The 56329-nt window shown below is 63.8% G+C and carries 53 protein-coding genes, 1 tRNA gene and 1 pseudogene (2 of these 55 running past the window's edge); 24 read left to right on the top strand and 31 right to left on the bottom strand.

The window, feature by feature from the left end:
* Positions 1-676 carry the 5' portion of a M20 aminoacylase family protein gene (locus GM909_RS18395; protein WP_157018533.1) on the bottom strand. Its footprint begins 488 nt before the window's first position, so 676 of the gene's 1164 nt are visible here — the first part of the coding sequence; it begins with the start codon at positions 674-676; its stop codon lies off the left edge, out of view.
* A 210-nt stretch (positions 677-886) separates the two neighbouring features.
* Between GM909_RS18395 and GM909_RS18390 the strand changes: the two genes are divergently transcribed.
* Complete coding sequence (locus tag GM909_RS18390; RefSeq protein WP_235911962.1) at positions 887-1984, top strand: D-alanyl-D-alanine carboxypeptidase family protein; 1098 nt, start codon at positions 887-889, stop codon at positions 1982-1984.
* A 31-nt stretch (positions 1985-2015) separates the two neighbouring features.
* Positions 2016-3146 (top strand): CobW family GTP-binding protein, encoded by a 1131-nt coding sequence (locus GM909_RS18385; protein ID WP_157018531.1) that lies wholly within the window; start codon positions 2016-2018, stop codon positions 3144-3146.
* Between the two features lie 4 nt (positions 3147-3150).
* Here the strand turns inward: GM909_RS18385 and GM909_RS18380 are convergent, their stop codons facing one another.
* From GM909_RS18380 to GM909_RS18360, 5 genes are all read right to left on the bottom strand, one after another.
* Complete coding sequence (locus GM909_RS18380; protein WP_157018529.1) at positions 3151-3399, bottom strand: sulfurtransferase TusA family protein; 249 nt, start codon at positions 3397-3399, stop codon at positions 3151-3153.
* A 17-nt stretch (positions 3400-3416) separates the two neighbouring features.
* Positions 3417-4685 (bottom strand): L,D-transpeptidase family protein, encoded by a 1269-nt coding sequence (locus tag GM909_RS18375; RefSeq protein ID WP_157018527.1) that lies wholly within the window; start codon positions 4683-4685, stop codon positions 3417-3419.
* A 181-nt stretch (positions 4686-4866) separates the two neighbouring features.
* A complete protein-coding gene (locus GM909_RS18370) occupies positions 4867-5817 on the bottom strand; it encodes an acetyl-CoA carboxylase carboxyltransferase subunit alpha (RefSeq protein ID WP_157018525.1) in 951 nt (316 codons plus the stop codon).
* Positions 5818-5912: 95 nt separating this feature from the next.
* On the bottom strand, positions 5913-6839 hold the full coding sequence (locus tag GM909_RS18365; RefSeq protein ID WP_157018523.1) for a site-specific tyrosine recombinase XerD: 927 nt from the start codon (positions 6837-6839) through the stop codon (positions 5913-5915).
* A 16-nt stretch (positions 6840-6855) separates the two neighbouring features.
* Positions 6856-7005 (bottom strand): histidine kinase, encoded by a 150-nt coding sequence (locus GM909_RS18360; protein WP_157018521.1) that lies wholly within the window; start codon positions 7003-7005, stop codon positions 6856-6858.
* 144 nt (positions 7006-7149) lie between these two features.
* Here GM909_RS18360 and GM909_RS18355 point away from each other — a divergent pair, with 144 nt between their 5' ends.
* The 3 genes from GM909_RS18355 to GM909_RS18345 are packed head-to-tail and all read left to right on the top strand — an operon-like array spanning position 7150 to position 10129.
* A complete protein-coding gene (locus tag GM909_RS18355) occupies positions 7150-7740 on the top strand; it encodes a shikimate kinase (protein ID WP_157018518.1) in 591 nt (196 codons plus the stop codon).
* Complete coding sequence (gene aroB / locus GM909_RS18350; RefSeq protein ID WP_157018516.1) at positions 7740-8867, top strand: 3-dehydroquinate synthase; 1128 nt, start codon at positions 7740-7742, stop codon at positions 8865-8867. The genes GM909_RS18355 and aroB overlap by 1 nt, the downstream gene beginning before the upstream one ends.
* Positions 8864-10129 (top strand): HlyC/CorC family transporter, encoded by a 1266-nt coding sequence (locus tag GM909_RS18345; RefSeq protein ID WP_157018514.1) that lies wholly within the window; start codon positions 8864-8866, stop codon positions 10127-10129. The genes aroB and GM909_RS18345 overlap by 4 nt, the downstream gene beginning before the upstream one ends.
* A 153-nt stretch (positions 10130-10282) precedes the next feature.
* Here GM909_RS18345 and GM909_RS18340 read toward each other — a convergent pair whose 3' ends face one another.
* The 5 genes from GM909_RS18340 to GM909_RS25815 all read right to left on the bottom strand — a co-directional run bounded on the left by GM909_RS18340 (position 10283) and on the right by GM909_RS25815 (position 13251).
* Positions 10283-10591 carry a GNAT family N-acetyltransferase gene (locus tag GM909_RS18340; RefSeq protein WP_157018512.1) on the bottom strand — a complete coding sequence of 103 codons (309 nt, stop codon included), beginning with the start codon at positions 10589-10591 and terminating at the stop codon, positions 10283-10285.
* Positions 10588-11235 carry an alpha/beta hydrolase gene (locus GM909_RS18335; protein ID WP_157018510.1) on the bottom strand — a complete coding sequence of 216 codons (648 nt, stop codon included), beginning with the start codon at positions 11233-11235 and terminating at the stop codon, positions 10588-10590. The genes GM909_RS18340 and GM909_RS18335 overlap by 4 nt, the downstream gene beginning before the upstream one ends.
* A 54-nt stretch (positions 11236-11289) precedes the next feature.
* On the bottom strand, positions 11290-12225 hold the full coding sequence (locus tag GM909_RS18330) for a VOC family protein (protein ID WP_157018508.1): 936 nt from the start codon (positions 12223-12225) through the stop codon (positions 11290-11292).
* A gap of 232 nt (positions 12226-12457) precedes the next feature.
* Complete coding sequence (locus GM909_RS18325) at positions 12458-12904, bottom strand: hypothetical protein (RefSeq protein WP_157018506.1); 447 nt, start codon at positions 12902-12904, stop codon at positions 12458-12460.
* An 11-nt stretch (positions 12905-12915) separates the two neighbouring features.
* Entirely contained in the window at positions 12916-13251 is a 336-nt protein-coding gene (locus GM909_RS25815; RefSeq protein ID WP_198174304.1) for a DUF883 family protein, read from the bottom strand.
* Between the two features lie 112 nt (positions 13252-13363).
* On the opposite strand from GM909_RS25815, the gene GM909_RS18315 reads away from it, so the two are divergent.
* Positions 13364-14491, top strand: coding sequence for an AI-2E family transporter (locus GM909_RS18315; protein WP_157018502.1), 1128 nt, complete (start codon positions 13364-13366; stop codon positions 14489-14491).
* Here the strand turns inward: GM909_RS18315 and GM909_RS18310 are convergent.
* Together GM909_RS18310 and GM909_RS18305 are read right to left on the bottom strand one after the other, a co-directional pair.
* Positions 14459-15010, bottom strand: coding sequence for a sigma-70 family RNA polymerase sigma factor (locus GM909_RS18310; protein WP_157018500.1), 552 nt, complete (start codon positions 15008-15010; stop codon positions 14459-14461). The two genes, GM909_RS18315 and GM909_RS18310, sit on opposite strands and share 33 nt — an antisense overlap.
* A 178-nt stretch (positions 15011-15188) precedes the next feature.
* A complete protein-coding gene (locus GM909_RS18305) occupies positions 15189-15407 on the bottom strand; it encodes a NepR family anti-sigma factor (RefSeq protein WP_157018547.1) in 219 nt (72 codons plus the stop codon).
* Between the two features lie 190 nt (positions 15408-15597).
* Here GM909_RS18305 and GM909_RS18300 point away from each other — a divergent pair, with 190 nt between their 5' ends.
* The 4 genes from GM909_RS18300 to GM909_RS18285 all read left to right on the top strand — a co-directional run bounded on the left by GM909_RS18300 (position 15598) and on the right by GM909_RS18285 (position 18606).
* The gene (locus GM909_RS18300; protein ID WP_157018498.1) at positions 15598-16392 is read left to right on the top strand and encodes a response regulator; all 795 of its coding nucleotides are present in this window, start codon (positions 15598-15600) and stop codon (positions 16390-16392) included.
* A gap of 40 nt (positions 16393-16432) precedes the next feature.
* Positions 16433-17434, top strand: coding sequence for a sensor histidine kinase (locus GM909_RS18295; protein ID WP_157018496.1), 1002 nt, complete (start codon positions 16433-16435; stop codon positions 17432-17434).
* 350 nt (positions 17435-17784) lie between these two features.
* On the top strand, positions 17785-18105 hold the full coding sequence (locus tag GM909_RS18290) for a hypothetical protein (RefSeq protein ID WP_157018494.1): 321 nt from the start codon (positions 17785-17787) through the stop codon (positions 18103-18105).
* Between the two features lie 243 nt (positions 18106-18348).
* Positions 18349-18606, top strand: coding sequence for a glycine zipper domain-containing protein (locus GM909_RS18285; RefSeq protein WP_157018492.1), 258 nt, complete (start codon positions 18349-18351; stop codon positions 18604-18606).
* A 134-nt stretch (positions 18607-18740) separates the two neighbouring features.
* Here the strand turns inward: GM909_RS18285 and GM909_RS18280 are convergent, their stop codons facing one another.
* The 3 genes from GM909_RS18280 to xylF all read right to left on the bottom strand — a co-directional run bounded on the left by GM909_RS18280 (position 18741) and on the right by xylF (position 22119).
* The gene (locus tag GM909_RS18280; RefSeq protein WP_157018490.1) at positions 18741-19529 is read right to left on the bottom strand and encodes an ATP-binding cassette domain-containing protein; all 789 of its coding nucleotides are present in this window, start codon (positions 19527-19529) and stop codon (positions 18741-18743) included.
* Positions 19530-19540: 11 nt separating this feature from the next.
* Positions 19541-20854 carry a sugar ABC transporter permease gene (locus GM909_RS18275; RefSeq protein ID WP_157018488.1) on the bottom strand — a complete coding sequence of 438 codons (1314 nt, stop codon included), beginning with the start codon at positions 20852-20854 and terminating at the stop codon, positions 19541-19543.
* A 224-nt stretch (positions 20855-21078) separates the two neighbouring features.
* Complete coding sequence (xylF, locus tag GM909_RS18270; RefSeq protein WP_157018486.1) at positions 21079-22119, bottom strand: D-xylose ABC transporter substrate-binding protein; 1041 nt, start codon at positions 22117-22119, stop codon at positions 21079-21081.
* A gap of 208 nt (positions 22120-22327) precedes the next feature.
* Here xylF and GM909_RS18265 point away from each other — a divergent pair, with 208 nt between their 5' ends.
* Positions 22328-23572 carry an ROK family protein gene (locus GM909_RS18265; RefSeq protein ID WP_157018484.1) on the top strand — a complete coding sequence of 415 codons (1245 nt, stop codon included), beginning with the start codon at positions 22328-22330 and terminating at the stop codon, positions 23570-23572.
* 3 nt (positions 23573-23575) lie between these two features.
* Here GM909_RS18265 and GM909_RS18260 read toward each other — a convergent pair whose 3' ends face one another.
* The 9 genes and pseudogenes from GM909_RS18260 to GM909_RS18220 form a co-directional block, all read right to left on the bottom strand.
* On the bottom strand, positions 23576-25177 hold the full coding sequence (locus GM909_RS18260; RefSeq protein WP_157018482.1) for a CRTAC1 family protein: 1602 nt from the start codon (positions 25175-25177) through the stop codon (positions 23576-23578).
* A gap of 3 nt (positions 25178-25180) precedes the next feature.
* Positions 25181-26503, bottom strand: coding sequence for a vanadium-dependent haloperoxidase (locus GM909_RS18255; RefSeq protein ID WP_235911961.1), 1323 nt, complete (start codon positions 26501-26503; stop codon positions 25181-25183).
* A gap of 118 nt (positions 26504-26621) precedes the next feature.
* A complete protein-coding gene (gene phoB, locus GM909_RS18250; protein ID WP_157018480.1) occupies positions 26622-27311 on the bottom strand; it encodes a phosphate regulon transcriptional regulator PhoB in 690 nt (229 codons plus the stop codon).
* Positions 27312-27322: 11 nt separating this feature from the next.
* Positions 27323-28036 carry a phosphate signaling complex protein PhoU gene (phoU, locus tag GM909_RS18245; protein WP_157018478.1) on the bottom strand — a complete coding sequence of 238 codons (714 nt, stop codon included), beginning with the start codon at positions 28034-28036 and terminating at the stop codon, positions 27323-27325.
* A 31-nt stretch (positions 28037-28067) separates the two neighbouring features.
* Complete coding sequence (gene pstB / locus GM909_RS18240) at positions 28068-28883, bottom strand: phosphate ABC transporter ATP-binding protein PstB (protein WP_157018476.1); 816 nt, start codon at positions 28881-28883, stop codon at positions 28068-28070.
* 14 nt (positions 28884-28897) lie between these two features.
* A complete protein-coding gene (gene pstA / locus GM909_RS18235) occupies positions 28898-30181 on the bottom strand; it encodes a phosphate ABC transporter permease PstA (RefSeq protein WP_157018474.1) in 1284 nt (427 codons plus the stop codon).
* Positions 30181-31551, bottom strand: coding sequence for a phosphate ABC transporter permease subunit PstC (pstC, locus tag GM909_RS18230; RefSeq protein ID WP_157018472.1), 1371 nt, complete (start codon positions 31549-31551; stop codon positions 30181-30183). Before pstC ends, pstA begins: the two co-directional genes overlap by 1 nt.
* A gap of 163 nt (positions 31552-31714) precedes the next feature.
* Positions 31715-32755: a substrate-binding domain-containing protein gene (locus tag GM909_RS18225; protein WP_157018470.1), complete on the bottom strand. Its 1041-nt coding sequence runs from the start codon at positions 32753-32755 to the stop codon at positions 31715-31717.
* Between the two features lie 420 nt (positions 32756-33175).
* Positions 33176-35707 (bottom strand): annotated as a pseudogene (locus tag GM909_RS18220) (response regulator); the annotation flags it as partial.
* A 470-nt stretch (positions 35708-36177) separates the two neighbouring features.
* Here GM909_RS18220 and GM909_RS18215 point away from each other — a divergent pair.
* Positions 36178-36597: an OsmC family protein gene (locus GM909_RS18215; protein WP_157018466.1), complete on the top strand. Its 420-nt coding sequence runs from the start codon at positions 36178-36180 to the stop codon at positions 36595-36597.
* 38 nt (positions 36598-36635) lie between these two features.
* On the opposite strand, the gene GM909_RS18210 is transcribed toward GM909_RS18215, so the two are convergent.
* A complete protein-coding gene (locus tag GM909_RS18210; RefSeq protein WP_157018464.1) occupies positions 36636-37031 on the bottom strand; it encodes a (R)-mandelonitrile lyase in 396 nt (131 codons plus the stop codon).
* A 480-nt stretch (positions 37032-37511) separates the two neighbouring features.
* Between GM909_RS18210 and GM909_RS18205 the strand changes: the two genes are divergently transcribed.
* From GM909_RS18205 to GM909_RS18180, 6 genes are read left to right on the top strand one after another with little or no spacing between them, the layout of a single operon-like run.
* Positions 37512-38789: an MFS transporter gene (locus GM909_RS18205; protein WP_157018462.1), complete on the top strand. Its 1278-nt coding sequence runs from the start codon at positions 37512-37514 to the stop codon at positions 38787-38789.
* On the top strand, positions 38786-42544 hold the full coding sequence (locus GM909_RS18200) for a nitrate reductase subunit alpha (protein WP_157018460.1): 3759 nt from the start codon (positions 38786-38788) through the stop codon (positions 42542-42544). Before GM909_RS18205 ends, GM909_RS18200 begins: the two co-directional genes overlap by 4 nt.
* Positions 42541-44073 carry a nitrate reductase subunit beta gene (narH, locus tag GM909_RS18195; RefSeq protein WP_157018458.1) on the top strand — a complete coding sequence of 511 codons (1533 nt, stop codon included), beginning with the start codon at positions 42541-42543 and terminating at the stop codon, positions 44071-44073. The genes GM909_RS18200 and narH overlap by 4 nt, the downstream gene beginning before the upstream one ends.
* 4 nt (positions 44074-44077) lie before the next feature.
* On the top strand, positions 44078-44701 hold the full coding sequence (gene narJ / locus GM909_RS18190) for a nitrate reductase molybdenum cofactor assembly chaperone (protein WP_157018456.1): 624 nt from the start codon (positions 44078-44080) through the stop codon (positions 44699-44701).
* A gap of 14 nt (positions 44702-44715) precedes the next feature.
* Positions 44716-45432, top strand: coding sequence for a respiratory nitrate reductase subunit gamma (gene narI / locus GM909_RS18185; protein ID WP_157018454.1), 717 nt, complete (start codon positions 44716-44718; stop codon positions 45430-45432).
* Positions 45429-46145 (top strand): peptidylprolyl isomerase, encoded by a 717-nt coding sequence (locus GM909_RS18180; RefSeq protein WP_157018452.1) that lies wholly within the window; start codon positions 45429-45431, stop codon positions 46143-46145. The genes narI and GM909_RS18180 overlap by 4 nt, the downstream gene beginning before the upstream one ends.
* 68 nt (positions 46146-46213) lie before the next feature.
* On the opposite strand, the gene GM909_RS18175 is transcribed toward GM909_RS18180, so the two are convergent.
* Positions 46214-47254, bottom strand: coding sequence for a sulfotransferase (locus GM909_RS18175; RefSeq protein WP_157018451.1), 1041 nt, complete (start codon positions 47252-47254; stop codon positions 46214-46216).
* Between the two features lie 95 nt (positions 47255-47349).
* Positions 47350-47808: a BA14K family protein gene (locus GM909_RS18170; RefSeq protein WP_157018449.1), complete on the bottom strand. Its 459-nt coding sequence runs from the start codon at positions 47806-47808 to the stop codon at positions 47350-47352.
* A gap of 578 nt (positions 47809-48386) precedes the next feature.
* On the opposite strand from GM909_RS18170, the gene GM909_RS26510 reads away from it, so the two are divergent.
* Together GM909_RS26510 and GM909_RS18160 are read left to right on the top strand one after the other, a co-directional pair.
* A complete protein-coding gene (locus tag GM909_RS26510) occupies positions 48387-48968 on the top strand; it encodes a DUF6538 domain-containing protein (RefSeq protein ID WP_407941318.1) in 582 nt (193 codons plus the stop codon).
* Positions 48969-50096: 1128 nt separating this feature from the next.
* Positions 50097-51920: a hypothetical protein gene (locus GM909_RS18160; RefSeq protein WP_157018447.1), complete on the top strand. Its 1824-nt coding sequence runs from the start codon at positions 50097-50099 to the stop codon at positions 51918-51920.
* Between the two features lie 121 nt (positions 51921-52041).
* Here GM909_RS18160 and GM909_RS18155 read toward each other — a convergent pair whose 3' ends face one another.
* Positions 52042-52836, bottom strand: a complete 795-nt coding sequence (locus GM909_RS18155) for a TIGR02391 family protein (RefSeq protein WP_198174303.1) — start codon at positions 52834-52836, stop codon at positions 52042-52044.
* Between the two features lie 226 nt (positions 52837-53062).
* On the opposite strand from GM909_RS18155, the gene GM909_RS18150 reads away from it, so the two are divergent.
* The gene (locus GM909_RS18150; RefSeq protein WP_157018445.1) at positions 53063-53728 is read left to right on the top strand and encodes a recombinase family protein; all 666 of its coding nucleotides are present in this window, start codon (positions 53063-53065) and stop codon (positions 53726-53728) included.
* 21 nt (positions 53729-53749) lie between these two features.
* Here the strand turns inward: GM909_RS18150 and GM909_RS18145 are convergent, their stop codons facing one another.
* Together GM909_RS18145 and GM909_RS18140 are read right to left on the bottom strand one after the other, a co-directional pair.
* The gene (locus GM909_RS18145; RefSeq protein ID WP_157018443.1) at positions 53750-54544 is read right to left on the bottom strand and encodes a hypothetical protein; all 795 of its coding nucleotides are present in this window, start codon (positions 54542-54544) and stop codon (positions 53750-53752) included.
* A gap of 146 nt (positions 54545-54690) precedes the next feature.
* Positions 54691-54780, bottom strand: a tRNA-Ser gene (locus tag GM909_RS18140).
* Positions 54781-55127: 347 nt separating this feature from the next.
* Between GM909_RS18140 and GM909_RS18135 the strand changes: the two genes are divergently transcribed.
* The 3 genes from GM909_RS18135 to GM909_RS18125 form a co-directional block, all read left to right on the top strand.
* Positions 55128-55787 carry a 50S ribosomal protein L21 gene (locus GM909_RS18135; protein WP_157018441.1) on the top strand — a complete coding sequence of 220 codons (660 nt, stop codon included), beginning with the start codon at positions 55128-55130 and terminating at the stop codon, positions 55785-55787.
* A gap of 88 nt (positions 55788-55875) precedes the next feature.
* Positions 55876-56145: a 50S ribosomal protein L27 gene (gene rpmA / locus GM909_RS18130; RefSeq protein ID WP_157018439.1), complete on the top strand. Its 270-nt coding sequence runs from the start codon at positions 55876-55878 to the stop codon at positions 56143-56145.
* A gap of 119 nt (positions 56146-56264) precedes the next feature.
* On the top strand, positions 56265-56329 hold the 5' end (the start) of the coding sequence (locus tag GM909_RS18125) for a GNAT family N-acetyltransferase (RefSeq protein ID WP_157018437.1). It continues 526 nt past the right edge of the window; 65 of the gene's 591 nt are visible here — the first part of the coding sequence; the start codon lies at positions 56265-56267; its stop codon lies beyond the right edge, outside the window.

Raw genomic sequence — 56329 nt, 5'->3', positions numbered from 1 at the left:
TGCGCGAAGCGACCGTCTGCATGGCGCCGACGATCTGGCTGGCAATCACGATCGGGTCGACCGTCTGGTGCGGGAAGGCGGCGTGTCCGCCCTTGCCCTTGATCTTGATGGTGAATTCGGAGGTCGCGGCCATGATCGGCCCGGGGCGCGTGGCGAACTGGCCGACCGGCAGGCCCGGCTCGTTGTGCATGCCGAAGACGCGTTCGATGTCGAAACGCTCCATCATGCCTTCCTTGACCATGACGTTGCCACCACCGCCGCCTTCCTCGGCCGGCTGGAAGATGACGGCCACGCTGCCTTTGAAATTGCGCGTTTCGGCGAGATATTTTGCCGCGCCCAAAAGCATTGCGGTGTGGCCGTCGTGACCGCAGGCATGCATCTTGCCGGCGTTTTGCGAAGCGTGCGGCACACCGCTCGCCTCCATGATGGGCAGCGCATCCATGTCGGCGCGCAGCCCGACCGTCGGCCCGCTGCCCAGGCGCCCGCGGATGACGCCGACGACGCCGGTCTTGGCGATGCCGGTCGCAACCTCGTCGCAGCCGAACTCGGCAAGCTTCTCGGCGACGAAGGCGGAAGTCTCGAAAAGATCGAACAGCAGTTCGGGATTGCTGTGGATCGTGCGCCTCCACCCGGCGACTTCCTCCTGCAATTCGGCTGCCCTGTTGAGGATCGGCATATTCAAGCACTCCCATCGTCACATTCGGTTGCATCCGCACGCACCGCGGAAGGGTGCGCTGGATTGCGCTTTGCCATCTTGGCGTCACATGGGCTAAATATCACCGGTCGGCGACCGGCAAGCTCACCAGCGCCGATGCCGCGCGGCGCCGGCAAACTAGCGCAAAATCTGCAAGAGGCGATAGGGAAATTGGTTCGTTCGAGCGTGAAAATGATGTACCAGTTCTGTCTCGCTGCGTGGCTGGCGACGATTGTCGCGGCGGCTCCAGCGGCGGCGGGACCGTCGATCGTGGTCGACGTCAATTCGGGCCGCGTCCTGGCCGAGGACGACATCTTCCAGCGCTGGTACCCGGCATCGCTGTCGAAACTGATGACGGCCTATGTGGCGTTCCGGGCGATCGAGGCGGGCGAGGTGACCCTCCAGTCTCCGGTGCGCATCTCCAGGAATGCCGCCAAAGAGCCGCCGAGCAAGATGGGATACAAGCCCGGCTCGGTGCTGACCCTCGACAACGCGCTCAAGATCATCATGGTCAAGTCGGCCAATGACGTGGCGACCGCCATCGGCGAGAGCATCGCCGGTTCCGAATTCAGCTTTGCGGCGCGGATGAACGCCGAATCGGCCCGCCTCGGCATGACCGGGTCGCACTGGGTCAATGCCCACGGCCTGCATTCGGAAGGGCAGTACACGACGGCGCACGACATGGCGGTACTGGCGCTGGCGATAAAGCGCGAATATCCGCAATATGCCGGCTATTTCACGATCGAGGGCCTGCAGGCCGGCAAGGCAAAGCTGGAAAACCACAACACGCTCATCGGCCGCTTCGACGGCGCAGACGGCATGAAAACCGGCTATACCTGCCCTGCCGGCTTCAACCTGGCGGCGTCGGCGACGCGCGGCGGGCGCACCATCCTTGCCGTTCTCCTGGGCGAGATGTCCGTCTCCGAGCGCGCCGAAAAAGCCGCCGGGCTTATCGCCAAGGGTTTTCAAACGAACGTCGCTGGCGCACCGCACATCGACATGCTGGCGCCGGCCGGCGATGTCGAGCCCGCCGCCGTCAACCTGCGGCCGGTCGTGTGCAGCCAGGAGGCCCGTCAGGCCCGGCTCGAAAACCGCGACGAGAACGGTGACACGATCTTCGAGTCGCCCTATCTGCACGAATTCACGCACGAGCCGCGCCTCGTCGCAGTCGACCTCGGCGGCGCGACCGGGCCGAAATCGCCCTATTTCCCCGAGGAAGTCGAATATGCCGACGTGCCTATCCCGACCCCTCGCCCCGATTACACGCCGACCTCGGTGGCTGCGCAGTAAAGCGCCGCCAGACCGTCTGGAGCGGACCGCGATGCAGTACGCACCCATACCCGTCACCGTGATTACGGGCTTCCTCGGCTCGGGCAAGACGACGCTGATCAACCGGCTGCTGCGTGATCCCGCGCTCACCGACACGGCGGTGATCGTCAACGAGTTCGGCGAAGTCGCGATCGACCACATGCTCGTCGAAACGTCGAGCGACGGCGTCATCGAGCTTGCCGACGGCTGCCTGTGCTGCTCCGTGCGCGGCGAACTGATCGACACGCTGGCCGATCTGGCCGACCGGCTGCAGACGGGACGCATCGAGCGCCTGTCACGCGTCGTCGTCGAAACGACCGGTCTTGCCGATCCCGTGCCCGTGCTGCAGTCGCTGATGGCGCATCCGGCCATCCTCGCCGCATATCGTCTCGACGGCGTGGTCGCGACGCTCGACGCGGCCAATGGCGCGGCCACGCTCGACCGGCACAGGGAGGCGATGCGGCAAGCGGCCGTCGCCGATCGCATCGTCATCACCAAATCCGACATCGCGACGGCCGAACAGGTGACGCACCTCGCCGATCGCATCGCCCGCATCAATCCGGGTGCGCCGCTGCTCGACGCGCAGAGCGGCGCGGCGAATGCGGCGGGGCTCATGGAGTGCGGCCTCTACGACCCGGCGACGAAGAGCGTCGACGTGCGGCGCTGGCTCAAGGACGCCGCGGCGGACGCCGGCGCGGACGGCCATGACCACGACGCGCACGACCATGATGACGGCCACCATCATGGTCACCGCCACCATCATCACGATGCGCGCATCCGCAGCGTCTCGCTGGCCCATGAAGGGGCCATGCCGCTTGCGGCCGTCGAAGGATTTCTCGACCTGTTGCGCGCTACCCATGGCGAGAAGCTGTTGCGCATGAAGGGCGTCATCGAAACCGTCGAGGACCCGGAGCATCCGCTGGTCGTTCACGGCGTGCAAAAGCTCCTTCATCCGCCGGCGCGGCTGGCCGCCTGGCCGCCGGGACCGCGCGGCGCGCGGCTCGTATTGATCACCGACGACATGCCGGAAGATTATGTCAAGCGGCTGTTCGATGCCTTTGCCGGCAAGCCGGCTGTCGATATGCCGGACCGCAGTGCGCTGGAAGACAACCCATTGGCCATCGCCGGCTTTTCGGCGCGTTGACGCTTCAGATCGCGCCGCGTTCGACCAGGAAGCGATGGCCGCCGTCCGTCGCGGCCGTTTCGATGAGCCGGTGGCCCGCCTCGCTGCAGAAGGCGGGGATGTCGATCACGGCGAGCGGGTCGGTGGTCTCGAGCCACAGCCGCTCACCGGCCCCCATGCCGGCGAGCCGCTTGCGCGCCCGCAAGACCGGCAGCGGGCATTTCAACCCCTTGAGATCGTAGACGTCCTGCGCCTGCGGTGTCGCGCCTTCCAACTTAGCACGCGGCTCGATCAACGGCCGAACAGGCCGGTGAGGCGCGAGGAAACCCGGCCCAGAAGGCCGGTTCCGCCGTTCTCGGCGGAGGCCGGCGGCGCGCCGACAACGGTCTCCGACTGCGTTGCAGCCGCGCTCGCGGCGGCAATGGCCGCAGCCTTCTCCTCGGCCGCTTTTTGAGCAGCAAGCTGCGTTGCCTCATCAATTTTGCGCTTCTTTTCGGCCGCACGGGCGTCGATCGCCGCCTGCTTGCGGCCTGCCGGCGAGTCGATCCGGCCCATGCGCGACGTCGCCACCACGGTGCCGTCGGGCTCAACGGACGGCGGCTCGACGGTCACGCGTTCGCCGCGCGCCCGCTTGCGCGACCACTCGGCGACCAATCGCGCCTCCTCGAGACCGGCGATGGATGGTTTCGGCGCCGGTCCGACGCCATTGCCGGCCGCGGCAGAGAATGCGGCCTGGTATGTCGACTGATGCGCCTGGTACGCGCTGACCAGCGTTTCCGGCTGCGCGGCGGGCGGGCAGGCGCCGGCCGGATTGAAGCCGGTGCTGCCTTGAGCAACGCTGTTGAAGACGTAACGCTTCTCGCAGACGTCGACCTTGGGCGGCATCCTCGTTATCTCGAAATGGTCATAGCCTTCCTTCAGCATGGTCCAGAACTTGTAATTGGGATCGCCGCGATAGCGCGCCATGTTCTGCGCCGTCATGCGGAAGGGGAAGGCCTGGACCTGGAATTCCTTCTGCCCGCCGCGAAAGGCGTCGCGCCCGAAGGCATAGATCTGCTCGATCTGCTCGTCGGTCATCGAATAGCAGCCCGACGAGGAACACGCGCCGTGCACCATGAGATGCGAGCCGGTGCGCCCATGCGCCTGATCGAAGGCGTTGGGGTAGCCGATATTGAAGGCGAGATGGTAGCTCGATTGCGGGTTCATCTGCGTCGGACGCACCGTGTAGAAGCCTTCCGGCGCCTGGCGGTCGCCCTCGACGAATTTCGGCCCGAGCTGGCCAGACCACTTGCAGATGTCATAGGAGGCGATGATGTCGTAGCGTCCGGAGCGCTTCTTTTTCCAGATCTCGAGCTTGCCTTCCTCCTTGAAGATACGCGCCATGATCGGCGCGTTGCGGGCCATGCCCTTGGCCCGCATGCGATCGAGGATTTCGCGCGGCAGCTGCTTTTCGGCCTTCTGCACGCTGCCCAGCGTCGTGTCCGTGCAGCCGCTCAAACCGACCGCAGCAACGCCGACGGCGGCAGCCAGGAATGATGCCTGTACAAGTCTCAAGAACATAACGATCGTGCGTCCCCGAATTGGCGTCCAACCCGCCCGCCCGGCAATCTATGTCGGTTAACCTTGAGAAAGACTTACCAAAAGAAATCCCCTCTATGGGCCATGTCAATGCATAGCGCATAATCCGCGGCGATTTTGTGGCGAATCTGTGTATTTGCCGCCACAATGGCGGCCTGAAGCGCTACAGGTCGCGGCCGATGGCGAGGAATTTTTCGCGCCGGTGTTCGCGGAAATCCATATTGCCCGCTTCCAGTTCCTCGAAGGCCGTGGCGATCTGTTCGCCGGCCGCTGCGACAACCGCGCCCGGATCGCGGTGCCCGCCGCCGAGCGGTTCGGCGACGATGCCGTCGATCACCTTCATGGCAAGCAGATCCTGCGCGGTGATCTTCATGTTCGTCGCCGCATCGCGGGCGCGGGTGGAATCGTGCCACAGGATCGAGGCCGCACCCTCCGGCGAGATCACCGAATAGATCGAATGCTCGAGCATGTAGACCTTGTTGGCCGTGGCAATCGCGATGGCGCCGCCCGATCCGCCCTCGCCGATGATGAGCGAGACCATCGGAACCTTCAGGCCGAGGCAGGCCGATGTGGAGCGGGCGATGGCCTCGGCCTGGCCGCGCTCTTCGGCCCCGATGCCGGGATAGGCGCCGGCCGTGTCGACCAGCGAGACGACCGGCAGGCCGAACCGGTCGGCCAGTTCCATAATCCTGACCGCCTTGCGATAACCCTCGGGCCGCGCCATGCCGAAATTGTGCTTCAGCCGGCTTTTCGTGTCGTTGCCCTTTTCCTGGCCGATCACGGCCATCGGCGTGCCGCGGAACCGCGCAAACCCGCCGACGATCGCATCGTCCTCGCCGAAGCCGCGGTCGCCGGCCAGCGGCGTGAAATCGGTGAACAGCTCGCGCACATAGTCCACGCAGTGCGGACGGTCGGGATGGCGCGCCACCTGCGCCCTCTGCCACGGCGTCAACGCCTTGTAGACGTCGCGCAGGGCCTCGCGCGAGCGCTTCTCGAGCCGCGCGATCTCCTCGCCGACATCGACCGCCTCGCCGTTGTCGGCAAGCTTCTTGAGCTCCAGGATCTTGCCCTCAAGGTCGGCGACGGGTTTTTCGAAATCGAGATAGTTGTACATATTTTTCAGCAAGCCGGAAAGCTGGACAAATGGGAGCGGTACCGGATTTTCGCTGCCGGCCGCCTCAAACAGGCCCTCACATAACGATGGAGCGCCTAGTCGGCAAGCGGATGATGTTCGTTGACGAGGCGGACCATGCGCTCTTCGAGCACATGGGTGTAGATCTGCGTGGTCGAAATGTCGGAATGGCCGAGCAGTTGCTGCACCACCCTGAGATCGGCGCCGTTCTGCAGAAGATGGCTGGCAAAGGCATGGCGCAGCACATGTGGCGACACGCGGGCCGCCGCGATCCCGGCGCGCGCGGCGAGCTGCTTGAGCTCGCGCGCAAAAACCTGGCGCGGCAGGTGACCGCTCTGCGAACCGGCCGGAAAGAGCCATGTGCTTTCGGCCGCTGCCGGATCGCTTTCACGCATGACGAGCCAGGCGCGCATCGCGTCGGCCGCCTTCTGCGACAGAGGCACCACGCGCTCCTTGCCGCCCTTGCCGCGCACCACGAAATAGCGCTCGTCGCGCCGGGCGACCGTCAGGGGCAGCGAGACGAGTTCCGACACGCGCAGACCCGTCGCATAAAGCACCTCGACAAGCGCATGCAGGCGCAGCGCGGCAAAACGTGAAACGCCCTCGGGGCGCTCGCCGCCGGCCTCGCGCGCCGCGCGGTCGAGCAAGGCCGAGGTTTCCGCCTCGCTCAGCGTTTTCGGCAGGGGACGGGCCCGCCTCGGGCTGTCGGCTGTGCCGGTCGGATCGTCGCCCCGACGGCCCTCGACATAGAGAAAGCGGAAGAACTGCTTCAAAGCCGACAGCTTGCGCGCCTGGGTGGAGGCGGCGAAGCCCTGCTGGGCGATGCCATCCAGATGGAAGCGGACATCGTCCGGCGTGGCCCCGGCAAGCCCGCCGCTGCGTCGGCGCAACGCAGTGTGCGCGTCCTCGAGGTCGCGCCTGTAGGCGGCCAGCGTGTTGGCGCTTGCACCACGTTCCGCGCTCATCATCTCCAGAAAGGCGTCGATGGCGGCTTCGGTGTTCATCGGCACACGCTCCGGCTCATTCGGCCGGGTTGAGTTTTTCGGCCGGGATGCGCACGGTCATCTGTCCCTTGTTCGGCTCGACAAGCGTCGCCAGGGCGAACATCGCCGCGTAGACGATGGCGCACAGCACCGCGACCGTCATCAGGAACCGGAAAAGCGTCGGCATGGGTGAATGTGCCCTCGTCGATTGGTCCGCCTGGTCCCTTATGCGTTGCGGGATGCACGATTTCAACTCCGCAGCCCGGCCGCGACTCGCTTGACGCAAGGGCCCTTTTCATGTCGATACGCCGGACGGACACAGGCGGAACCGATGACGGTCTTGGCACATTCGCACGACAAGGGGCTGCACGACAGGCTCGCGGGACGCGCAATCGTCTTTGTCGGGCTGATGGGCGCGGGCAAGACCGCGATCGGCCGCAAGGTCGCCCAGGCGCTCGATCTGCCCTTCATCGACAGCGACCACGAGATCGAGCACGTCTCGCGCATGAGCGTGCCCGACCTGTTCGAACGCTACGGCGAGCCGGAGTTCCGTTCGCTGGAACGGCGCGTGATCGCCAGGGTGGTCAGGGAGGGGGCGCGGGTCGTCTCAACCGGCGGCGGCGCCTTCATGGACGAGAACACGCGCCGGCTGATCGCGCGGCGCGGCCTTTCCGTGTGGCTGAAGGCCGATATCGACACGCTGATGGAGCGCGTGACGAAGAACAAGAACCGGCCGCTGCTCAAGAACCCCGATCCGCGCGCCGTCATGCAGCGCCTGATGGACGAGCGCTATCCGGTCTATGCGCAGGCCGATATTGTCGTACCGACCCGCGACGAAACGCGCGAGACGATCGCCGCCGAGACAGTCGACGCCATCATGCGCTATCTCGACGGCGAACCGCGAAAGGACGTGTCTTCCTGATGCACAAACATCCCACACCTGCCGAGCGCATCGAGGTCGGGCTCGGCACGCGCAGCTACCCCATTCTGATCGGCGACGGATTGCTCGCCCGGGCGGGCGAAGAAATCGCGCGGCTGATGCCCGGCGTCAATGCGGCGGTCGTCACCGACACCAACGTCGCGGCGCAGCATCTGCCGGCATTGGAGGAAGCGCTGGACCAGGCCGAGATCGCGCATACCGCCATCACGCTCCCCCCCGGCGAAGGTACCAAGAGCTTTGCCGCGCTGCAGGACGTCGTCGACCGCCTGCTGGAGGCCCGTCTGGAACGTAGCGACGTCGTCATTGCGCTCGGCGGCGGCGTCATCGGCGATCTCGCCGGCTTCGCCGCCGGCGTCGTGCGCCGCGGCATGAAGTTCGTCCAGATCCCCACCTCCCTGCTTGCCCAGGTCGATTCCTCCGTCGGCGGCAAGACCGGCATAAACACGCGCCAGGGCAAGAACCTCGTCGGCATCTTCCACCAGCCGGGCCTGGTGATCGCCGACACGGGCGTCCTCGACACGCTTTCCGTGCGCGAATTCCGTGCCGGCTATGCCGAGGTGGTCAAGTACGGCCTCATCGACCGACCCGACTTCTTCGCCTGGCTGGAGAGCAACTGGCGCGACGTTTTCGCCGGCGGCACGGCGCGCCGGCACGCAATCGCCGAATCCTGCCGCTCCAAGGCCGAGATCGTGGCCCGCGACGAGCGCGAGACGGACGAGCGCGCGCTGCTCAACCTCGGCCACACCTTCGGCCACGCGCTGGAAGCGGCGACCGGCTACGACAGCACCCGGCTCGTGCATGGCGAGGGCGTGGCCATCGGCATGGCGCTCGCACATCGCTTCTCGGCCCGGCTCAACCGGTGCAGCCCGGACGATGCGGCGCGCGTCGAGCGCCACCTGGAGGCTGTCGGGCTGCCCGTCAGGATGTCGGACATTCCGGGCCAACTGCCTGGCGCCGAAGCGCTGCTGAACTACATTGCCCAGGACAAGAAGGTTTCGCGCGGCGCGCTGACCTTCATTCTCACCCACGGTATCGGCCGATCCTTCATCGCGCGGGACGTGCCGGTCTCGGAGGTGCTTTCGTTCCTGAAGGAGAACCATCCCGAATGACGACGCAATTGTTGCTGACGGGCGGAGCCATCATCGTGCTGATCGTCCTGTCCTTCCTCTTTTCGGGCACCGAAACCAGCATGACCGCCGCCTCGCGGGCCAGGCTGCACACCCTTGCCGCCAATGGCGACGCCAAGGCGACATTCATCGACCGGCTTCTCCAGCGCAAGGACCGTCTGGTCGGCGCGCTTCTGATCGGCAACAACCTGGTCAACATCCTCGCCTCGGCGCTGGCGACGAGCCTGCTGCTGTCGATCTTCGGCGATGCGGGCGTGGTCTACGCCACCATCACCATGACCGTGCTGCTCGTGATCTTCTCGGAGATCCTGCCGAAGTCGCTGGCGCTCTACCGGCCCGAGCAGTTCGCGCTCTACGTCGCGCCCTTTGCCCGCTTTGTGGTGTTGCTGTTCGGCACGCTGTCGTCAGCTGCCAACCTGCTTGTCCGCGGCATCCTGAAATTGTGCGGCCTCAACCTGTCGCGCGACCACTACATGCTGTCGGCGCATGACGAATTGCGCGGCACGGTAGAGGTGCTGCACCGGGAAGGCGCATTCGTGAAGCAGGATCGCGATCGGCTGGGCGGCCTGCTCGACCTGGCCGAACTCGAGGTTTCAGACGTGATGGTGCATCGGACCGCCATGCGCATGGTCAATGCCGACGACCCCGCCGAGACCATCGTGCGCGAGATTTTGCAGAGCCCCTACACACGGATACCGCTCTACCGCAATTCCACCGACAACATCGTCGGCGTCGTTCACGCCAAGGACCTGCTCAGGGCGTTGCACGAGGTCGACAACGATCCCGCCAGGATAGACATCGTCAAGGTGGCGTCGAAACCGTGGTTCGTGCCCGACACCACCACGCTGCATGACCAGCTCAACGCCTTCCTGCGCCGAAAGGCCCATTTCGCCGTCGTCGTCGACGAATATGGCGAGGTGGAGGGCCTCGTGACGCTGGAGGACATCATCGAGGAGATCGTCGGCGAGATCGCCGACGAGCACGACGTCGAAATCCAGGGCGTCAAGCAGGAGGCCGACGGTTCGGTGGTCGTCGACGGCTCAGTGCCGATCCGCGATTTGAACCGGGCGCTCGACTGGGATCTGCCGGACGACGAGGCGACGACGGTCGCCGGCCTCGTCATTCATGAAACGCAGACAATTCCCGAGGAAAAGCAGGCCTTTACCTTCCACGACAAGCGCTTCATCGTGATGAAGCGCGACAAGAACCGCATCACGAGACTGAGGATCAGGCCGGCCGAATAGGCAGGCACCGGCGCGCATTTGCTTCAAACGGAATCGTTTGAGGCAAAGATATGCGCGCCAGATCAATATGTTGGAGCATGGCATTCGAGCCTGTTGATGCTCCTTCGACGGCGATCAATCGCCAAGGCGTCGGTCCGATCCGGCTACAACCTGTCATCCCTTCGGCTTCTTCAGCACGTCCGCCCACTCGGGATGACGGCGAAACTGCGCGGCAGCGAACGGACAGAGCGGGATGATGGTCTTTCCGGCGGCGCGTGCGTCCTCGACGGCGCGCGTCACCAGCCGCAAACCCACGCCCTGTCCGCGGAAGGCGTCCGGCACTTCGGTATGATCAATGATGATCTGGCGCGTGCCGGCCTTCGAGAAGGTCATCTCGGCCTCCGCACCGTCCGGTCCACGCAGCACATAGCGCCCCTTGGTGTCCGATTCCTCGACCTCGATGCCGCCTTGATCGTCCGTCATGTCTGTCCTTCCATCCGTTTCGTCGTCTGAGCCTTTGCCGCCGCTTCGAACAGGGCTCTGGCCGCATCGATCTCGCTCGGCCGGACTTCGTGTCCACCTTCGTGCCACGCCACGGTAACCTCGGCCTCGGCGGCGCGCAAATAGGCTTCCAGACGCAGGGTCAGGTCGGGCGGGCAGATCGGGTCGCGCCGGCCGGCGGTGATCAGGATGCGCTTGTCCTTCAGATCGCCGCGTATCTTCGGCTCGAAGGGGATGAGCGGGTGCATCAGCACCGTCGCATCGAACAGCGCAGGATCGGCGAACTGCACGCTGGCCAGGATGTTGGCACCGTTCGAATAGCCGAGCCCGTAGACCGCCGAAGGCCTGGCGGCCTCGACATGGGCGCGCACGAACTGCGTCATCGTCTCGGTGCGCCGGGCCAGGTCGTCCATGTCGTAGACGCCCTCGCCGGTGCGGCGGAAAAAGCGCGCCGCGCCCATTTCCAGAACATCGCCGCGCGGCGAGACAATGCCTGCACCGGGCACGAGATCGCGGGCAAGCCCGACGAACTGGTTCTCCTCCCCGCCCGTGCCGTGGAAGGTGAAAATCAGCGGAGCGCCCGGCTGGCCGGGCACATGCGCGTGGATATAGCTGTCGGTGGACATGCCGTGTCTCCTCATCGGTGCCGGGGAGCCTGGATCGGCTCCCCGGCCGCAGGATCAGTCCTTGATCGGCTGCAGATGGCTTTCCAGCATCGTGCGCAGATGCTCGTGCTGCCGGGGCAGTTTCAACGCCTCGCCCAGATGCGCCGTGTCCTCGTCGCGGTCGAATCCGGGCTCGTTGGTCGAGACCTCGAACAGGACGCCGCCGGGCGTCCTGAAATAGATCGCCCAGAAATAATCGCGGTCGATCACCGGCGTCACCTGGTAGCCGGTGTCCGTCAGCGCCTTGCGCACCTCGAGCTGCTTGGCGCGGTCTTCGACGGCGAAGGCCACATGATGAACCGAGCCGGCGCCCTGCGCGGCGCGATCGCCGCCGGGGATCGTCTCGATGTCGATCAGGCTGGCGCCGTTGCCGCCACCGGGAACGGCCAGGCGCTTCACGTTGCCGGAGCGGTCAACGTCCTCATAGCCCATGAATTTCAGGAGCTCTTCCGTCGCCCCGCCATCCTTCAGCCTGAGCGATACCGAATGGAAGCCGCGGATCGCCTCGTCGGCGGGAACATCGGCCTTCGACCATGGCGGCCGCGTGTCGTCCTTCGTCTCCACGAGCGCAAATCCGTCGCCATCGGGGCCCTTGAAGGTCAGGCGCTTCTGGCCGAACAGCTCGTCGGCGCCGACATCCGACACGCCTTCCCTGGCGAAACGCTCCTGCCAGTAGCCGAGGGTGCCTTCGGGAACCGAGAACACGGTCGTGCCCACCTCGCCCGTACCGGGATGGCCGCGTGGAATATTGGGGAACGGGAAATAAGTCATGACCGTGCCCGGCAAACCCACCTCGTCGGCATAATAGAGGTGGTAGACGTCGGGGGCGTCGAAATTCACCGTCTTCTTGACCCGCCGCAAGCCGAGCGTCTTGGTGAAGAAGTCGTTGTTTTCCTGCGCATCCCTGGCCATGGAGGTGACGTGATGCAGACCCTGGATCTGTTTGAGCATGGCGGAACTCCTTTGACGGCGCTCTGGCACATCGATTCCGGTTGTCAGGCCGACGCACTGGGGCCGGCCGGTGTTGTCATGCCATATGTCGAGCAGCCGGGCGAAATTGGTAGAGTAGGAACCGTCAATGGTTCGTCTCCGGATGGTGAACAATCGGACGCCCGTTGTTCATCATATTGCCGGCCGATCAAGCCGTCGGCACCTGTCATCTTGCGGATCGCGCTTGCGGCGATCAATCCTCGTCCGGCTTCGTGTCGTCGGAACCCGCATTCTCCTTGTAGATCGCATAGGCCGCCATGGCGGCCAGCGGCCAAACAAGCGAGCGCACTCCGGCTCGCCGTGCCAGCGTCGGCAGCACCGAGACCGCCACGGCGCCGGCGAGCGAGGTCAATTGCTTCGCCCGTTCTTCCTCACGCCGCCGCGACCGTCGCGGCCCCGACAACTGCCACACGACCACGCATATGAGGGCCAGAAGCAGGAAGCCGAGACCGAAGACGAGGCATGCCACCAGCGGGCTCATATGCCGAGCCGTGTAAAGGAAACCAGCGGCAATCAGGAAGCCGGCCCCGCACAGCGCGGCAATCGCCGCGAGCGCGTAGACGATGACGGCGCTCCGCGCCCGCCTTACGGCGCGTTGGGGGTCAATCGATGTCAGAAGGCCGATAAGCGGCGAGACCATTCAGCCGCCGCCTACCGCTTGGCCAGCAGAGCGCACAGAAAGCCGATGCCGGCGGCGATCGCCAGCGACGTTACAGGCTTCTCGCGTATCGTCTGACCGATACGATCCTCGATGTCATGTGCACTGCCCTTGAAATCCTCGAGCGCGGTCTCGCCCTGGTGACGCAACCGATCCATTCCGCCGGCCGCCGCCTTGCGCGCCGCCGCCATCGAACGTCCACCCGAGCGGGCAAGCTGCGACTTCACATTCTCAAGTTCCTCCTTGAGAATGGCGATCTGATGTTCGAAGTCCTCGGCGGTTCCCTCTCCGCCGACGGATTTGGCGGATTTCGATTGTGTGGCAGCCATGATTGCTTTTCCCTCTGTTGTCAGCGGTTTCAATGCATGAACGGGCATAGAGTTCCAAAGGAACCGAAATCGTGCAAGGACGTTGCAACGCCAACGTCGACAGGACAAGCACATGAAGCGGCAGGATGCCGACTGGCCGCCCCTGAAAAGGCCCTCCCAGCAAACGGACCCCGCGAAACTGACGTCGCGGGCGGCGGATCTGGCCATTATCGTCGTCGGTGTCATTGCCACGGTGTTCGCGCTCGACGCCGGCCAGGTCGTCCTTGCTCCGGTGGTCACCGCCGTCATCATCGGCCTCATGGTCGGCCCGATCGCGACCCGCCTGGAAGCAAGGGGGCTGCCGTCTCCCCTTTCCGCCGGGGTCGTCGTCATTCTCTTTCTTGCCCTGTTGTCGGCCTTCGTCCTGGCGCTGGCGGCGCCGCTGTCGACCTGGTCGGGGCGCATACCGCAGATCTGGAACGAGCTGCAGCTTCAACTTGCCCAGTTGCGTGAGCCGATCGCCACGCTGAAGTCGGTCCAGGAGCAGCTTCGCGGCGCGATCGGATCCGGCACGCCGACCATCGCGGTGGAAGATTCGTCTCCGGTGCAGAGCGTCGCCACGCTGGCGCCGACCGTCGTCGCGCAGGTGCTCCTCTTCCTGGCAAGTCTCTACTTCTTCATGCTGACCCGTTTCGACATCCGGGCGATGATCCTGCGGCTCTGCGTCGACGACCATCTGCGCTGGCGCGCTGCCCATGTTTTCCGCGACGTCGAGCGGCTGGTCTCGCGCTATTTGCTGTCGATCACGCTGGTCAATATCGGTCTCGGCGTCTCGGTGACGCTGGCCATGTACCTGATCGGCCTTCCCTCGCCATTCCTCTGGGGCGCGCTCGCCGGGCTTTTGAACTTCGTGACCTATCTCGGTCCGGCCGTCATGGCCATCATTCTGTTCGCGGTTGGATTGCTCGAGTTCGACACGCTGGCCGCCAGCATGCTGCCGCCATTGGCATTCCTGTTCTTGAACATGATCGAGGCGCAGTTCGTCACGCCGTCGGTGCTCGGGCGCACCATGACGCTCAACCCCTTCCTCGTCGTCCTCGCTATCGCCTTCTGGATCTGGATTTGGGGAGCGCTTGGCGGGTTTATCGCTGTACCGGTGCTGCTGATCATCTATGCGATCGTGACGAACATCATGCCGCAGGCAGGCAGATCGACTGCCGGAAACGCGTCAGCCAGAGACGCCCGATCCCAGGACCTGTGACGAGATCGCGTCGGGGCCGTATTCGCCTTCGCCCGATATGGCGAGAAGTTCCTGCAGGCGTGTACGCGCCCGGCTGACCCGGCTCTTGACCGTTCCCACGGCGCAGCCGCAGATCTGCGCTGCTTCCTCATAGGAAAAACCGGAGGCGCCGACGAGGATGACAGCCTCGCGCTGGTCTTCGGGCAGAAGCGCCAGCGCGCGGCGAAAATCCTCCAGGTCCATCCGGCCCTGCTGACCGGGATGGATAGCCAGGCGCGCCGTCATGATCCCCTCCGTATCCTGAACCTCGCGGCCACGCTTGCGCATCTGTGAATAGAATTCGTTGCGCAGAATGGTGAACAGCCAGGCCTTCAGGTTCGTTCCTTGCTCGAAACTGCTCTGCTTGTCCCACGCCTTGACCAGCGTCTCCTGCACGAGGTCGTCGGCCCGGTCGGCATTGTGCGCCAACGACACCGCGAAGGCGCGCAGGCTCGGAATTGCCTGCACGAGACCGGCCTTGAATTCAGGAAGCTCACTCATGCACTCTCACCCGGTCTGCCGTTGTGGACTTGACGGCCGCAAGGCCGGACATGGCCTCATCCTTGCGAAGCCGCGCTCCGGCCGCCACGCAGCAATCTCATATCCGCCAATGTCCTGGCCGAAACTGCAATTCAGGAGATCAACGCCGCTTGCCGCAACGGCTTTCGAATCGAGGACACTATGACGGCTTGGCACCCTTGCCTCCGCTTTCCGGCTTCTCGCTCGTCTCGAGTTCGCGCAGCAATTGCGAAAAACGATCCGGTATCTCCTCGGAGACAAGTTCGTCGTAATACGCACGCAATTTGCGGCCGATTTCCGAATTGGGCCCCAGAATCTCGTCGCTCCCGCCCGCATGGTCTCCTGTCGGCCGCCGCGTTGCTTGGCTTGACTTCTTCATCCCTACCTTCACCCCTACCTGGCTTTGGATCGACGCACGGTTCCCCAAACCGACGCGCTGCATTGCGCTCATCAATGCGTCAGGGCCAAGATCGTTCCCTGATCGGGGAACTTTTCCCCCCGCCAACCGTTTCGACAGCGATTTGCCAGCTTGCATTCATCGGCTGTCGGGGAAAGGGAGATACGCTGTCATGAGCCTGTCTGAAACGATCGCGCCGCACTTGCCATATCTGCGCCGTTTCGCGCGTGCCATCTCGGGCTCCCAGACCAGCGGCGACGCCCTGGTGGCCGCCACGCTGGAGGCGATCATAGCCGACAGCGACGTGTTCCCCGCCGCCAGCAGTCCGCGCGTGGCGCTCTACAAGCTGTTTGCCGGACTTTACGCGTCTTTGAACCCGCCCGAAGCCGAGCCGCAGCCCCGCCCGGAATGGGAAAGCAAGGCCGCGGCAAAGCTCGCCACCCTTGCTCCGCCGGCCCGTCAGGCCTTCGTGCTCGTTGCCGTGGAAGGTTTCAGGGCGGATGAGGCCGCCGAGATCCTCGACACGACCGATGAAAAACTGGAAGCTCTGCTTCGGGACGCCTCCACGGAGATCTCGCGTCAGGTCGCCACGAACGTTCTCGTCATCGAGGACGAGCCGCTGATCGCCATGGACATCGAAGAGATGGTGGAGAGCCTCGGCCACAGTGTCGTCGGCACCGCCCGCACGCGGGCCGAGGCGGTTGCGCTGTTTGCGAAATCGCGGCCCGGCATGGTGCTGGCCGACATCCAGCTGGCCGACGGCAGTTCGGGCATCGACGCCGTCAACGACATCATCGCCCACGCGCCGGTGCCCGTCATCTTCATCACCGCTTTTCCCGAACGGCTCCTGACCGGAACACGCCCCGAGCCTGCGTTCCTGGTCACCAAGCCCTTCAATCCCGATATGGTGAAGGCTCTCATCAGCCAGGCACTCTTCTTCGACCGGCAAGCAAGAGCCGCGGCATGACATGCGGACCCGCCCGCCGCGTGCCGGATGATGCGTGCCGATGAATCCGCGACGGAAGACCGCCAGGAAGGTGCCCGAGATCACCGGCGGACTGGGTCGCGGCCTGATGCGCGCCCTGCGCAATGCCGACATTTCGGTTCTCTATCAGGATGCCGACCTGCATGTCGTCTGGGCCGAAAACTTTCCCGAAAGCTGGTCGGCGCAGTCTCGGGCGGGGTCAGGCGACCATGATTTCCTGCCGCAGCCGGAGGCCGACAGGGTCTGCGAGGCGAAACGCGCCATCCTGGAAGACGGCGTTGCACGACGGCTCGAGATCCGCGTTCCCGACAGCGTCGGCGCACGGTGGTTCGACATCTGGATCGACGCCGACTGCGGCGAGGATGGCCGCATCGAGGGCGTCATCACCACCACCGTCGAGATCACCGAGCAGAAACATCGCGAGCAGACGCTGCGCGCCCTTCTTCGCGAGGTCAGCCATCGGTCGAAGAATCTGCTGGCGATCATTCAGTCGGTTGCCGCGCAGACTGGGCGCGACTCCGAAGACATCGACGATTTTCTGCGCCGCTTTCGCGGACGGCTGCACTCCCTTTCCGCCTCGCAGGATCTGGTCACGCTGTCGAATTGGCGCGGCGCGCGGCTGAAGGAGCTCGTCATGGGCCAGGTGCAACGCTTCTGCGCCGACCCCGAACGCAACATCCGCCTGGACGGCGCCAATCCCTATCTCAACCCCAATGCCGCCCTTCACGTAGGCCTTGCCATGCATGAGCTGGCGGTCAATTCCGTGAGTGCCGGCGCATTGTCGCGCGATGGCGGGACCGTCACCATCGCGGCGACGCCGAGCCGCAAGGCCGGCCTCCAGCTCGTCTGGAACGAGCATATGCGCGACGGCCTCCGGCCATTTCTCGACAACCAGCGCTTCAGCAGCGTGGCCCTGGAAAGGATCGTGCCCACGGCACTCAACGGCAAGGCACGCCTGACTGTCTCGAATGGCGCCATCGAGTACCGTCTCACCATCCCGGACGAAAATTTCGAGGCGGCATAGATCTGCTCATCACCGCCGGCAGGCGCCAAAGAAAGGCCGGCCCAGCAGGCCGGCCAATGATCGCTTCCGAAGATGGGGACGATAGCGTGTATTTGTTCCCGCGGAAGGGATCGCGGTAAGCATCCAATGCCGCGATCAAGACATTCAACGCCCGAAGCCGACGGAAGTTCCCCACCGGCAACGATGGCCGCGCATTCCTCGCGAGCGACCGGTTTCACAGACCTCACCTTGCAGCCGAAGCACAATCCTGTCCGGCGCGACGCCCTCGAGGAACGGTCGCTGTTGGCCGCGTGCCAGCCAGTCGCGGAACCTTGCCGCTCCGCCGGCGTTAACCACGAGAGGAATGAGCCATGGAACACATCGCTGCACTCCTGTTCATCGTGGGATGTTCTGCCGACCTCGAAGATTGTCGCGAACTTCCGGCCCCCGTGCCGCTGTTCGAGACGGCCCAGGCATGCAAGGTAGAACACGCGCGCGCCGAGCGCCGGTTTGACGGGCTCTATCCGCGTGTCTTCATGACCTGCTTCGAGGTCGACCCGGCCCTGGAATATGAAAATGCCGAGCTCGTCTGGGACGTCGAGCCGGACGGACGGCTGGTTGTGGAAATCGTGCCGACGGATATTATGGTTGCCGAGGAAGCGAAAAATGCCGACAGGCCGCCGAAACGCTAGGCCGTGTGAACTCATCCGGTTCAGGTGATCGAGCAGATGACTGGATTCGAAGGATATCCATTGGCAGTTTGATACGCTGGAAGTTTTGAAGCCGGCAATTGCGCCGCGATCATCATCAGGCAAGGACGCAGAACCTGTTTCCACTTATCCTGGAATTGTTCTAGGAATATCGTCACGAGGATGCCGCAAATGGCCTTAAGCCATTGAACCGGAAGGGGCGCGAATCAGAGGAGTGATCGCGAGATGAAGAAGACTACGTTTGCATTGATGGCCATGCTTGCCGTTTCCGTGTCGGCATGCACGACGGCCGAACGCGACGCAACCACCGGCGGCCTGGTTGGCGCGGCAATTGGCGGCCTGGCGACCGATTCGTGGGGTGGAGCAGCCGTCGGCGGCGCCGTCGGCGCGGTCTCCGGCGTGCTGATCGGCAAGGCAACCCGCAACGGCTGGTGCCGCTATCGCGATCGCAACGGCCGCATCTATGAAGCGCGCTGCCGCTGACACCGGCAGACGGACATTCGCGCGGCGGCGTCAGCCGAGAGTATCAACCCAGATGAGAAACCGCCGGCATGCCGGCGGTTTCATCGCTTATTGCCCACCGAAGCCGACTTTTCGGTGGGCCAAGTGCTGGACCATCAGGCGACGGCGGAAAGCGCGCCCGGTCCCGGAACCGCGCCGGGCGGGCATTTGCCCAGGATGATCATGCCCAGGACTTCGTCCTTGGTGACATCGTCCGTCGAGGCCGTGCCCACCACCTGGCCGTTCTTCATCACGCAGACGCGGTCCGACAGATCGAACACGTCGTGAATGTCGTGGCTGATGAGGAAGATGCCGATCCCTTCCGACTTGAGCTGCTTGACCAGTTCGCCGACCTGGGTCGTTTCCTGCGGTCCGAGCGCCGCCGTAGGCTCGTCCATGATCAGGATGCGCGCATTGAACAGGATCGCCCGCGCGATCGCCACCGACTGCCGCTGGCCGCCGGACAATTGCTTCACCGGATCCTTGAAGCGCTGGAAGCGCGGATTGAGCCGCCCCATGACCTTGCGCGCCTCGGCCTCCATGGCCACGTCGTCGAGCGTGCCCCAGCGCGTCAGGCGCTCGCGGCCAAGGAAAAGATTGGCCGCGGCATCGACATTGTCGGCCAGCGCCAGGGTCTGGTAGATCGTCTCGATGCCGTATTTCTTGGCGTCGCGCGGATTGTGGATTTCGGCGGCCTTGCCGTCGACCCGGATCTCGCCCGCATCGCGCTTGTAAGCCCCGGACAGGATCTTGATCAGCGTCGACTTGCCGGCGCCGTTATGGCCGAGCAGCGCCATGACCTCGCCGGGATAGAGATCGACGCTCGCGTCGTCGACCGCCTGGATTCCTCCGAAGGCGATCGAGATGTTGTCCATTTCGACGAGGGGTGTGGGTTTGTCGTTCATGGAACCTGCCCTCACTGAATGCGCCGGCGATACATGGTGTCGAGCCAGACGGCGACGACGAGCACCAGTCCGACGACGATATTCTGCAGCGGCGTGTCGACGCCGAGCAGGATCATGCCGGTCGACAGCGACTGCATGAGAACCGCGCCGATCATCGCCCCGGCCACGGTGCCCGAGCCGCCGGCGAGCGACGTGCCGCCGATGACCGCCGCCGCGATCACCAGCAATTCGTCGAGCGTGCCCATGGCGTTGGTCGCCGCATTGAGCCTGGCCGTCGAGATGGCCCCGCTGATGGCGGCCAGCGCCCCCATCAGCATGAAGATCTTCATCGTCACCCAGCGCGTCGGAATGCCGGCCAGTTCGGCCGCTTCCGGATTTCCGCCGATGGCGAAGACATAGCGGCCGAAACGGGTGCGCGTGGCGATGAAGGTCATGACGATGCCCACGCCGACGGCAATCAGCACCGGAATGGCGATGCCGTGCGAGATGAACAATCCGCCCTCGGGGATTGTGATGTTGTTGGCTTCGGCAAAACGGCGCACGATTCCGATCGGCAAGGGATAGGCGTTTGCCACCCCGACGGCGCCGAGGATCGCCACGCAGCCCACTGCGCCGAGGAAGAATTCTGCCCAGACCGGACGCAACGGGAAGTGAAAGCGCTTGCGCTGCGTGCGTCCGCTCATCAGCATGAACACGACGGCGACGCAGGCCAGCAGGGCGATGATCCAGCTCCAGGTCGCGCCGATCGAGCCGGCCGGTCCGCCGCCCATCAGCCGGAAGGTCGCATCCATCGGCGCCACGGTGCGCCCGCTCGTGACCCACCAGGCAGCACCGCGCCACACCAGCAAACCGCCCAGCGTCACGATGAAGGCCGGAACGCCCAGATAGGCGATCGCATAGCCTTGCACCGCCCCGACGAGGACGCCCAGCGCAATGCCCGCCGCCAGCGCGAGCGCCCAGATCCAGGGATTGCCGAAACCGAGTATGTCAGGCAGCAGCTCGGCCTGCACGACACCCATGACCATGCCGACGAAACCGAGCAGCGAGCCCACCGACAGGTCGATATTGCGGGTCACGATGACCAGCACCATGCCGGTCGCCATCACCGCGACCGAGGAGGACTGCACCGACAGGTTCCACAGATTGCGCGGCGTCAGGAAGAGACCGCCCGACAAGAGATGGAACCCCAGCCAGATGACAAACAAGGCCCCGATCATGCCGAGCATGCGGGTATCGAGCTCGGTGGCTTTCAAGAAGGCCCCGACTGGGCCGAGTTCGCTGCTTCGGGCCCTGTCCGCGGACGCCGTCGAGGTCGCTTCCGACATCGTTTCCTTCCCCACCGGGGGCCGCTGCCGCCGGCCTGGCGGCAACGGTCCTTATGTTAGGCAGACGCCGCGGTTCCGGTCAAACCGCGGCGCCAATTTACTAGCGCGCGTTCGCTTCAAACGGAAACGTTGAAGCAACGATATGCGCGCCAGGTCAATATGTTGGAGCATGTACATTTCGCTCAAACGGTTCCGTTTGAGCGGGACATGCTCTAACGCTCCTGTCAGTCGCAGGCGGCGACGGAACCCGCCTCCACACCCTGGCAGGCGACGTCCTTGGAGACCCACCCGGCATCGATGACCTGGTCCAGATTGTCCTTGGTGATCGGCAGCGGCTTCAGGAACACGGCATCCATCTCCACGCCCTGCGGGCCGTCGGACCATTTCACTGCATCCGGGATGTCCGCCATCGCGGTGCCGTCGGCCAGTGCCGAGGCGATCTCGGCCGCCGCCTTGCCAAGCTCGCGCGCATCCTTCCACACCGAAACGGTCTGTGTTCCCAGCGCGACGCGATTGAGCGCGGCATGGTCGCCGTCCTGACCGGAGACCGGTACGGAGCCGGCAAGGCCCTGCGCCGACAGCGCCGCCACGACACCGCCGGCCGTGCCGTCATTGGAGGCGACCACGGCGTCGACCTCGTTGTTGTTGGCCGTCAGGATCTGCTCCATGTTCTTCTGCGCGTTGGCCGGCAGCCAACCGTCGGTATAAGCCTCGCCGACATTCTTGATCTTGCCGGAATCAATGGCGTCCTTGAGCACTTCCATCTGGCCGGAGAACAGGAAATCGGCGTTCGGGTCGGCCGAGGAGCCCTTGATGAAGGCATAGTTGCCCTCCGGCTGCACCTCGAAGACGGCGCGCGCCTGCATGCGGCCGACTTCCTTGTTATCGAAGGTCAGGTAGAAGGCGTCCGGGTTTTCGATCAGGCGGTCATAGCCGACCACCGAGATGCCCTCGTTGACGGCCTTTTCGACCGCCGGGCCGATGGCCGAGGAATCCTGGGCGAGGATGATGAGGGCGTTGGCGCCCTGGGCGATCAGCGATTCGACATCGGTCAGTTGCTTGGAAGCGGACGACTGGGCGTCGGCCGAGATGTAGCTGTCGCCGGCGGCCTCGATGGCCGCTTTCATCGCCGCCTCGTCGGTCTTCCAGCGCTCTTCCTGGAAGTTCGACCAGGAAACGCCGATGATCTTGTCCTTGGCGAGCGCACCGCCCGCAAATCCCATGCTGAAGACGGCGCAGCTCAGCGCCAGAACGGTCTTTTTCATGCTCTCCTCCCGGTACATAAAAGGCGCGCCGCGATCTGTCTGCGACAGCGCGCGGTCGGTTCAGCCTCTTTAATTCGAGGCTCGAAAAAAATAGTGACTCACCTCAAAAGCTGTGTCAAGGTGATTTTTGGACGGCGCAACATATTGCATTGCAACAACAATTTTCTGCAATACCGATAGGCGCCGCAAACGGGAGGAAGCCGCCGCGATGACGGCGATTGCGCGATCGGACGATGTAAGGCGACAGAATCGCCGGCTTGTGCTCGGCGCGCTGCGCGATCATGAGCAACTGTCGCGAACCGGGCTGCACCGCCGGACCGGGCTGAGCCCGTCGACCGTATCGGCCATCACTTCCGACCTGATCATGGAAGCGATCCTGCGCGAGCAGCGCGACCCCGATATGCCCGCGACGCGCCGCGGCCGTCCCCAGGTGGCGCTGGGCCTCAATCCCGATGCCGCCGCCATCATCGCGGTCGTGCTGTCGCTGAACTCGCTGTCGGCCAGCCTGATCGACTATTCCGGCGGCATCATCGTCGACCGGCAGGCCAGGCTGGAGACGCTCGGCATGACGCGGCGCGAATTGGTCGCCGCCGCGCAGGCCATGATCGGCGAGCTCGTGGACCATTCGGCCAGGACGGGCGCACGGGTGCTGCGCATCGCTTTCGCCGTTCAGGGCATCACCGATTCGGTGGCCCGCACCATGCTGTGGTCGCCGATCTCGCCGCACAGCGACGTCGCCTTCGCCGACGCCATCGAGGATGCCTTCGGCATTCCCGTGACGGTGGAGAACGACTGCAACATGATCGCGGTGGCCCTGCAGGCGCGCGATTCCGAGCGTTATCGCGACAATTTCATTGCCGTGCTGCTGTCTCACGGCATCGGCATGGGTCTCGTGATCAAGGGCGACCTGTTCACCGGCACGCGCTCCTCGGCTGGCGAGTTCGGCCATATGAACCACGTGCCCGACGGCGCGCTGTGCCGCTGCGGACGGCACGGCTGCGTCGAAGCCTATGCGGGCAGCTATGCGATCTGGCGCGCCGCGCTATGCCACGATCCGGACGAGACGCCGGCATCCGACGTCCCCGAGCAGGAAATCGCCTCGCTGGCCCACCGCGCCCGCGAACGCGACGGGCCGGAACGCCGCGCCTTCGACAAGGCCGGCGAAGCGATCGGCTTCGGCCTCGGCAGTCTTTTCGCGCTGATCGATCCCGCGCCCGTCGCCTTCGTCGGCCACGGGGCCCAGGCCATCGACCTTCTGGAAGACCCCATCCGCCGGGCGATCGCCAAGACGGCGGGCGGCCAGCACGACGCCGCCCTCACCTTCCTCGTCGAGCCGAACGAGGCGCCGCTCATTCGCGAAGGCTGCGCGCTGCGCGCACTCACCTATGTCGACCGGGAAATCTTCTCCGGCAGCCCGGCCCAGCCGAGCGACGCACGCCAGGACGTCGCCTGACCTCTATCCGGGCGACCAGCCACGGGCCGGACGGCCGCGCTCGATCACATAGAAACGGTTGCTTTCAAGCCGCTGCCATTCGCCGGCGGTGCCATCGGGCCAGATGACGCGCACATCTGCCTGCCGCGCATCGCCGAGCCCGGCATGCCACCAGCCCGACTGCCCCGAGGCATGGCCGCCGCCAACGGTGATTTCGCGACGCGTCATGCCGGGTTCGCCTTTCACTTCCAGCCAGGCCCCGACCGCCTCCCGGTTCGCCCCGTCCTGACGCAGCTTGACCTGGAGCCAGCGCCCCGCATCAGTGCTGGCATTGCGCCAGATTTGCGCCTTCGACCAGCGATTGGCGACCACCAGATCCAGAAGCCCGTCGAGATTGAGGTCTGCCAGCAAGGCGCCTCTGGCGATGGCGACGCTCGCCACGCCGGCCTTGTCACCGGCTTCCTGAAAGCTCCCGGCAGCCGATTGCAGCAGCAGGTTGTTGGGATCCTTCGCGGCGAAATCGGGCATCTCGGCGACATTGCCCTTGGCGATGAACAGGTCGGCGCGGCCGTCATTGTTGACGTCGTCGAACTGCGCATGCCAGGCGGTCGAAGGCTTGACCTGGTCACCCAGATAGGGCCGATGGGCCGTCACGCCGCTGGCATAGGCGATGTCCTCGTAGGCCGGGCGCGCGGTCCTTGCGCCTTCGGCACCGCTCAGAGCCTGCAGCTTGTTGTCGGCCATGCTGGTGAGGAAATATTCCGGATACCCGTCGCGGTCGAGATCGCTCGAGGCAATGCCCATGCCCCAGATGCGCAGGCGCTTCCAGCCGTCGGCTTCCGTATAGAGCGCCGGCGCCCGGCCCGCCTCGAAGCGCCAGAGCTGCTCCTGCCCGCCCTTGTAGTATTCCCGGTCGTTGGAGATCCTCAGATCCGGCGTGCCCGACCTGTTCCAGTCGGTGAAGAGCATCGACAAGGCGCAATGGCTCGGCTTCAGCGCCAGGGGTGCTGCGAACCGGCGGCGGTCGTTTTCCGGACGGTGCAGCCAGTTGTCGGTGCACGATCCCCAGGGGAAGGCGTCCTCGCGCCGGTCGATATAGTTGCCGACGGCCAGCGTCGGCCACCGGGCGCCATGCTCCCAGGTCGCGGCAAAGGCCGTCGACCAGGCGTCGCCGCCATCGAACCCCCACGCCTCGTTGGCGCGCTCGAAACGGCAGCCGCCCAGGCCGCGCATGACGACGTTCTCGCCGACGCGCAGCAGCATGATGTCGGTTATGCCATCGCCGTCGATGTCGAGCGGGTAGGTGCCCGTCACGCGGTCGAGCTCCAGGCCGCTCTCTTGCGCCTCGAAACGCAGTGCCGAACCGGGAGCGCCGGCATTGCGGTAGAATTTCGCGCGATCTTCGCCGCCCGCAAACAGCAGGTCGGAAAAGCCGTCATCGTTGCAGTCGAACGCGGCGACACCGCCGCCCGCCATATACTCCCAGTCGCCGGCATAGACGTTGTCGATGCCCGAAGTCGCCGTTTCCTCGACAAAGCGTGGAACGGTCAAGGCGGGCTCGCCGGCCGCCGCCCGTAGGGGCGCCACCGCACCCATCACGGCGAGCAGGATCGCGAAGCGAAGCATCGGTCAGTTCCTCGTCCGCAGGGCGTTGACATATCGGCCGACACAGCGCCCCTGGTCCAGCCCGCGCTCGACCGCGGCACGGAAATGAATGCCGCCATAGAGCCGGGATATGCCGGCTTCCTGCGCCGCCTCCCGAAAGCTCGCATAGCTGCGCGGCGCCAGCCCGTCTTCGGCATGGGTCGCATCCTCGAAGGCGACGTCCGCCCCGAACAGATCAGTCAGCACCGAGGCGGCGGCGGCCGACTGGGTGCTGTGGCCGCTCGGATATTCGGGAAAGGGCGGCGTGATGAGAGGCGGCTCGAATTGCGGGTCGATGACCCGGCGGATATAGGTGACGGGCCTCACCAGATCGAACGCGTATTTGGCGTTCCAGCAGGCGATGAAGGAATCCGACAAGGCGACCCCGACGCGCGCGAGGACATCGACATCGCGCTCGAGATCGGCCTCCGACTGTTCGAGAACCTGAAGCGCGATCGACAGCCAATGGCCGGGCGGCGTCGGCGACAGCATCGGATCGTCCGACCAGAAGCGGGCGACGGCGCGCTGCTCGTCGGTGAGGCTGTTGACCGTGTCGTAGACTTCCCGCGCTTCGTCGTAAAACGCCGATCCTGGCTCTTCGCTGTAATCCGGCGGCGCCGGCAACGGACACGCCGCCCCGTCCGGCATGACGAGAGTGCGGTTTTCGCCCCATTGCGGCAGGAGCGGCGTCTGCTGCTGGGCGATGCGGCTTGTCGGCACCCAGTGCGCCGGTCCGGGTGTCAGCTCGTAGGCGGCGGGAAAGCCCATATTTTCCACCACCGCGCCGCCGTCGGCTTCGGACCAGTCCAGGATATGCCGCGCCAGGGCGGCCCCATGCGTCCGGCTGCGCGCAACGACGTCATCCGGCACCCCCGCGGCCGCGCCGGCGCTGAGCCTTTCGCCAAAGGCGGTCATGGCGCGCTGGCCGGTCGGCCCGGTATTGGCGAACAGGTTTTCCATCACCTGCGTGAGCGCGGCGTTGAGGAGAACCGCGTCGTCATGCGCGCCTGCCGGGCGTTGCGGGGCGGGCGCAAGGCCGTTGAGTTGTCCGGCGAGCGATTGAAGCTGCGCCGAACCGCCGGCGACGGCTTCGAACGCCGTCACGCCGACATAGGCGAAGCTGCGGCTTGCCACAGGCGGCGAATAGGTGGGCGTGTGGCGCACGAGCTCGAGCATCAGCCTGTACCAGTTGCGCACCACGTGCTGGGCCCTCGCATCACCCAGATCCCCGGCCATCGCGCTGCCCGCGCCGCACAACGCCGACACGGCAATCAGCAAAGCGGCCACGCCCGCCCGAAAAGCCTTCATTGCGACAACCTCCCGCATTTTTTCGCGCCCCGTGACAATAAGCACGAGCGCTTCCGGGCGCGCAATACTGCGTGGGCGTCGCTATGGTGGGCTGTCAATCTCGCATCGGGAGATCGGCTCAGTCGTCCTTGATGGCGTAGCCGGCGCCACGGATCGTGCGGATGACATCCGGCATACGGCCGGTGTTGACCGCCTTGCGCAAACGGCCGACATGCACGTCGACGGTGCGCTCGTCGATATAGATCGTCTCGCCCCACACATTGTCGAGGAGTTGGCTGCGCGAGAACACACGGCCGGGATGCTGCATGAGGAATTCGAGCAGGCGGAACTCCGTCGGGCCGAGCCTGATCTCGTTCTTGCGCCGGTAGACGCGGTGCGCCTCGCGGTCGAGCACGATATCGCCCACCGTCAGCACACTCGACAGCACTTCCGGCTTGGCCCGGCGCAGGAGCGCCCGCACCCGGGCGATGAATTCTGGCGTCGAGAAGGGCTTGACGAGGTAGTCGTCGGCGCCGGTCGAAAGCCCGCGCACGCGGTCGCTCTCCTCACCCCTGGCCGTCAGCATGATGATCGGCAGGCGCTCGGTCTCGGAGCGGGCGCGCAGTCTGCGGCACAGCTCGATCCCGGAAACAGCCGGGACCATCCAGTCGAGCACCAGAAGATCGGGAACGCTCTCCTGGAGCCTGATCTCCGCCTCGTCACCCCGGTTGATGACCTCGACGTGATAGCCTTCGGCCTCGAGATTGTATTTCAGCAGGACGCATAGCGGTTCTTCGTCCTCGACCACCATGACCTTGGCTGCATTCATCGGCTGGCTCCTCACCCGCTCGTGCCGGTACCGGTAATCGCCGTCTCGTCCATCTTCGGACGCTGCAGCGGAAGCTGATCGCCGGTCATCACGTAATAGGCGTTTTCCGCGATGTTGGTCGCGTGATCGCCGATGCGCTCGAGATTCTTGGCGCAAAACAGGAGATGAGTACAGGCCGTGATGTTGCGCGGGTCCTCCATCATATAGGTCAGAAGCTCGCGGAAGATCGCCGTGTACTGGATGTCGATCTTCTCGTCCGCCGCGCGCAGCGGCGGCAGTGCATCGGCATTGCGCGAGACATAGTTTTCGACCACGGCCGAAACCTGGGCGTTGACGAGGTCGGCCATGGTCTCGATCGAATGCGACAGGCTGCGCGGCGTGACGCGCTGGCCCACCGCACCGACGCGCTTGGCGATGTTCTTGGCAAGATCGCCGACGCGCTCCAGGTCGGCCGCCATGCGGATCGCGCCGACCACCGAGCGCAGGTCCTGCGCCATCGGCTGGCGCCGCGCGATCAGCGTGATCGCCTTTTCGTCGAGATCGCGCTGCTTGGCGTCCATGATCGCGTCGTCGGAAATGACGCGCTGCGCCAGCGCATTGTCGGATTGCAGCAGCGCGCGCGTGGCGTCGCCCAGCATCGAGCCCGAGAGATCGCCCATCTCGCGGATGAGCGTGTCGATGATCTCGAGTTCGTCGTCGAAGGATGTGACGGTGTGCTCGCCCATGATCTGGTCCTCGTGGTGCCCGGTTTCCGGCTCAGCCGAAGCGCCCGGTGATGTAATCCTGGGTGCGCTTGTCATCCGGATTGGTGAACATCTTGTCGGTCGCCCCCTCCTCGACCAGGTAGCCGAGGTGGAACATCGCCGTGCGCTGCGACACGCGCGCCGCCTGCTGCATGGAGTGGGTCACGATGACGATCGTGTAGTTCTCGCGCAGTTCGTCGATCAGTTCCTCGACCTTGGCCGTGGCGATGGGATCGAGCGCCGAACAGGGTTCGTCCATCAGGATGACCTCCGGCGACACCGCGATGGCCCGGGCGATGCACAGGCGCTGCTGCTGACCGCCGGACAAGCCGGTGCCCGGCTCGTTCAAGCGGTCCTTCACCTCCGACCACAGCGCCGCCTTTTCCAGGCTGGATTCGACGATCTGGTCGAGTTCGGACTTGTTGCGGGCAATGCCGTGGATGCGCGGTCCGTAGGCGACATTCTCGTAGATCGACTTGGGAAACGGGTTCGGCTTCTGGAACACCATGCCCACCCGGGCACGCAGTTCGACCACGTCGATACGGGGATCGTAGACATCATCCCCGTCGAGCGTGATCTCGCCGCCGACACGGCAACCCTCGATCGTGTCGTTCATCCGGTTGAGGCTGCGCAGGAAGGTCGACTTGCCGCAGCCCGACGGCCCGATCAGCGCCGTCACCTGCTGTTCGGGCACATCGAGATTGACGCCGAACAGGGCCTGCTTGCCGTTATAGTGAACCGTCACGTCCTTGCCGCGCATCTTGATTGCGGCCTCGTTGGAAGTCGAATGCAGCTTCTGTTCGACGGCAGCATCGGTCAGCATGTTCATGTCCTTTTGCTCCATCACCAGCGGCGCTCGAAGCGCTGCCTGAGGAATATGGCAATTGCGTTCATCACGACCAGGAAGGCCAGCAGCACCAGGATAGCGGCGGATGTCCTGGCGACGAAACCGCGCTCCGGACTGTCGGCCCAGATATAGATCTGCGTCGGCAGGGCCGTCGACGCCTCGAAGATGCCGGCCGGCGGGCTGGTGATGAAGGCGTTCATGCCCACGAGCAGGAGCGGCGCGGTTTCGCCGAGGGCCTGCGCCAGGCCGATGATCGTGCCGGTCATGATCGTCGGCATCGACAAGGGCAGGATGTGGTGGAGGATTGCCTCGTGCTTGGAGGCGCCGATGCCCAGCGCCGCCTCGCGGATCGACGAGGGCACCGATTTGAGCGAGGCGCGCGTGACGATGATCAGCGTCGGCAGGGTCATCAGCGCCAGGCACATTCCGCCCACCAGCGGCGCCGAACGCGGCAATCCGAACCAGCCGAGGAACACGGCCAGGCCGAGCAGGCCGAACACGACGGAGGGCACGGCGGCCAGATTGTTGATGTTGATCTCGATAATGTCGGTCAGGCGGTTCTTCGGCGCGAATTCCTCGAGATAGATCGCCGCCGCGATGCCGACGGGAAAGCTGATCACGAAGCAGACGAGCAGCGCCCAGAACGACCCGGAGATCGCGCCGGCGAGACCGGCCAGTTCCGGAAAGCGGCTGTCGGCGTTGAAGAACAGGCCCCAGTTGAACGGCTGCGCAATCAGCCCCTTCGCCTGCAACTGGTTGAAATATTCGATCTGCCGGTCGTTCACCCGGCGCTGGTTTTCGGGCAAATCTGGGTTGATCTGGCCTTTGGCGAGCTGGTCGAGCGGGTCGGAAAGCGGAATGCTGAACCGCGCCGTGCCGTCGAGCAAGTCCGGGTCGGCGATCACCTTGTCGCGCACGAGGAAGGGCGCGGACGAGGTGAAGATGTTGAAATAGTCGCGCTGATCGGATCGAGGTATGTCGCCGACCTGTTGGCGCAGCGCGTCACGCACGATGTTGCGCCAGTTCGCGCCCATCAGGTCGCCTCGGTCGATGTCGGCCTGCGAAAGGTCGATTTCCACCGTCGCGGTCGTCTGGACGAAGGCCCGGTACCCGGTAAAGCTCAAGGTGCCGACCAGGATCGCCAGAAAGCCGAGGGCGAAGAAGATGGCGACCATGCCGTAGATCTGCAGGCGCCGGTCGGCGGCGTAACGCGCCCTGCGCCGCGCCTGCATGGCGTCCGACTTCCAGTCGACGTGGCCTGTGATTGCCTGGGCGGCCATCAGTATTTCTCCCGGTATTTGCGCACGGTGCGCAGGGCGATCAGGTTCAGGCCCAGCGTGATGAGGAACAGCACCAAGCCGAGCGCGAAGGCGGCCAGCGTCTTCGGATTGTCAAACTCGCTGTCGCCGATCAGAAGCGTCACGATCTGCACGGTCACCGTCGTGACCGCCTCGAACGGATTGACCGTCATCCTGGCGATGAGGCCGGCCGCCATGACCACGATCATCGTCTCGCCGACCGCGCGGCTCAACGCAAGCAGCACGCCGCCGACAATGCCCGGCAAGGCGGCAGGCAGCAGGACCTTGCGAATTGTCTCGCCCTTCGTCGCGCCGAGCGCGTAGGAGCCGTCGCGCATGGCGCGCGGCACAGCGGCAAAGGCGTCGTCGGAAAGCGAGGAAATGAACGGGATAAGCATGACGCCCATCACCCCGCCGGCGGCCAGCGCGCTGTTGGGGGCGGCTTCCAGGCCGAGGCTCAAGCCGAGGCTGCGCACGATCGGGGCGACGGTGAGCACGGCGAAGAAGCCGTAGACGACGGTCGGTATGCCGGCGAGGATTTCCAGCAGCGGCTTGACCACCGCGCGAAAGCGCTCCCCCGCATATTCGGTGAGATAGACCGCCGACAGGATGCCGACAGGCACCGAGACGGCCATCGCCAGCGCCGAGATCGCGAAGGTGCCGAACAGCACCGGCACCATGCCGAAGGCGCCGAGCCCCGCGACCTGGTCGGGCCGCAGCGCGATCTGCGGCTCCCAGCGCAGGCCGAACAGGAACTCCGTCACCGGCACCCGGGCGAAGAACTGCAGCGCTTCATAAAGCAGCGATGCCACGATGCCGCCCGTCGTCAGGATGGCGACCAGCGAGGAAAACATCATGAACCAGGTGACGGAGCGCTCGACGCTGTGGCGGGCGCGGAAACGGCTCTCGATCACCCTGTAGCCGAAAAAGGCGCCGATTGAGGCAGCGGCAGCGACCACGGCGACCATCATCCACACGGCGATCGATTGCAGCGATTTCAGGTGATCGACGGCGGCCAGGATTTCCGGCGTCGGCTCCTTGAAGATGTTGCCGGCGGCGACCTGGCGAATCTCGCTGATAAGCAGTGATTTCTCGGCGCCGGAAAGCGCGTCCGCTCCAGGAAAGCTCGCCAGCACCAGGCTGTTGATGATGCTGTTCTGGCCCATAAGCCAGACAATGAGGAATACGAAGGCGGGAACGCCGGTCCAGATGGCGGCATTGAGCCCATGATAGATCGGACGCGAATGCGCTTTATCGGCCGCCGCGTCACGCGAGCGGCGCGCGCGCTGCATGCTCGTCAGCGCGGCCAGACCGGCCGCCAGCACCAGAAATCCGATCAGATAGCCCGCCATGCCGACCCCTCACCTACAGCGCCGCGCGGCCTTCTGGCCGTGCCTTGGACGCTGCGTGCCATGATCTGCGCATCGTGCTTGCAAGAATCGATTCCGATCTTCGGGCCGATGCGCTGGAAAAGTGGCGGTCGCCCAAAGGGCGGCCGCATTTGTGCCGAACGGATCAAGAGCCGAACTTCTTGCCCTCGAGAACCGCCTTCTGGACTTCTTCGCGCTTCTCGTCGGAAAGCGGCGTCAACCCGCGCTCGGCGAGGTAGCCGTCGGGGCCGAGGGCCTCATCCGACATATATTCGGCGAGAAAATCGCTCATGCCCGGAATGACGTCCCTATGCGCGTTCTTCACGTAGAAGAAGATCGGACGCGATACCGGATAGGAAGCGTCGGCGATGGTGTCGAATGTCGGCGCGACGCCTTCGATCTTCACCGCCTTCAGCTTGTCGCTGTTTTCGTAGAGGAAGGAGTAGCCGAAGATGCCGACGGAGTTCGGGTCGGCTTCCAGGCGCTGCACGATCAGGTTGTCGTTCTCACCAGCCTCGACGAAGGGACCGTCCTGCCGCATGCGCGAGCAGACCTCTTCCCACTTGTCCTCATCGGCCGACTTGAGCTCGGCCATCCCCGGCAGGTCGGCGCAGCCGTCATGCATGACGAGCTCGACAAAGGCGTCGCGCGTACCCGAGGTGGGCGGAGGACCGAATGCGATAATGTCGGTCGCCGGCAGCGATTCATCGACGTCGGACCACTTCTTGTTCGGGTTGGCGACGAAACCGCCATTGCCGTCGGGCAGTTCGGCGGCGAGCGCCTTGAAGATCTGTTCCTCCGACAGGTCGAAGTCGGTCTCGTTGGCCCGCGACACGGCGACGGACAGGCCGTCATAGCCGATCAGGGCTTCGGTGATGTCGGTCACGCCGTTGTCGGCACACAGCTTCACCTCGGATTCCTTGATGGCGCGCGAGGCGCCCGTGATGTCGGCAAAGTCGGGACCGACGCCGCCGCAGAACACCTTGAAGCCGCCGCCCGTGCCGGTCGATTCGACGACGGGCGCGGGATTGCCCGTCTTGTTGGCATATTCTTCCGCCGTCGCCTGGCTGTAGGGGAAAACGGTGGACGAACCGACGATCTTGATCTGATCGCGCGCTGCCGCATAGCCAACGGACGCAGCCAGCGCGACCGCCGCCACCGACCCCGTAAGGAGAATTTTGTTCATCTGGCCTACTCCTGTCAAAAATTCGATGATGCCGCCCCGAGAACCAGCGGCCGGGAGTGCCTTAGAATCCCAATGTTACAGTTGGATGACAGTTATATGTCGGCCGCTTGACGCCGGAACGGGACCGTCACCGGCGGCATCGTCGGCAGGACAATAGCCGGCGGCATTCATCCCGGCGGATCAGCCGCTTGGAGCTTTGGCCAAAAATTTATGCGGCTAATTGCGAGGTTGGCACGAGGCGAAAAAAAACGGGCAGGAGAGCACGGCGCTAAAGATCGCGCACTGGTCGGCAGGCTTTGTTTGGAACAAGATCGGTTGGAGCTCGCGATGCCAATTCCAGCCTGCCGCCGCTCATCCTGCCCGGAGTGGCATTCCAAGCCAACGGTAGGATGGCAGTATGTGGTCAACGACGACCTGGCGCTATTGCGCGATCGCACCATGGCGGCGCGCGGCGGCCTCGGCGTCGGGCGCCCCGGTTCCCGCCATCCATTTCTCCACCTTGCGCAAAAGCGCATCGGGACTGATGGGCTTGGGCAGGTAGTCATCCATTCCGGCCGAGAGACAGCGCTCGCTGTCCCCCTTGAGCGCATGCGCCGTGACCCCGACGATGGGCACGCGACCGCCGCCGTCCGCCTCGGCGGCGCGGATCGCGGCCGTCGCCTCCAGACCGTTCATCTGGGGCATTGAGACGTCCATCAGGATCATCGCCGGCCGCATTTCGGCCTGCGCGTCCACCGCCAGTGCACCATTGCGCACGATCTCGAAGGTGTAAGGCGTCTGCTGCAGGATCTGCGAGAAGACGAGCTGGTTCACCTCATTGTCCTCGGCAACGAGAATGTCGAGCCGGCGCGAGGGATTGCCGGCGGCCTCGTCCGGCGCTGCCGTTTCCGGTTCCGGTGCGCCGTTAGCGGCCTGACCGTCGGACACGTCCTCGGGCCGCTGTCGTTGCGATGCCGGGTCCGCAGGCTCGGCGCCGATGCCGCCGCGGCATTTCTGGATCGCCGTCACCAGAGCTTCCAGAAGGACGGACGACCGCGCCGGCTTGAGCAATTGTGCGGCAAGCCCGAGGTGGCGATGCTGCGCCGTCGGCAAGGACTGGTCGACCGAGGTCAGCATGATGATAGGCGTGCCGGCGAATTGCGGCATGGCACGGATCGCGCCCGCGGTCTCCGCACCCGACATGCCGGGCATTTGATAGTCGAGCACGATGCAGTCGACGCCGACGCCCATATCCGCCGCCGCCTTCAGCACCGCCAGGCCTTCTGCGCCGCTCTCGGCCGCGCAGGCGTCGAAGCTCCAGGAACGCATCTGCTCCATCAGGATGTCGCGGTTCACGGCATTGTCGTCGATGATGAGGATGCGCGCTCCGGTGACGTCGACCGGCGTCGCCTTTGACGCTTCGCCCTGGCCGTGCACGGGCAGGCTGATCTCGAAGCGGAAGGTGGATCCCTCCCCGGGCGTGCTTTCAACGCCCATCGTGCCGTCCATGAGCTCGACCAGCCGCGAGGTAATCGCAAGCCCCAGCCCGGTTCCCTCGTGACGTCGCGTCGAGCTCGAATCCACCTGGCTGAACTTTTCGAAGACTTGCGCCAGCTTGTCCTCGGGGATGCCGATGCCGGTATCGGTGACGGAGACGGAAAGCCGCGCCTCATCGGCCTCGCATGTGCCGGAAACGTCGATCAGCACATGGCCGGTATCGGTGAACTTGACCGCGTTGCCGACGATGTTGGTGATGACCTGCCGGAACCGGCCGGCATCCCCCACCAGCACCTGCGGCAGGCCCGGCTCGACCCGCACGATCAGCTCGAGGTCCTTTTCCTTGGCCCGGGTCGACATCAGCGTCGCGACATCCTCCACCGCCTCGGCCAGGTTGAAGGGCGCGGGATCGAGCACGAGCTGCCCGGCATCGATCTTCGAGAAGTCCAGGATATCGTTGATGATCGTCAGGAGCGCGTTGCCGGATTTCATGATGATGTCGGCAAACGTCTTCTGCTTGGCGTCGAGTTCGGTTTTGGCCAGCAACTCCGCCATGCCCAGGACGCCGTTCATCGGCGTGCGGATCTCGTGGCTCATATTGGCCAGGAATTCCGACTTGGCGCGGTCCGCCAGCACGGCGCGCTGCTCGGCTTCGCGCAATTCCTGCTCGCGCTGCTTGAGCTCCGTGATATCGACCCTGACGCCGACATAGAGCCCCGTTTCGGTGCGCGTGTCATGCACCTGGTGCCAGCGCCCGTCCTGGGTTTCGCGTTCGAACACGGCCTGACGGCGCTGGTAGCGGGCCAGATAGCGCGCGACCCACTCTTCCCGGTCCGTATCATAAAGTGCGTCGAGTTCGGCGTCTCCCGTCACCTTGAAGTAACCGAGATCATGGGCCCGTTCGACGACGTCGCGCAGGGGCCGCCCCGGCGCCATCAGGTCGGCGAACTGGGCCATGATCTCATGCGTCTTGCGGTTCGAAAGCACGAACCGGTCGTCGCTGTCATAGATGACGACGCCGGCGGGAAGCGATTCCAGCACCTCGGCCAATTGCCTCCTTGTGGCCTCGGCCTCTTCCTCGCGCCGCTTCATCTCGCTCATGTCGACCAGGGAGCAGGCGACGAAATGCGTGCCGCCCCCCAGGGTCAGCCGGTGCTTGCGCACGATCCGGTAGCAGCGCTTGCCCTCCTGCTCGAACGCCTCTTCCACCTCATAGGGCTGGCCGGTCTCGAGCACGCTGCGCTCGCTGGCCTCGAACGCCTTGGCGTTCGCCGCGCCGAGAATGTCCGACGCCGTCCCGCCGACGATGGCGTCGGACGTCGTGCCAAACAGATCGGCGAATGCCTGGTTGGCGAAAACGAAGCGCAAATCCGCGTCCTTGACGAAGATCGGCTCCTGGACCGTATTGATGAGCGCATCGGCAACGGCGCGCCGTTCGAGCGCCGCGGCAAGCCGATCCGCGCGCTCCTTCTCCTCCGGACCCGCGCGTCCGGTTCCCATGTCTTGCCCTTGATCCACCCTTCAATGCCCCGCTAACGGTGTCGCGGGTATATTAGGCGCCAACAATTAACGATCGGCTAACCGTATTGGCGCGCCGTGCGGATTTGGGCCAATGTCAAAGATGCTGTTGCCACCACTGTGGGTATTGTAGCAATATCGTGCGCAGCCCTCGAATTTTCGAGGGTCTACGAACTGTTGGAGCTCGTATTTCAGCCGGCGGACACGTAAGGCCCTTCGTGTCTGCCGGCCCCTTTAGAGCTTGTGCCGCTCAAACGTAACCGTTTGAAGCGAACGCGCGCTGGAGCGCCGGCGTCCGGACATCGTCTCCCTTGGTCTGCAGAAATCCCGTCTTCCGTTTTCCGGCATCCCGGCCTACAGGGTGGGACATCGGGCCGGTGGCAGACAACCATCCCTCAAAAACACTGACGGCATGACGGAGTGGATCGATGAAGGCGCGCATCAAATGGGTCGAGGACCGGACATTCGTCGGAGAATCGGGCAGCGGCCACAAGCTTGTGCTGGGAACGGCGCACGGAGCGGAGGGACAGACACCCGGGCCGAGCCCCATGGAACTGGTGCTGATCGGCACCGGCGGCTGCTCGGCCTTCGACGTGGTCCACATCCTCGAAAAGGGCCGCGAGGCGATCGAGGACTGTGTCGTCGAGCTCGATGCGGAGCGGGCGGACACGGAGCCGAAAGTGTTCACCCGCATCCACATGCATTTCGTGGTCAAGGGGCGCAATCTCGCACCCGCCAAGGTCGAACGCGCCATCAACCTGTCGATCGAGAAATATTGCTCGGCCTCGGCCATGCTCGCCAAGACGGCCGCGATCACCCATGATTTCGAAATCGTCGACACGGCCTGAAGTCCAGGCACGCGTTCCTTCGCAATTCCGGTTTGCCGTCAGTCCCGGTATTCCTCGTCCGTGACTTTCTCCATCCACGTCACGGTCGAGCCGTCGACCGCTTCGTGAATGGCGATGTGGGTCATGGCGACGTCGGGTGCGGCACCGTGCCAATGCTTGACCCCGGCGGGAAACCAGACAACGTCGCCGGGGCGAATTTCCTCGATGGCACCGCCAACGCACTGCACCCGTCCCACACCCGCCGTCACGATCAGCGTCTGACCGGCCGGGTGGGTATGCCACGCCGTGCGGGCGCCGGGTTCGAAGGTGACCGCCGCGCCGTTCGCTCGGCCCGGCGCCTCGGCAGCAAACAACGGATCGATGCGAACCGTTCCGGTGAACCAGTCCGCCGGCCCTTTCGCCGATGGTTGCGACCCTGCGCGTGAGATTTTCATGGTCCGGCCTTTCATGGATGGTGATGCGATCATGATTTCGGCAGTCCTTGCCGAGATCCGGGTGCCCTCGCGATGCTCCCACGCGGCAACACCTTCCGATCGTAGCCGGCGAAGGCGCAATTGCAATGACGCGGTCATACGATCATGGCCGCCGCTTCGGGCATGCTCCGGATCGTGATCCGAGAGTGCCGCAATACCGATCCAATAATTATATGAATATCATTCTCAAGTTTATTTGACACAAAATACTATTGGCCGCCATAGCCACGGACGACGACTGGAAAGGCGAACGAAATACTTCATTGCGGACTTTCGTGATGGTTGCCAAACAAGATCATGGGTTGCAATATGCGTGTCGTTGATCTGACGGTTGCCGCGCGTTCGAAATGGGCGGCAGGTGACCGGTCCTGATCTCGTCGTGCAGTCATTCGCAACCCAGAGCTTCACCCTTTCGGGCGGGCATAGGCAAAGGGGATCTGCATGCCAGATAGCGCAAGACGCGGCTATGTCGTCCTGTTCATCACAACCTGGGCTTTCACCGTCTGTTTCGCCGCATGGATGATGTTCGGCGTCATCGGCATTCCGCTGCGCGAAGAGATGCAACTCAGCTCCACCGAATTCGGCCTGCTGACGGCAACGCCGGTGCTGACGGGATCCATCTTCCGCCTGCCGCTCGGCATCTGGACCGATCGTTTCGGTGGCCGCATCATCATGTTTTTGCTGCTGGTCGTCTGCGCGGTGCCGCTCTGGCTCGCCTCCTATGCCACGGCGCTCTGGCAATTCCTGCTCCTGGGGCTGGCACTCGGTCTTGTCGGCGCCTCCTTCTCTGTCGGCACACCCTATGTCGCCCGGTTCTTTCCTGCCGAGCGGCGCGGCTTCGCCATGGGCTTCTTCGGTGCCGGCACGGTCGGCGCGGCGCTCAACATGTTCATCGCGCCGGTGCTGATGAACGGCTTCGGCTGGCAGGCCGTACCGCGCTTCTATGCCGTTGTCCTTCTGATCACGGCCGTGGTTTTCTGGTTCCTCGCCGCGCCTGATCCCGGCGCCGGCAAGAGCACCGCGTCGTTCCGTTCACAACTTGCGGTGATAAGGGACCGGCGGGTGTGGAAATACTGCCAATACTATTCGATCGTCTTCGGCGGCTTCACCGCACTGTCGATCTGGATGCCGCAATATTACGTCCGTGAATACGGCTTTGCCGTCGGCACGGCAGCACTGCTGGCCGCCTGTTTCTCACTGCCGGGCGGCGCCTTGCGTGCCGTGGGCGGCGCCATGGCCGACCGCTTCGGCGCCCACAATGTGACGTGGTGGGTGCTGTGGGCTGCGTGGTTTGCGCTGTTCCTGCTTTCCTATCCGCATACCGATTTCGCCATCCGGACGGTCGACGGATCACGCAATTTCACCATCGCGCTGTCGCCCTGGCTGTTCACTCCGCTATTGTTCGTGGTCGGCGTGGCCTTCGCCTTCGGCATGGCGTCCACCTTCAAATATATCGGCAATGACTTTCCCGAGAACATGGGCGCCGTCAGCGGGCTGGTCGGCATGGTCGGCGGCCTCGGCGGCTTTCTGCTGCCCATCATGTTCGGCGGCCTGCTCGACTGGCTCGGCTTCAATTCGAGCTGCTTCATGCTGCTCTACGGCATCGTCTCGGTATCGCTGATGCTCAACTATCTGACCGAGGTGCGCAGGACGCCGGTCATGGGCCACGACAGCCGCAACCTGGTTATGCCGCCGGCGAAAAGGGAGGCCGCGCAATGAGCCATTTTCTCGATCGAATGACCTATCTTGCCCGCCGCCGCGGCACCTTCGCCGACGGCCTTGGTGAATTGCGCGACGAGGATCGAATCTGGGAGGAAGGCTATCGCGAGCGCTGGCAGCACGACAAGATCGTGCGCTCCACCCACGGCGTGAACTGCACGGGTTCGTGCTCCTGGAAGATCTATGTCAAAAGCGGCCTCGTCACTTGGGAAACGCAGCAGACCGACTATCCGCGCACGCGCCCCGGCATGCCGAACCATGAGCCGCGCGGCTGTTCGCGCGGCGCCTCCTACAGCTGGTATCTCTACAGCGCCAGCCGCATCAAATACCCCATGGTGCGCGGCCGTCTGATCAAGGCGTGGCGCGAGGCGCGCAAGACGCTCGCCCCGGTGGAAGCCTGGGGCTCGATCGTGGAGGATGCCGAGACGGCCAAGACCTATAAGTCGATGCGCGGTCGCGGCGGCTTCGTGCGATCCAACTGGAACGAGGTGAGCGAGATCATCGCCGCCGCCAATGTCTACACGATCAAGACCTTCGGGCCCGACCGCGTCGTCGGTTTCTCGCCCATCCCGGCCATGTCGATGGTCTCCTACGCCTCGGGCTCGCGTTATCTCAGCCTCATCGGCGGCACGCTTCTTTCCTTCTACGACTGGTATTGCGACCTGCCGCCGTCCAGCCCGCAGACCTGGGGCGAGCAGACCGACGTTCCCGAATCGGCGGACTGGTACAATTCCGGCTACATCATCGCCTGGGGCTCCAACGTGCCGCAGACGCGCACGCCCGATGCGCATTTCTTCGTCGAAGCGCGCTATAACGGCACGCGCGTCATCGCGGTCACGCCGGACTATGCTGAGGTCGCCAAGTTCGCCGATCTGTGGCTCCACCCCAAGCAGGGCACGGACGCCGCGCTCGCCATGGCCATGGGCCACGTGATCCTGAAGGAATTCTTCCTCGACCGGCAGGTGCCGTATTTCCAGGACTATTGCCGCCGCTACACCGATCTGCCCATGCTGGTGATGATGCGGCGCGACGGCGAGCGTTGGGTGACCGACCGCTATCTGCGCCGCAGCGACCTGCCGCGCGCGCCGAAAGCCGACAGCGCCGCCTGGAAGACGATGGCCGTCGAGGCCGAAAGCGGCGAACTGGTCGTGCCGCAGGGTTCCATCGGTTACCGATGGCCGAAGGACAAGGAGCCCAGGGGCAAGTGGAACCTTGAGCCGAAGGATGGCGAGACCGGCGAGGACGTCCGCCTGGCCCTTTCCCTGCTCGGCAGCCACGACGAAACGCTCTCCGTGACCTTCCCCTATTTCGGTGGCCGGCCGCATGAATACTTCGCCGCCAACGCCCAGGATGGCGACACGCTGGTTCGCAACGTGCCGGTGCGGCGCATCGAGCTGGCGAAAGGCGAGGCGCATGTCGCCACCGTCTTCGACCTCATGTGCGCCCATTACGGTCTCGACCGCGGCCTCGGCGGCACCGCGGCGCAATCCTACGACGACGACGTGCCCTATACGCCGGCATGGCAGGAAACGATCACCGGCGTGCCGGCCGACCATGCCGTCACCGTGGCGCGCGGCTTTGCCGACAATGCCGAAAAGACCAGGGGCCGCTCGATGGTCATCATCGGCGCCGGCATGAACCACTGGTATCACCAGGACATGAACTACCGCTCGATCATCAACATGCTGATGATGTGCGGCACGGTCGGCGTGTCCGGCGGCGGCTGGGCGCATTATGTCGGGCAGGAGAAGCTGCGCCCGCAAACCGGCTGGACCATGCTCGCCTTCGCGCTCGACTGGGCACGGCCGCCGCGCCAGATGAACGGCACCTCCTTCTTCTATGCCCATAGCGACCAGTGGCGCTACGAGAAGCTCGACGTTGCCGAAATGCTCTCGCCGCTGGCCGATCCGACCGATTATCGCGGCACCTTCATCGACATGAACGTCAAGGCGGAGCGCATGGGCTGGCTGCCTTCGGCGCCGCAGCTCGGCGTCAATCCGCTGAGGCTTGCCGCCGAGGCCAAGAAGGCGGGCATGGAGGTCAAGGATCATGTCGTGGCGGGCCTGAAATCCGGCGCCATCGCTATGGCCTGCGAGGATCCGGACAATCCGGCCAATTTCCCGCGCAACCTGTTCATATGGCGCTCGAACCTGTTCGGCTCGTCGGGCAAGGGGCACGAATATTTCCTGCGCCATCTGCTCGGCACCCGGCATGGCCTGCAGGGCAAGGATCTGGGCGAGACCGATGGCGCAAAGCCGACCGACGTCGCCTGGCGCGATCCTGCACCGGAAGGCAAGCTCGATCTCGTCACCACGCTCGATTTCCGCATGTCGACGAGTTGCCTCTATTCCGACATCGTGCTGCCGACCGCCACCTGGTACGAGAAGAACGATCTCAACACCTCCGACATGCACCCCTTCATCCACCCGCTTTCGGCGGCGGTCGATCCGGTGTGGGAGGCGCGCAGCGATTGGGAGACCTACAAGACCATTGCCAAGCGTTTTTCGGAGCTCGCCGAAGGCCATCTCGGCGTCGAGCAGGACGTGGTGCTAACGCCGATCCAGCACGATACGCCGGCCGAATTGGCGCAGCCCTTCGACGTCAAGGACTGGAAAAAGGGCGAATGCGATCTCGTACCCGGCCTCACCGCACCGCAGATCGTCATGGTCGAGCGCGACTATCCCAACACCTATCGTCGTTTCACCGCACTGGGCCCGCTGGCCGACAAGCTCGGCAATGGCGGCAAGGGCATTGCCTGGAACACCGAAACCGAGGTGAAAGGCCTCGGCGATCTCAATTATCGCGTCAACGACGGCGGACCGACGCATGGGCGTCCGCGCATCGAGAGCGATATCGATGCTGCTGAAACCATCCTCTATCTGGCGCCGGAGACCAATGGCGAGGTGGCGGTCAAGGCATGGTCCGCGCTTGGCGCGGTAACCGGCCGCGATCACGCCCATCTGGCCGGGACGCGCGAGGACGAAAAGATCCGCTTCCGCGACCTGCAGGCACAGCCGCGCAAGATCATCTCCTCGCCGACATGGTCCGGCATCGAGAGCGAGCATGTCAGCTATACGGCGGGTTACACCAATGTGAACGAGTTGATCCCCTGGCGCACCATCACCGGCCGCCAGCAATTCTATCAGGACCATCGCTGGCTGCGCGATTTCGGCGAGGCGTTCGCCCTCTATCGCCCGCCCGTCGACACGCGCACCATCGCCGCCATGCTCGGCACGCACGGCAATGGCGAAACGGAGATCGTGCTGAACTTCATCACCCCGCACCAGAAATGGGGCATCCATTCGACCTATACCGACAATCTCCTGATGCTGACGCTGTCGCGCGGCGGGCCGATCGTCTGGATTTCCGAAACGGACGCCAAGCGCGCCGGCATCGTCGACAACGACTGGATCGAATTGTTCAACCTCAACGGGGCAATTGCCGCGCGCGCGGTGGTCAGCCAGCGCGTCAAGGACGGCATGTGCATGATGTATCATGCCCAGGAAAAGATCGTGAACGTGCCCGGCTCCCAGATCACCGGGCAGCGCGGCGGCATCCACAATTCCGTCACCCGTACCGTGCTTAAGCCCACCCATATGGTCGGCGGCTATGCGCAGCTTTCCTACGGCTTCAACTATTACGGCACGGTCGGTTCCAACCGCGACGAGTTCGTCATCGTGCGCAAGCTGAACCGGGTCGACTGGCTTGACCACTCCAATCCCGTCGATCCGGCCCATAAGGAGACAGCGTCATGAAGATCCGCGCCCAGATCGCCATGGTGATGAATCTCGACAAGTGCATCGGCTGCCACACCTGCTCCGTCACCTGCAAGAATGTGTGGACCTCACGCCAGGGCATGGAATACGCATGGTTCAACAATGTCGAGACCAAGCCCGGCATCGGCTATCCCAAGGACTGGGAGAACCAGGAACGCTGGCACGGCGGCTGGACCCGCAAGAAGAACGGCAAGATCGTGCCCAAGCAGGGCGGCAGGCTTTCCATCCTCGCCAAACTCTTCGCCAATCCGCGCCTGCCGGAAATCGACGACTATTACGAGCCCTTCACCTTCGACTACGAGCATTTGCAGCAGGCCCCGGAACTGCCGACGACGCCGGTCGCCCGGCCGCTCTCGCTCATCACCGGCCGCCCGATGGACAAGATCGAATGGGGCCCGAACTGGGAGGAGATCCTCGGCGGAGAGTTCGACAAGCGGTCGCAGGATTACAATTTCGAGGCCGTGCAGAAGGACATATACGGCCAGTTCGAAAACACGTTCATGATGTATCTGCCGCGGCTGTGCGAGCACTGCCTCAACCCGAGCTGCGTCGCCTCCTGCCCGTCGGGCTCGATCTACAAGCGCGAGGAAGACGGCATCGTCCTCATCGACCAGGACAAATGCCGCGGCTGGCGCATGTGCGTGTCGGGCTGCCCCTACAAGAAGATCTATTACAACTGGACCTCCGGCAAGGCCGAGAAATGCATCTTCTGCTACCCGCGCATCGAGGCCGGGCAGCCGACCGTGTGTTCGGAAACCTGTGTCGGCCGCATCCGCTATCTCGGCGTCCTGCTTTACGATGCCGACGGCATCGAAAAGGCTGCCTCCGTCGAGGACGAGCAGGATCTTTACGAAGAACAGCTCAAGCTTTTCCTCGATCCCAACGACCCGGAGGTCGAGGCCCAGGCGCGCGCCGACGGTGTGCCCGATGCCTGGATCGAGGCGGCCAAGCGCTCGCCCACCTACAAGATGGCGGTCGACTGGCGCGTCGCCTTCCCGCTGCATCCCGAATACCGCACCCTGCCGATGGTCTGGTATGTGCCGCCCCTTTCGCCGATCCAGTCACATGCCAACACCGGTGCGATCGATTCGATCGGGGAAATTCCCGACGTGCGCTCGCTCAGGATCCCGGTGCGCTATCTCGCCAATCTGCTGACGGCGGGCGCCGAAGGGCCGATCGTGACCGCGCTGGAGCGGCTGTTCGCCATGCGCATCCACTACCGCCAGCGCCAGCTCGGCGAGGGCGACGGACAGGCGGTGCTCGATCAGGCCGGCTTGAGCCTGGCGCAGGTCGAGGAGATGCATCGTTACCTGTCGATCGCCAATTACGAAGACCGTTTCGTCATTCCGACCGGGCACCGCGAAGAAAGCGAGGACGCCTATGGCCTGAAGGGCTCCTGCGGCTTCAGCTTCGGCAATGGCTGCGATTTCGGTCCGCCGCACTCGTCGCTCTTCGGCGGCAAGATGGGGCGGCGCAAGCTGCACCCGGAACGCCCGCTGGACACCTGAAGCCATGCCGATGATCCTGTTCAAGGCCTTCAGCGCGCTGCTATCCTATCCCACGGCCGACATGCGCGCGGCCCTGCCCGATATCGCGGCCGTCGTGGATGCTTCCTCGCTCATCAGCGAACGCGAGAAACGCGGGCTCAATGCGTTGATCGGCGAACTGGGCGAAGGCGACCTGTTGTCCGCCGAGGCGCGCTATGTCGACCTGTTCGATCGCGGCCGGGCGCTTTCGCTGCATCTGTTCGAGCATCTGCATGGCGAAAGCCGCGACCGCGGCACGGCCATGGTGGAACTGAAGCGGCTTTACGAAAATGCCGGCTTCGATCTGGTGGGCCAGGAACTGCCGGACTACCTGCCGGTGCTGCTCGAATATCTGAGCTGCCGCGACATGGACGAGGCCCATGACATACTGGCCGATTGCGCGCACATCCTCACATCCATCGCCCGCTCCCTGATTGCCCGGCAAAGCCGCTATGCGGCGGTGCCGCAGGCGCTCCTGGTGATCGCCGGAGAGAAACCGGTGAACGCGGCCGAGATCAAGCCGGTGAAGGAGGATCGCGCCGCGCTCGATCGCGACTGGGCGGAGCAGCCGGCATTCGCCGAACCGGCGGGCGATCGCCCGAAACCTTGAAAGGGAGAAATGCCGTGTCCGATACCTATCTCAACACGCTTCTCTTCGGGATCTACCCTTATGTCTGCCTCGTCGTGCTTTTGCTCGGCAGCCTCATCCGCTTCGACCGCGAACCCTATACCTGGAAGAGCGACTCATCGCAGATGCTGCGCACGGGCCTGCTGCGGCTGGGCTCGAACCTGTTCCATTACGGCGTCATCGTCGTCATCCTCGGCCATTTCGCCGGCTTCCTCGCGCCGCACTGGATGGTGTCGCCCTTCCTGTCGCCCATTGCGCACCAGTTGCTCGCCATGGTCGTCGGCGGCATTGCCGGGCTGATCGCCATCGTCGGCCTGTCCATGCTGATCTACCGGCGCCTCGGCGATCCGCGCATCCGCCTCAACAGCCGCAAATGGGACATCGCCGTCGTTTTCATGATCTGGCTGCAGCTTCTGCTCGGCCTGCTCACGGTGCCCCTGTCGGCCGGACATATGGACGGTGCGCTGTTCGAGGCGCTGACCAGCTATGTGAAGGGCATCGTGACGCTCGACATGAATGCATCCAGCTACCTGATCGGCGCGCCGCTGACCTACAAGCTCCATATCTTCCTGGGCTTCTCGCTGTTCCTGATCTCGCCCTTCACCCGCATGATCCATATCTGGAGCGGCGTCGGCGCGCTCGCCTATCTGTTCCGCCCCTACCAGATCGTGCGCACACCGCAGACCCGCGCCAAGGAGCCGATCCGGTCATGAGCGTTTACGTCAATGGCGTGGAGGTCGATGCGACCGGAACGGACGCGCAGTTCGCGGCCGTACGCGAATTGCTGCGCCAGCGGGCGGTCGAACTCGGATTTCTCGATGCCGCCATAACCGATATCGCCGAAGTGGACGCGGCGGTCGAGGATCTCCTGGCTGAGGAGGTAGCGGTGCCGACGCCGGACGAGGCCGAATGCCGCCGCTATTACGAGGCGCACAGGAACGCGTTCCGCAGCGGCGATCTCGTCCATGCCCGGCACATCCTGTTCCAGGTCACGCCATCGGTGAACGTCGCCATCATACGGGCACGCGCCGAGGAGGCGCTGAACGCGCTTCTGGCCGAACCGGAGCGTTTTTCCGAACTGGCGCGCGAATTGTCGAACTGCCCGTCCGGCGAACAGGGCGGCAATCTCGGCCAGATCGGGCGCGGCGACATGGTGCCGGAGTTCGAGGATGCGCTGTTCCGCATCGACGCCATCGGCCTCCTGCCGCATCTCGTAAAAACGCGCTACGGCTTCCACATCGTTGCCGTGGACCAGAACATTCCGGGCGCCGATCTTCCCTTCGAGGAAGCGCGCGGCCAAATTGCCGAGACGCTGCAGGCCAACGTCGAGGAACAGGCGCTGCGCCAGTATATCGCGATCCTGGCCGGCCGGGCCGAGCTTGCCGGTGTCGAATTGGAGGCGGCCGAAACGCCTTTGGTGCAGTAGGGCCGACCCAACGCCTTGTCCTGCCGGAATATAAGACGCGGAACCGCGTTCCACGGCTCCTGAGAGCGTCAGACGTACGGTCCGGACATTCCGGCCTCGGGCCAGTCGGCCGGCTCGGCGTAGAAGGCCGGCCGGTAGGCAAGATAATTGCGCCGCACGCTCTCGATGTCCTCCGGCGCCATGTCGCCTTTCCACCGGTCGACCATGTCGAGCGAGCGCCGCCTGGTGTCGTAGCGCCCCGGCCGGTAGTCGGGTTGCGCCTGCGAGGATTGCTCGATCTCCCGCCGCGTGTCGGCGGAAAACGGCAATCCGCAGAATTCGAACATCTTTTCGAATTGCCTCACCGGCTCGGCGCACACATCCTCGTAGCGCACGATCAGATGATCGACGCCGGCGAGCTGGTTCGAGACGAGCTTTTGCGCCATCGCCTGGAAAGCGCCGGCCTGTTCCCAGAAATTGCCCTGCAAGGGCAGCGGATGCACGCGGTCGAACGCCGCCAAAGTCTCGGGCGTAAAGCGGGTGGTGAACTGGTCGCCGGTCCAGCCGAGCGCGTGAAAGCTGCGCGCCACTGCCGCCGGATGACGCATGAGCAGGATGATCTTCGGCCGATGACGTTCATGTAGCCGTGCCAGGATGAGCGGATTGACATCCTTCACCACCACCTGGCGCTGGCGGCGCTTGCCGATCGACCATTGGGCGGGATCCGGGACGACCGTGTCGCCGAACCTCGGCACACCCCGAAAGCTCCGTGTGGCGAAACGGTCATAGGCCTCGCCGTCGCGACACATCGGCCATTCGAAGAATGGCGGGTTCGCCCGCCCGATATGGTCCAGATAGGACTGCGTCATCGGCTCGCGCAGATAGAGCGCGCCGGGCGAGCCACCGAGCACGCGCCCGATCCAGCTCGAACCGGCGCGCGGCAGCGAGGCGATCAGCACCGGCGGGGTCCTTGCCGGAACGACCGCAGCGGCCAGTTCACCCAGGACGGGCAGTTGCAGCAGGTTGGCCGCCGGATCGGCCACAGTCGCGCGCACCCTTTGCCACAGCCGGCCCCAGCGCTTATGCGGCCGGACTGTCGGATCCGCGTTCTTCGATCCTGTCTCGGACATTCAACTCCTCACCTGCGTCGCCCGAACTCCTTGCCAATGCCGAAGCATCCGGTCCAGCGGTGAAATCGCCTGACGCCGGCTCACTCTCACACTTATCAGTTGTAGGGTGAGTTACAGTGCCGCCGCGGACCATGATAGGGCTGGAACGTATCGTCATAGGCGCGATATGACCGATAACGGCTGTAGCACCAGTCGACATGGGCATTGCCGGCGGAGCGATAGGCCGGCGCGGAGCGCTGGCCGGGCGCCGGCTGGTTGATCGCATTGCCGATAATAACGCCGGCGCCGAAGGCTGCCAGCGGGTACCACCAGCCATCGTCGTTGCGACGGTAGCCGGGGCGATATTCACGGTAGCCGCGATAACCCTTCCAATGGCCGCGCCGCTCGCCGCGGTGTTCGCGGTAATGGCGGTGGGTCTCCCTGTGCCATTTCTGGTGGCCGTGCCGCTCCCACCGTCCATGGCCGCCTCCATTCTTCCACGGATCGGCGCTCGCCAATCCGGCCTGGCCGGTCAATGCCAGCGCCAACGCAACGAACAGACCTAATGTCTTCATGAAAGGCTCCCTTATCCCTTGCACGACACGATCCTGCAGCGGCTTCATCTGCCTGATGGGCAAACGCCCCGGCATCAGCCGATAGGGGCCGTGAAGCACCACCTGTCGAGCAGGTAGGGCGCAGGGCACCGGCGCACAAATGACTTATTGTTTTGCACTGAAAACCGTTCGCCGGACGGCCGATTTGAGCGCTGGCGAACCATGCGGGATGAAGCGCGGCGCCAATGCTTCGCTTTCGAGCGTATTGGCGGGCTCCTTGTTTCGTCATATTCTAGAATGGGCATAGGGGGCTTTGAGCAGGTGAGAGCACCGACATGTTAAAAATAGCATGGATTGCTGTTGCCCAAAGAAGCCGGCCACTGAAAATGCCGCTGACAGATCGAAAAACCACGCGACCGGATACAGCCATCCACCGTTATGTCATTCGGTGAAAAATAGAGAAAAAGTCAATAAAATCAATTGAAATGGCGGAGAGGGGGGGACACTCTCTCCCGCACCACCGGACGCCTTTGAGCACTTGACTTTCAGCCACTTCCAGCACAACCGTGGGGCACCATATTGGGGCACCGAGGGGCGGAATGGCGAATCCAAAGCAATATCTGGAGTGGCACGGACAACAGTGGCGCGTCCGCGTCAAGGTGCCCGCTAGGGTCCGCGATTTGGTGGGACGGGGCAAGCTCACTCACCCGCTCCACACCGACAGTCTCAAGGAAGCCGACGAGCGTAAATGGCCCGTCGTGGCACGGCTCAAGGCAATCATCGCCGCCGCCGAAAAGGCCCTAGCATCCAACGATCCTATCCAGGCGGAAGCGATGCGTCACCGGCTCCATAAGGACGATGAGGGGACGCAGTATGACGCCGACCACCGTGTCGCAGCACTTGAGGTATCTCGGCTACGGGTACCGCACCGGGAAGCCGGGCCTGGGCTTGGTGGAAACGCGGGAGAACCCCGACAACCGCCGCAAGAAGGTCTTCGCATTGACGCCGAAGGGTCGGGGCCTCGTGTCGCAGCTAGAGCTTATATTGCGCAGGGCAGGCTAGCGGAACATGCAGTTAATAGGCTGGCATTTGAGGGGGCACGGGGGCGGCAGCCAAGGCACGGCTCAGAATGGGCCGCGTCGAGAGGCAAAATGGTGGCCCCAATAAAAACAATTACTTAGGGCCATCAATAGGTGGCTATTAGAGAGAGACGTACGCCGCTACGATTCCGACAAATGGTCTAGGCAACACGGATGCGCACGGGGCCATAAAGAAAACAATGACTTAGGGTCATTAATACCCTGTTACTAGAGAGAGGCGTACGCCGCCGAAATCCCGCCTATCGGCAATACCCAGATATATGTGAGAGCGTGTCTGGCGGGCCGCCGCCGAGTAGCCCGCCAATTGCCTTATACTTGAATGGTCACACGGCGCTTTCGAGACCCCAATTCATCAGCAGCCCTACTTTAGGTAGCCGCCACATGGCAGGACACCAAGAGGAGAGGATGAGGAAGGTATTCCCCCATCATCCCCGGCTCCCAGAAGAACACTCCAAGTAGCTACTCTAAGTATCCGCCACCGGGGGAGGGAGGGGCGTTTCCTCATCCCCTCCTTTGCTTCCTGCCTTCAGTCCTTTGAGTGTCTGCCTTGAGGTAGCTCCTCCAAGCCCAGGAGAGGAGGGAGGAATAGTCCCCTCTCACCTCCAGGCAGCCCCTCCAGGCAGCCCCTCCTTCGAGAGATAGGATCAGTGACGGCTTCCAGTCACGTCCTCTCCGCACCCTTCACCCTGCACCCCCATCAGGCTCCTCTCCGGCCCCGCCAACATGGCCGCGACGAGGCACCGCCACGGAGTGCTTTTCCCAGACGGCTCATCCTGAAGCCAACGAAAGGACATGCCACCATGACTACCCCAAGGCCCTTTGAGACCACCCCGCTTTTGACGCCTGAGCGCCTTGCTGCCGATCCCGATGCCGCCCTTGCGGTTGTTCCTGCTTGGGTCCTGACCCGCGTGTTTGTGTCGCGCGGACCCGTCACACAGGGCTCCTCCTGCGGGGCCTTCGTTGTCACTCTGGGCCGTACCCACGTGAAAGCGATGACGCTCTCCCCCATCGGCTTCGCCATAGCTTGCGAGCTAACGCGGATACCGGGGGTCTCGATTGCGACGGACTCCAACGGGGCCAAGCGTCCAACTATCTACGAGCGCATCACCTTGGACGATGCCGGAGAGGACCTGACCACCCTAAGCCGCCTGCTTTTCGGTGCCGGTCCCGAGGAACAGGTAAAGATCGGCCGCATACCCCACGCACATCATGAATATCACCAGCAGCGCCTTCATGCTGGCAGGGCGACCCACCGAGAAGCTCCTGGGGTCTCTGGCGCTTGGGCCAAAGAGCGGCGGAGACATTCTCCGGCAACAGGCCCTCCGCGAATACGCCTATACGGTCTCCGCCCTTGGGGACGGCTGGGAGGCTTTGGTGGAAGCCTTCAAGCGTGGGGACTCGATCCTCAACCCCCACAATACGGAATACTTCGGCGCGGGAGGCTCCGGCATCGTGCAGCAGCCACTCCCCTGGAAGCCTGTCCATGGAGTCTGGGACATCGTGGAGAATGCCTGGAAGATGGCCAACTATCGGACCATCGTGGGGCTTCCGACGCGCTCCCTGGGGGCGGTGGACGAGTTCTTCAAGATGCTCCGCTACCGGGCGGTGGTTCAGGCCGAGGCTGCTGCCAAAGCGAACGCCATGGGTCTAGTGGGCGACGACCTCCGGGGCCATGTCAGTCGCGAGATGGAGAAGGCGATTGACCCCGCTACCGGTCGAGCCCTCAATGCCGGGGCGCTCCAGGAAGCTCAGGTCTCAACATTCCAGCAGGAGCTCCTCCAGGGCACCGCAGGGGCGACCATCCAGCAGGTCCGCTCCCGACACCCCGTGCTCACCTTCGTGCTGCCATTCGTGAAGACCCCCATCAACGTGCTCCGCTATGGATGGAAGATGACCCCCGGCCTCAACCTCGTCCAGAAGGAATTCCGGGAGGCGATCTTCGGGAGCAAGGGACCGGAGGCGAAGGCGCAGGCCATTGGCCAGATGGCGCTCGGATCAACCTTCATGGGCTTAGCCGCTGCCCTGGCCCTGGACGGCAAGATCACTGGGGCGGGACCGTCCGACCCGAACCTCAGGCGCGAGCTTGCCGCCACCGGGTGGCAGCCCTACGCCTATGTCTTGGAGGCTGACGATGGCAGCAAGCGCTATGTCCCCATTGGCCGCCTGGACCCGGCAGGGATGGCGTTCTCCATGGTGGCGAACCTTGTGGAGATCATGCGCAACGATCCTCACGGGGACCATGGGACTGCTGAGCGAGGCATCGGGGCATTGGGCTTGGCGCTGGCGAAGAACTTCACCGACCGGACCTTCCTCCTCAACCTCCACCAAGCCCTCCAGGCGCTGAGCGATCCTGGCGCAAGGGGGGAGCGATACCTGGGCTCGATAGCCGGGAACACCATCCCGCTCTCGTCGGCCATCAGAGGCCTCAATCCTGACCCCTACCTGAGGGAGGCCCGCAGCTTCATCGACACCATGATGAAGAACCTCCCCGGCTACTCCGAGACCCTCGCACCCTCCAGGGACGCCTTTGGTGACCCCGTATGGAAACGAATTGGCATGAGCACGACAAGCGAGGCCGACATCGTAGAGGCCGAGCACACCCGCATCATTCTGGAAACCGGGGGCGGCATTGGAAGACCGGACCCCAAATTTGAAGGGGTGGACCTCCGGGACATCGCCTTGAAGAGCGGACGACAGGCCTATGACCGCTTCCAGGAGTTGGCCGGACATCCCCCAGGAGCCAAGAGCCTCAAGACCGCCCTGGCGGAACTCATCCGGTCGGACACCTACCAGGACCTCCCAGACGGCGAGGCCGGGGTGAAGGGCACCAGACTCAACGCCATCGGGCGGATCGTCGGGAAGTACCGCGAGGCAGGCAAGAAGGCCCTCATCCGGGAGAATCCCGAACTCAGGGACCTCCTCAAGGCCCGCCAGCGGGAGGCCCGAAGCGCCTACCTCAAAAGCAAGGAGGAGCGCACTCAGAAGAGCCCCGGTGCCAAGGCCCTACGGAATGCCCTGAGGCCGAGGCATTGACCTAGACTGAAAGAGATACCGATAGGCAGCGCAGCCTGAGGGGGAGCGGAGGTGTTGGCCCTCCCTCCCTCTCTCCTCCCTCGTTAGCCGTGTGACATCAATGCTTTTTCGATATCCAGACCTATGTCTCCGACCCCTCATCTGCCGTTCGCGTGTCCACAATGCGAAGCAAGTGGTTTGCCAACATGACCACCTCCATTGCCTCCACTGGGTCAGACAACTCGACATCTCTATGCGAGTGCGGATTCTTGTAGGAGCCTATCGCACCGGCGAACAGTGCCATGAGCGCCTCCCTCTCCGCCTTGGGTGCGGTGCTGCTCGTCAAGGGACCTTTTTCGGGATGAAAGGCGCGGCGAACCATATCCAGCCCGTAATCACTCTCCGAGTACCCCGCCGCTTCCCGAACGGAGGTCTCGACCGCCTTCATGGCTTGGAATACGGCAACGTCAAACTCACCCCTGAGAAACGCCGACCAGACGCTTGCGGCGATCTTGGGGTGAAGAAGCTCCTTCCTCAGATAGCGGGTTGCCAGGTATTGAGAGAAATCTCTCTCATCCTGGAATCTCTCCGCTCGTCGGCTCAATCTACGCCAGCCGTTTTGTCCGTTCGTACCGGGCACGGGCACAAGCAGACCTTGCGCCTCCAGCCACGCCCACGCTTCAATCACGGCGACCTCTACCTTCCCTCGCCATTGGTCCTCGAATGGAACCTTGCCCTGATTATCGCGTGTGCCCAGTTCGTTTAGGCAGTTGCCTAATATCACCATGCGTTGCTGTCCCCCGTCTATCCGCTTCTTGAGCAGGAAAATTAGGGTTGAGGCCAGTTCCTCAGGCTGCATCTCGACTAGATGTTCAACGTCCTGGACTGCCGTAGCGAGGTCCCGCATATCGCCGCCCCTTATTGCTTCAGGCTGCAACTTTAGGCCGTTCCCGGCAATGCTCAAAGGGCCGCCCGTGCGAAATCTCCAATTTACGTGACAGTAGTAGAGCTTCCCCCCGTGCCACCCCTCGGGGTTCCTGGAGGCACTTCAATCAGCCCCAAAACCCACCTACTCAATGAGCCTTTACAAGCACAACCATCATTGACGTTTGTAAATTCCACCCATAGACTCCCCTTGATGCCATCGCACGGGGGCTAGCGACATGAAGCAGTACGTCATCTATACGCGCGTCAGTACGGCGGAGCAGGGAAAGAGCGGCCTTGGTCTGGACGCCCAGGAGCGCGACATCAGCATCTACCTGGAGAGCTTCTCTGAGGTTCCCTGGGAAGTCATAGGGCGCTTCCAGGATGTGCAGTCGGGAGCAAGCGACGACAGGCCCCAATTGGCGGAGGCCATCAAGGTCGTCCGCGCCACGGGGGCGGAGCTTCTGGTAGCCAAATTGGACCGCCTCAGCCGCGACGTGGCATTCATCGCCACTCTTATCAAGGACAAGAAGGTCCGGCTCAAGGTGGCATCCATGCCCAATGCGGACCCCTTCCAGCTTCACCTCTACGCTGCCCTGGCCGAGAAAGAACGGGAGTTCATCTCTCAGCGGACCAAGGCGGCACTCAAAGCGGCAAAGGAGCGAGGTGTCCAATTGGGCGGCCTCAGGGATAAGACCATGAAGCGCAATGCGGCTATCCAGGAAAAGGCCAGGGCGGAGGCACAGCGGGCCATGAAGGTCATCGGACCCCTACGGCAGGCGAGGCAGACCCTCACCGCCATTGCCGAGACCCTGGAGGAAATGGGGGTCAAGACTTCCCGAGGTGGTCGTTGGAGCGCCACTCAGGTTAAGAGGGTCCTGGAGCGACATGTGCAGGCAGGATGATCGTAGGCGCTTGGCGGGCAGCTACTGTCCACCGGCTCGCGCGAGTAACCAACTCCATCCGGCTGCGATTGTGCCCCATACGTTGAATATTGGCCGATCCGCCACCGGCTCAGCTATCGATATCCGTGCAATTTGGTTATTAGGGATATAGTCCAGCCCCTCCTCGGGGACCCAGCGAATGACCGAGGTTTCCGCAAAGCGCACTACCAAAAGCCCAGGCCTACAGCGATCCTCGAAGCATATTGAATGTTTGGCCTTGGGCGCTCTATTGCCCATAGCAGTGACGTCACGGATTGTATCGGAATAGCTGGATAGAAACCCAAGCCCAACGAAAACCATTAGGAGTGCTAGCAGCCCTGTCCAAGGCGGAACCACATCCTGGTCCACCTTAAAATTTGTGATCTTTAGGAAAGAAAAGGACAGCGGAAACGATAGAAGGAGTATCCAATGTGCGGCTAATGACGGGCGCACAGTCCAAAAGAAGACCATTGCCGCAATAAGAGTTAGAAAGAATATCCCGTAATGAGCTCTCGGAAATTCATCTTGTGCAGACTTCCTAGCGGATGGAAGCACCAGTTCGAGCAAAACCATCGCAACCAGGATGATTATGGCAAATGGGGAATGTCGAACTGTAGCGGTTGCGAGATCGCTGACCGACAGAAAATCGGATGCCGAGACGCCTAGCGCAAATGTTTTCCCAAAGAGCTGGGCACTTCCAAAGGCGAAGCTAATCGCTACAACCAGCGCAGACACGCCTGGGGCTGACTCAAGGATTTTTTCCCCGAGCGTTGGTTTTTTATCCGGTGTGGTAGCCAAGGTTCATCCCCCATATTGCTCACACGCTAGCGCAGAAGAGTTGAACGACGCACGAGCGATTTTGGGGCACCGCGGTGGGGCACCAAATTTAGGAGACTATTAAGAAAACTCAGTGAATTCAGCGACGTAGGACAGAATGAATTCGCTGGCGGAGAGGGGGGGATTCGAACCCCCGATACGGTTGCCCGTATGCCGCATTTCGAGTGCGGTGCATTCAACCACTCTGCCACCTCTCCGCGAGGTCGTGGTCGGCCGTTTCAGGCGCGGCGCACTAGATAGCGAAGGCGGCCGGCAGAAACAAGAGAATAATGAGACGATTTTGCCGCTTGTCTTGACTCCGGCGCCCTCCTCGGCTAACGAGCGCAGGCTTCCGGCGTGGGCCATCCGCGCCGTTTGTTGTTGGAGCAATTCCAGGAGAAGCGGATACCGGTTCTCCGTGTGGAATTGCGAAGAAACAAGAAGCTGGATCGGCGAACCGATTTCGTAGGCGGTGAGCCGATCTGGAACCCGTAACAGACTGACAAAAAGACGGCCGGGCGGTGCTGCCGCTTAACGAGCCGGACCGAACAGTGAAGGACAAGAAATGTTCGCAGTCATCAAGACCGGTGGCAAGCAGTACCGCGTTGCCGCTGAAGACGTTCTGAAGATCGAGAAGATTTCCGGCGAGGTGGGCGATATCGTCCAGCTCGACACCGTGCTTGCCTTTGGCGAGGGCGACAAGGTCACCATCGGCGCGCCTTTCGTCGACGGCGCCAGCGTGGCGGCCGAAGTGGTCGAGCAGGGCCGCGCTCCGACGGTCATCGCCTTCAAGAAGCGCCGCCGCCAGAATTCGCGCCGCAAGCGCGGCCATCGCCAGCTTCTGACCACCGTGCGGATCTCCGAGATCCTGACGGATGGCGCAAAGCCGTCGAAGAAGGCCGCCGCAAAGCCGGCCGCGAAGAAGGAAGCACCGGAAGCACCGAAGGAAGCCAAGAAGGCCGCGCCGAAGGCACAGGCAAAGCCCGCCGAGGCTGCCGCCGCCGCTCCGCTGTTCACGGCGCCCAAGGGCGAGGCGGACGACCTGACCAAGATCAAGGGCATCGGCCCGGTCGCGGCCAAGCAGCTTGCCGAGCAGGGCATTACCCAGTTCGCGCAGGTGGCGAAGCTGAGCGACAAGGACATCGCCACGATCGACGAGGCGATGCCCTTCAGCGCCGAGCAGATCACCGACTGGCGCGAGCAGGCGAAGGAACTGGCGAAGTAATCCGCCGTTCCTGAATCGGACTTGAAACGGAGCGCGAACGCGCTCATAAGGATTGCGAGGCGCCGAAGCGGCGCGAAGGAGTTTTGAGATGGCACACAAGAAAGCTGGCGGTTCGTCGCGCAACGGTCGCGATTCCGAATCCAAGCGCCTTGGCGTGAAGAAATTCGGCGGCGAGAAGGTGCTGGCCGGCAACATCATCGTGCGTCAGCGCGGGACCAAGTGGCATCCCGGCACCAAAGTCGGCATGGGCAAGGACCATACGCTTTTTGCGCTCGAGGCTGGCGCCGTCACGTTTAGCAAAAAAGCCAATGGCCGAACCTACGTATCGGTAAACCCGATTATGGAGGCCGCGGAGTAGCCGGTTCCGCTCAAGACACCGGCGACCCATCTCGGGACCGGTGTCTGGACAATCCAGAAAAAGCATCAGGGAGAGATGGGCCGCCATCTCTCCCTTTTTCTTTGCCTGGAGGACACGAAATGGTTGCCGAGAAGGAAGACGTCGAGGACGAAAGTCTGAGAATCGATTGCCCGGTGCTGGTTGC

Origin of the sequence: Mesorhizobium xinjiangense (assembly GCF_009749525.1) — a bacterium.
Taxonomy (GTDB): Bacteria; Pseudomonadota; Alphaproteobacteria; order Rhizobiales; family Rhizobiaceae; genus Mangrovimarina; species Mangrovimarina xinjiangensis.
Note: the sequence above shows the minus strand (reverse complement) of the source record. Positions and strands in the feature narration are given on the sequence as shown.

Bases quoted from the DNA above. Each gene is read 5' to 3' on its own strand.
- GM909_RS18390 (WP_235911962.1), top strand. From the start codon at position 887: ATGATGTACCAGTTCTGTCTCGCTGCGTGGCTGGCGACGATTGTCGCG.
- GM909_RS18385 (WP_157018531.1), top strand. From the start codon at position 2,016: ATGCAGTACGCACCCATACCCGTCACCGTGATTACGGGCTTCCTCGGC.
- GM909_RS18375 (WP_157018527.1), bottom strand. From the start codon at position 4,685: ATGTTCTTGAGACTTGTACAGGCATCATTCCTGGCTGCCGCCGTCGGC.
- GM909_RS18370 (WP_157018525.1), bottom strand. From the start codon at position 5,817: ATGTACAACTATCTCGATTTCGAAAAACCCGTCGCCGACCTTGAGGGC.
- GM909_RS18365 (WP_157018523.1), bottom strand. From the start codon at position 6,839: ATGAACACCGAAGCCGCCATCGACGCCTTTCTGGAGATGATGAGCGCG.
- GM909_RS18360 (WP_157018521.1), bottom strand. From the start codon at position 7,005: ATGCCGACGCTTTTCCGGTTCCTGATGACGGTCGCGGTGCTGTGCGCC.
- GM909_RS18355 (WP_157018518.1), top strand. From the start codon at position 7,150: ATGACGGTCTTGGCACATTCGCACGACAAGGGGCTGCACGACAGGCTC.
- aroB (WP_157018516.1), top strand. From the start codon at position 7,740: ATGCACAAACATCCCACACCTGCCGAGCGCATCGAGGTCGGGCTCGGC.
- GM909_RS18345 (WP_157018514.1), top strand. From the start codon at position 8,864: ATGACGACGCAATTGTTGCTGACGGGCGGAGCCATCATCGTGCTGATC.
- GM909_RS18340 (WP_157018512.1), bottom strand. From the start codon at position 10,591: ATGACGGACGATCAAGGCGGCATCGAGGTCGAGGAATCGGACACCAAG.
- GM909_RS18335 (WP_157018510.1), bottom strand. From the start codon at position 11,235: ATGTCCACCGACAGCTATATCCACGCGCATGTGCCCGGCCAGCCGGGC.
- GM909_RS18330 (WP_157018508.1), bottom strand. From the start codon at position 12,225: ATGCTCAAACAGATCCAGGGTCTGCATCACGTCACCTCCATGGCCAGG.
- GM909_RS18325 (WP_157018506.1), bottom strand. From the start codon at position 12,904: ATGGTCTCGCCGCTTATCGGCCTTCTGACATCGATTGACCCCCAACGC.
- GM909_RS25815 (WP_198174304.1), bottom strand. From the start codon at position 13,251: ATGGCTGCCACACAATCGAAATCCGCCAAATCCGTCGGCGGAGAGGGA.
- GM909_RS18315 (WP_157018502.1), top strand. From the start codon at position 13,364: ATGAAGCGGCAGGATGCCGACTGGCCGCCCCTGAAAAGGCCCTCCCAG.
- GM909_RS18310 (WP_157018500.1), bottom strand. From the start codon at position 15,010: ATGAGTGAGCTTCCTGAATTCAAGGCCGGTCTCGTGCAGGCAATTCCG.
- GM909_RS18305 (WP_157018547.1), bottom strand. From the start codon at position 15,407: ATGAAGAAGTCAAGCCAAGCAACGCGGCGGCCGACAGGAGACCATGCG.
- GM909_RS18300 (WP_157018498.1), top strand. From the start codon at position 15,598: ATGAGCCTGTCTGAAACGATCGCGCCGCACTTGCCATATCTGCGCCGT.
- GM909_RS18295 (WP_157018496.1), top strand. From the start codon at position 16,433: ATGAATCCGCGACGGAAGACCGCCAGGAAGGTGCCCGAGATCACCGGC.
- GM909_RS18290 (WP_157018494.1), top strand. From the start codon at position 17,785: ATGGAACACATCGCTGCACTCCTGTTCATCGTGGGATGTTCTGCCGAC.
- GM909_RS18285 (WP_157018492.1), top strand. From the start codon at position 18,349: ATGAAGAAGACTACGTTTGCATTGATGGCCATGCTTGCCGTTTCCGTG.
- GM909_RS18280 (WP_157018490.1), bottom strand. From the start codon at position 19,529: ATGAACGACAAACCCACACCCCTCGTCGAAATGGACAACATCTCGATC.
- GM909_RS18275 (WP_157018488.1), bottom strand. From the start codon at position 20,854: ATGTCGGAAGCGACCTCGACGGCGTCCGCGGACAGGGCCCGAAGCAGC.
- xylF (WP_157018486.1), bottom strand. From the start codon at position 22,119: ATGAAAAAGACCGTTCTGGCGCTGAGCTGCGCCGTCTTCAGCATGGGA.
- GM909_RS18265 (WP_157018484.1), top strand. From the start codon at position 22,328: ATGACGGCGATTGCGCGATCGGACGATGTAAGGCGACAGAATCGCCGG.
- GM909_RS18260 (WP_157018482.1), bottom strand. From the start codon at position 25,177: ATGCTTCGCTTCGCGATCCTGCTCGCCGTGATGGGTGCGGTGGCGCCC.
- GM909_RS18255 (WP_235911961.1), bottom strand. From the start codon at position 26,503: ATGAAGGCTTTTCGGGCGGGCGTGGCCGCTTTGCTGATTGCCGTGTCG.
- phoB (WP_157018480.1), bottom strand. From the start codon at position 27,311: ATGAATGCAGCCAAGGTCATGGTGGTCGAGGACGAAGAACCGCTATGC.
- phoU (WP_157018478.1), bottom strand. From the start codon at position 28,036: ATGGGCGAGCACACCGTCACATCCTTCGACGACGAACTCGAGATCATC.
- pstB (WP_157018476.1), bottom strand. From the start codon at position 28,883: ATGAACATGCTGACCGATGCTGCCGTCGAACAGAAGCTGCATTCGACT.
- pstA (WP_157018474.1), bottom strand. From the start codon at position 30,181: ATGGCCGCCCAGGCAATCACAGGCCACGTCGACTGGAAGTCGGACGCC.
- pstC (WP_157018472.1), bottom strand. From the start codon at position 31,551: ATGGCGGGCTATCTGATCGGATTTCTGGTGCTGGCGGCCGGTCTGGCC.
- GM909_RS18225 (WP_157018470.1), bottom strand. From the start codon at position 32,755: ATGAACAAAATTCTCCTTACGGGGTCGGTGGCGGCGGTCGCGCTGGCT.
- GM909_RS18215 (WP_157018466.1), top strand. From the start codon at position 36,178: ATGAAGGCGCGCATCAAATGGGTCGAGGACCGGACATTCGTCGGAGAA.
- GM909_RS18210 (WP_157018464.1), bottom strand. From the start codon at position 37,031: ATGAAAATCTCACGCGCAGGGTCGCAACCATCGGCGAAAGGGCCGGCG.
- GM909_RS18205 (WP_157018462.1), top strand. From the start codon at position 37,512: ATGCCAGATAGCGCAAGACGCGGCTATGTCGTCCTGTTCATCACAACC.
- GM909_RS18200 (WP_157018460.1), top strand. From the start codon at position 38,786: ATGAGCCATTTTCTCGATCGAATGACCTATCTTGCCCGCCGCCGCGGC.
- narH (WP_157018458.1), top strand. From the start codon at position 42,541: ATGAAGATCCGCGCCCAGATCGCCATGGTGATGAATCTCGACAAGTGC.
- narJ (WP_157018456.1), top strand. From the start codon at position 44,078: ATGCCGATGATCCTGTTCAAGGCCTTCAGCGCGCTGCTATCCTATCCC.
- GM909_RS18180 (WP_157018452.1), top strand. From the start codon at position 45,429: ATGAGCGTTTACGTCAATGGCGTGGAGGTCGATGCGACCGGAACGGAC.
- GM909_RS18175 (WP_157018451.1), bottom strand. From the start codon at position 47,254: ATGTCCGAGACAGGATCGAAGAACGCGGATCCGACAGTCCGGCCGCAT.
- GM909_RS18170 (WP_157018449.1), bottom strand. From the start codon at position 47,808: ATGAAGACATTAGGTCTGTTCGTTGCGTTGGCGCTGGCATTGACCGGC.
- GM909_RS26510 (WP_407941318.1), top strand. From the start codon at position 48,387: ATGGCGAATCCAAAGCAATATCTGGAGTGGCACGGACAACAGTGGCGC.
- GM909_RS18160 (WP_157018447.1), top strand. From the start codon at position 50,097: ATGAATATCACCAGCAGCGCCTTCATGCTGGCAGGGCGACCCACCGAG.
- GM909_RS18150 (WP_157018445.1), top strand. From the start codon at position 53,063: ATGAAGCAGTACGTCATCTATACGCGCGTCAGTACGGCGGAGCAGGGA.
- GM909_RS18135 (WP_157018441.1), top strand. From the start codon at position 55,128: ATGTTCGCAGTCATCAAGACCGGTGGCAAGCAGTACCGCGTTGCCGCT.
- rpmA (WP_157018439.1), top strand. From the start codon at position 55,876: ATGGCACACAAGAAAGCTGGCGGTTCGTCGCGCAACGGTCGCGATTCC.